Genomic DNA, 57,671 nt, shown 5'->3' on the forward strand with positions numbered 1-57,671 from the left:
TATCAATCGCTTGACAACTTTATTAGTATACAATGAAATTTTTAAGGTGTCAACAACTAATTTCATTGTTCCGCCACTTGATAAGACAATCTATCGCAAGCAGCAGAATTAATATTAGCAAGTCTAACATAGTTCGTCAAGCAATTTATTAAAACTTCTAACAAAAAAGGGACTTATAAAAATGCTTATCGCATTTCTACAAGTCCCTCTCAATAACTAAATCATTACTTTAGCTCTGGTGCATTCGTTTTAAAGTCCGGAACAGTTGATTTACCACCGTTTTGATCTACTAAACTAGTTTGATGTTTTCGATCACTTTGTTGTAATTGCTTAAGTGCATGCTTTTTCGTGTAATCGTAGTCTTTTTTATTAACGTTCTGATACCCTTTTAGCTTATGAAAACGTAATAAATCCCCATAAACAACTTTATCAGAGTTTGAGAGACTGTCGTTTACAAACCGCTGCTGTTCATCAAGTAATTTCTTTTGGCGATTATCTAAATCTAGCTCTTTACCCGTGCTGGAATCATAGATGGTGTTACCAGACTTAACAAACTGACTAGAAACAAAGTCCCCATTTCGAAACGGCACAATTTGTCGATTCTCACTACTCAAAAGATCATGACCAAATTGAATTGTATTATCGTTTTTAATCCCCAGTAGGTGCAACAATGTCGGTAGTACATCAATTTCACCACCATAAGTATGGTCAATATGACCATCCAGATTGCTACCATTGATCATGAATGGGACTTTTTGAAATTGAGCCAAATCATATTTATTAACACTCTTTTTCCCTAATAACTTCGCAATTGCTGGGCGATGGTTATTAGAGATCCCGTAATGATCTCCATATAAAACCACAACACTGTTTTTAGCCAGACCTGATTTTTCCAAATATTGTTGAAATTCTCCAAATGCCTGATCTAAATAGTGCGCTGTCTGCACATAGGGATCCACCGTACTGTCGCCAGTTTGCGTTGCGGGAAAATCCGTGTTGGCTTTATCAAGTTCATACGGATAGTGATTGGTAAGAGTAATCATCTTGGCATAGAATGGCTGGGGCAGTTGTTGTAGGTATGGAATGGTTTGGTCAAAAAAGATCTTGTCCTTCATCCCATAGCCAACGTTGTAGTTTGGTTTGTTTTTATAATAAGAATCGCTAAAGAAGTAATCATAGCCCCATGATTTATAGGTGTTATTACGATTCCAGAATGTTGGAACATCCCCATGGAAAGCAGCTGAGGTATAGCCACCGGCTTGGTGCAGAAGCGAAGGAGCTGCCTGAAAGGTATTCGAACTCCCGTAGCTAACCATTGCCGAGCCCTGAGGTAACCCATACAAAGAATTTTCTAACATCATCTCAGCATCAGATGTTTTTCCCTGTGCAACTTGATGATAAAAATTATCAAACGCAATGGTATGCTGATTATGATAAAACTTATTAATATTAGGAGTAACTTCTTTCCCATCAACTTTATAATCAATTAGAAACTGCTGAAAACTTTCTAAATGAATAATAAAAACGTTTTTACCCTTTTCTTTACCAAAGTAGCTAACATTGGGGGACACCTGGTTCTTTTTAATAAAGCTCTGGACGCTTTTTAGATCGGCGGCCTTAGCTTTACTCCGAGTCGAACTCTCTTTCTGTGTTTGATACACATTAAAAGCTGCATACTCATTTAATCCCAGATATTTAACAATGTAGTTATTATCAAAGGTCCGCGTTAGCAATCCGGAACGGTTTGCATTAGCAGCACTATATTCAGCAAACATCAGTAAAAATGAAAGGATGGTAATGCTAAAGGCATAACGAAATTTAAACGGACGCTTATCAATCTTAATGACCTTGAATAACAACAATAAAATCAAAATCACAATGTCAAGATAAACAATAAAATCGCCCGGTCGTAGAATTTCTAAGAAACTTTTCCCTAAATTGTTTTGAACATTTCCAGTTCCTTTAATAATCCCCAGTGAGAGAAAATCTGAAAATTCGCGATAGTATAAAATATTCGCAAAAATCCAAGTTGACTGCAAAAAATCAATAATCAGCATCAACCAATAGGCTAGTTTACCTCGAAAGTAAAGGGCAATTCCAAATAACAAAAGGGCGGACGGAATAGGATTAACCAGCAGTAAAAACTGCTGCATTCCCCCACTAACCCCCAGTGTAAAATCAGTTCGATACGTCAAATATGTTTTTAACCAAAAAAGAACGACAACCAGGAGATAAAAACCTATTGTCGTATTCAATCCAGCTCGAATTCGCTTAAAAAAACCCGCCATTCCTGCTTCCTCCAAAATCATCATGGTTCTTTTTGTTGTTGTAATCGTCGACTAGGACGCATCACTAACGCTACCGTTCCAAGGATCAAACCCAGATAGTAAGTTAAAATTCGCCATAAAATCATTGCTACCGCCAGCTTACTACTACTGGTAATATAACTGCGAAATAGCATTTCAAAACTATACTCAGCACCGCCTGCGCCCCCAGGAATTGGAAACATGGAAATTACTAAAAAGATCAGCACGTCCAAACTAGTTACCATCACAACGTTGGCCTGTGAGTATCCTAACGACCGCATAATAAAATATGGAATCAAGTAATAAAAGAACAATTGAAAAAACGTTACCACAAAAACTTTTAACATCAATTTCCACTGGTGCCCGATTCTAACACTTTCATAGTAAAATGTATCAATTTTTTGATTGATAGTGATCTGCCACTGTGAGAATTTTTCTGCGGTCACAAACCAGCGTAACGGTTTGATACAAACATTGACTAATTTTTTAGTAAATGAATGCCAGTACATCACCATCAGCAAACCAACAATCACTACCAAGTGAATTAAAAAGCCAAATACCACAAAAATCGCTAGAGTGTGAACCTTACCAACCAAATAATTAAAGCCAATGACTAGACTAACGATGAAATTCAAAACAATCATAGCCTGATACACCACAAACTTCATCAAGAGCGCTGACGTGGCCCGCCCTCCGTCGACTCCCGACTGCAATAACACTACTACCTGAGCTGGTTGTCCACCAGAAGAAAACGGAGTAATCCCGTTAAATAGTTGCTCTACCAGTGGAACCCGCAGTGCATCCCGAAAGGAAAAGCCTGGTGTGCTACTCGCAACCAGCATATGCGTCACTACTGCTTCTAAACCAAAATACAATAGAATGCAGCCGACCGCCACTAAAAGCCACCAGAGATTAATCGAGGCCAAATCATTAATTAGAACATCGAATTTAATGTCACGCACGGCATACCATGAAATTAACAAACCGAGCCCCAACATAATTATTAATGAAAAAAAGTTTCTTCTCGTCATGTGTGGTCCTTTCTTGAGGTACTCAGCGCAGCTTGTTGACAATAAAAATCGTGCCAGATTTGGGATAAGTGGGCTTCAGAGTATTCATCAGAAACCACCCGCGCCCGCTGACAAGCAGCTTGGTACTGGGAATCATCACTGGCCAGCCGATGGAGCTGAGTTCCCATTGCCACTACATCTTTAGCCGCCAAATAGTTTCCGGCTAAAATCTCGCGATATAGCTCTAAATCACGTAAAACTACCGGCAATCCGCACGCATAGGCTTCTAAGACCGACATGGGAAACAATTCATTATAAGATGGCAATAAAAACACATCCGCTAATTGGTAATATTCACGGAGCTGTGCCCGATCTAAAATTCCCGGAAAGCTCAAGTTAGCGGGCGGATTTTCAACCAATTGACTTAGCTCGTGATAGCCAGCCGTCATCGGACCAAAAGAAAAGCCTCCGACCCAGATAAACTGGTAGTCGTGATTGTCTCTTGCCAACTTGGCAAAGTCCAAAACACCTTTTCTAGTTTGCACTTGCCCCGTACAGATCACGGTAAAAGCATGGCTAGCATATCCATGTTTACGTCGCAAATCCGTTTTCTTATCCGGCGAGGCTGGATAAAATTCAGTTCGACTAACGAAGTTTGGAATATACTTGATTCGCTCTTTGGGAATTCCATACCGCGCTAGTTTAGGAATAAAAGTCGGATTTACTACTACAATTTGATCCATCCGTCGGTAAAAAGCAATCACATAGCGATCAACTAGCTGCCGAAGCGGCGTCGGCAATTTCAAACTTCCCCGGAGGGTTTCTGGCAAAAAATGGACATATCCAATTTTTCGACCACGATTTTTCATAAATGTTGATAAGTAAAAAGTCGGGTTAATCGTGTGATAATGACTAATATCTGAAGCCTGATAGTGGTTAACTCGTACTTCGAATTCCGTTGGGAAGTTCGTTTTCAACAACTGCATGAGCTCTAAATAAGCACTTCCAACTCCCTGTCCCTTTACTTTAGTGGCCGTTGAAAACATGTTGATTTTAAGCATGGCTACTCCTCGTCTTCGTCATACGCCTGGTAACGATTAATGACATCTTGATAGAAGGCCTCAATCTGATCAATAAAATACGTGGCAGAGATGTCGTGAAGTTTGTGTTGGCGTAACTCGGGCTTGTCTGGATAATGATCAGCGTGACAAAGATAGTCAACAACGGTCCTAACGAATTCGGCATCACTGGATACCGTCCTTCCGAGCGAAGCGTCGCTGATTAAATCATCCGCATAGGGGCTTTTGGCAACCACCACTTTGGTGTCAGCTGCCATTGCTTCAATGTAAGTTAACCCTTGCGATTCCGACTTCGAAGTTGACACAAATACATTGGCCATCCGATAGTAATCATTAACTCGTTCATTGACTACCTCTCCCGTAAATCGAACATGGTCTTGTAACTGCAGTTGTCGCACCTGCTCATGTAAATCAGCCTCAGCAGGTCCCTCACCCACAATTACTAAGACTGCTGTAGGAACTTGTCGCAAGATTGCCGGCATCAAGGCAATCAAGGCTCCTAAATTTTTTTCATACGCAAGTCTGCTCAGGGACAATAACACTGGCGTATTTGGTAAAAGATGTAGTTCAGCGCGCACATCTTTCGTTGCCTGCTCATGGTATTGTCGTAAATTAATCCCCGTAGGAATAATTCGAATCGGACTCTTTACCCCGTAGTCAGTCAGCTTATCTAAGACCCGTTTGCTGGGGGCCACAATTCCATCCAAATGATGACAAAACGCCAACGTTCCCTCTTTAACGTGGATTGGTTTCAAAAGCCGACCATTAGCCACGTAATGAAGATAATCTTCATACATGGTGTGGTAGGTATGCACACAACTAATATTTAAATTTTTTGCCACAAATTTACCAATCATCCCCATCGAAAATTCCGTCTGTGTGTGTACTAAATCCAAGTCGAGTTTTCTAGCGATCTGGGTTGCCTGAAACAAACCACGAATTGCAATCCGTCTCTCTGTAAATGAAATAAACGGGATGCTAGAAAAGCGATAGACGCCATCACTTTCATCGTCAGTCGCATGGGGATCGGTCGTCGTAAAAATATAAACCTGATTCCCCCGTCGTTCGAGCTCATCGCGCAGGGTTTTAATCGAAGTTGCTACTCCACTGACTTGCGGAAAATATGTATCTGTAAATAACCCGATTTTCAAGTGAAGTTCATCCTTTCAAGAACCAGCATAATAAAACAATTATATTGGTTTCCTACTAGCTTTGCAAATCATGAACTAAATAAAAAGAGTTGCCGAAGCAACTCTCACATCATCAGAAGTACTATTCAATTAAGCCTTCTTCTTTCATGGTTTTAGCAATCGCATCTAGAGCTTCGTCCGCATTATCACCATCAGCAGCAATGGTAACAACTGCGCCTTGTCCAACTCCGAGAGACATCACACCCATAATTGACTTTAAATTAACTGTTTTTTCTTCGTAATCTAGCGTAATGTTCGCATCAAACTTACTGGCAGTTTGAACTAAAAAAGTAGCAGGACGAGCATGGATACCGGTTTCAGCAGTAATTTTAAATTGACGTTTTTCCATAATAAACGCACCCCTTTATTAACCTTTGATACTTTAAGATTACCAATAACTACCATAAAATACAAGCTTTTAAAACAAGGATCCCTTTAAAAATCGTTAATTATCAGTCGCATAATGATAAACGACAACCCCGTCTGTAGCAGCTTCGCCAACAATTCGCTTACGGGTTTCATAATCCATGAAGGCTTGTTGAAAGTAAAAAAACTGGTCTGGTGTGACCGTAAGTGAGTCCAATTCACCAGTTCGTAATTCATCTAAGCGTTTTGTAAAGTCGGCTTTGGTCAGCACCATGTCTCATCCCTCCTTAACAACAGCTCCATCTTACCATAATTTTAATCGTCCTGCTGGTCGCAAAGCAAATTGCTTGTTGTTTCAAACAACCGGTAGTAAAATAGTTGAAAGTCAAGAAAGGTCAGATGACTTGATTCAACTTAGGAGGTTTCATTATGGAAGAACAAGGTGCATACGGCTTTGGAAATCTCGATGATTTCCTACGATCAATTCAAGGAGCCCGCATGAACGAAGGAAGTGGTTCACAAGCGGCTGCTAAGGGCAATCACAATCATAACAATAACGGAATTTTAAAAACTTATGGAACTGATTTAACGCGGTTGGCGCGCGCTGGTAAACTTGATCCCGTCATTGGACGTGATCAACAAACTGCTCGCGCAATTGAGGTTTTAAACCGCCGATCAAAAAATAATCCGGTCTTAATTGGGGAGGCGGGGGTCGGAAAAACGGCCATTGTCGAAGGATTAGCCCAAAAAATTGCCGACGGAACGGTTCCACAGAAATTACGCAATAAGCGGATCATCCAGATTGATATGGTTTCTTTAATTCAAGGAACTGGGATTCGTGGTCAATTTGAAAAAAAGATGCAACAGCTAATCAAAGAAGTTAAAGCTGATTCAAACTTGATTCTCTTCATTGATGAGTTGCATGAAATCATGGGGGCCGGGAATGCGGAAGGTGGTCTCGATGCTGGCAACGTGCTCAAGCCTTCTCTCGCACGAGGTGACTTCCAACTAATCGGTTCAACTACGCTCAAGGAATACCGTAATATTGAAAAGGATGCCGCCCTTGCTCGGCGCTTCCAACCAATCATGGTTAATGAACCATCAGCGGAACAAACGTTCAAAATCCTGCAGGGATTACAGAAAAAATACGAAGATTTTCACATGGTACACTACACTGATGGCGCCTTAAAGGCAGCAGTTAGTCTCTCACAGCGGTACATCAATGATCGTTTTCTGCCTGATAAAGCAATCGACTTAATGGATGAAACTGGTTCAAGAAAAAATCTCACTTTAAACATCGTTGACCCCCATGCCATTGAACAAGATATTGCCAAAACTGAGAAAGAGAAAGAAGCTGCTCTCAATAAAGAAGACTACGAAACAGCTGCGTACTTTCGTGATCGAGTCAAACAGCTCGAACGACAACGCCAGCACGGCACCCAGACCAGCAATCAAAATAACACCATTACTGAAAAAGATATGCAGCAGGTCATTGAAGAAATGACTGACATTCCAGTAGGTACGCTCGAAGAGCAGGAAAAGCAACAATTAAAAGAACTCGCTCCCCAGCTTGAGCAACACGTCATTGGTCAACCGGAAGCGGTTCAGCAGGTTACCAAGGCCATCCAAAGGAATCGACTCGGCTTCAACAAGAGTGGGCGACCAATTGGTTCGTTCCTCTTTGTTGGACCAACTGGAGTAGGCAAAACTGAGTTAGCCAAACAATTGGCTAATCAACTGTTCGGTTCAAAAGATGCCTTGATTCGCTTTGACATGTCAGAATATCGCGAACCCCAATCCGTTGCCAAACTAATTGGAGCTGCACCAGGTTATGTTGGCTATGATGAAGCTGGTCAGCTGACCGAAAAAGTTCGCAGGCATCCCTATAGTTTGATTCTATTAGATGAAGTGGAAAAAGCTCATCCGGATGTTTTGCATACGTTCCTGCAAGTGCTAGATGATGGTCGCCTAACTGATTCACAGGGACGGACGGTTTCATTTAAAGACACCGTTATTATTATGACCAGTAACGCTGGAACGACCGTTGGCGGTAACGTTGGTTTCGGGGCAGCTGCACACGGGCAAACGCACTCGGTTCTTAACAAACTCGGGGCTTATTTCAAACCAGAATTTCTTAACCGCTTTGATGGTATCGTCGAATTTAAATCACTTACCAAACCTGATTTACAACGAATCGTAGAGTTAATGATTACCGATGTTAATGATACGCTAGCTGACCATCATCTTTCTTTAGAGGTCGACCCTGCGGTCCGAAATAAATTAGTAAACCTCGGCTATGATCCCGCTATGGGAGCCCGTCCGCTCCGTCGGGTCATCCAGGAACAGCTGGAAGATCGAACCGCTAGTTATCTACTCGAGCATCCTGAAACTAAAGCTTTAAAAGCAAAATTAAATGCTGATCAGCAAATTACCGTTAGTGCTCGTTAATTGACCATGATTAGCTTAAAGTCAGAATTGTTATGATTCTGACTTTTTTGGTATCATAAGACTAAGTCTTAGGTCCCGATTGGAGGTTATTATCTTGTTTAAGCGCATCCGCCAGCGCTGGCGCAAACGACGTCAAGCACGAAATGCTCGACTAACATCATTAATCAAGCGCCCTGTCCTGCCACAAAACAACTTGGCGGTCCCAGAAAAACCGATAACTACCGTGTCCAAGCCGGTAGGCACATTAGTACCGGAAACTGCTTTTATTGAACCGCCCACAAAAAAGGCACGCATTTTCATTAACTATCAAGATGAGCAACATCGTCCGCTCCAGCAACCAGATATTTTCGTCAGTGAACTTGGTCAGCGCTTGCAAATTACGATTCCAGAAATTCCAAACTATTATTTCAATGCCATGACCGGGATTACCTCTCACGTAGTCCAAACTAGCCAAGTAGTCACCCTTCACTATCGCAAACAAACCGGAAAAGCCGTGTTGATCTATTGTTTTGACTTTGATGATCATCACTTGTTGAAGATTCCGACTTTTGCCGTTGGACCAATTGATACCGAATATTATCTTACCGCCCCGGCTATTGCTGGCTATCGACTCTATCTATGGGCTGGAAAATTGCGCGGACGCTTTTCAAAACAATCGCAAACCATCGTTTGTTATTATCGGCGCACAAACTGGCAACTAGTTCAACCAGTTAATTATCTCGTTACAATTACAACCACTACCTCCATCTATCCAGAACCAGAGCAAAATCAACCCCACCCAATTCGACTACCTCGAGGATCAGTTTGGAAAGTCTTCAAAGAAGTTCAGACTACCGAGACAACCTGGTTATTCTTGGGTGGAGCTGAATGGATCAAAAAATCTGCAACCAGGCGGCTGACTAGTCAGCCAAGCCTTTCACAATAATCGTCCGCATTCGGGCGATTTTTTTATTTGCTTTTCTGCGTTACATATTATATATTTTTCATATGAAATTATATTAATATTTAAACAAGGAGCTCTTCATGAATATTGGACTTTTAACTCTCACCTTTGTAGCCGTCAATCTCGATTTTTTCGTTATGTTACTATTTTTATTACATCGCCAGTCGCTTGCAACGGTACTAATCGGTTACTGGCTTGGTCTTATGACCCTACTAATCATCAGTTTTGTAGTTGGAAAAGTGCTAAGTACCTGGTTGCCAGAGTATCTTTTAGGTCTGCTTGGTTTCTTACCGATTTATCTCGCCCTTAAACCTGATGAACCCGACCAACCATCCCTGGAAAAAGCCGCCCCAGTGTTGGCCGTTATGTTGACTTACTGGTCGGTTTGTGCCGGGTGTAATCTAGCCATTTTTGTCCCCGTTCTAATCGGAATGTCACTTCCCGGTTTTCTTGCAACGATTGGATATTTTAGTATACTGCTGGTGATCATCGTGCTACTATTGAAATTAATCGAACAACAAAATATCATTCAAAGCGGATTACAGCGCTATGGCAACGTCCTGCTGCGAGTTTGCTATTTTACCATTGGATGTTACGTCCTTTTTGAAAGTGGTTTCGTAGCTCAGGCTTGGCACTGGATCATATCCATTTAAGAAGGTGATTTTAATCGATTCTCAAGCAATCATAGAAACTAGTGCGATCTTTAAATTATTGGGTAATGAGACCCGTTTAAATATCCTACTGTTGTTGGAAAAACAACCTCAAACCGTATCAGAATTAGTCAGTGCTTTACATCTAAAGCAGTCAAATGTTTCCCATCAGCTTGCCCAACTAAAACATCATCAGCTGATTGCTTCGACGCGTAGGGGTAAAAATCTCTTGTACAGCTTGCGCGATCCCCACGTCATTACGATGATTGAGACGACATATGAACACAGTGCCCATGTCATTCGCCATGAAGGGCATCCGTATCCATTCCGTGATCAACCCTAACCTAAAAAAACTCCGAATCCTATGAGATTCGGAGTTTTTTATCACAAATTTTTATCCATGTTATAAGTTAATTTTGACAAAGTCAGTCCCTTTGACATTAATTGGTTCATAAAACTATGCACCCGTTGTTCCATGATGTCCACCAAGCGTTGGTTTTGTTGCTCCAGATAGGCAGAAACTTGCTTGGAAGGTAGCTGATCCGCATGTGCTCTTGTCTTTGCCACATGTTCAATAAACATTTGCATCATTGCAGTTTTAAAATCACGATCCAACTGAATAAAATCAGCATAATGAGATTCTACTAGCATGGATAGCTTGCGATACATCCAATAAGCACTAATGTCATCCATCTCCAACGGCGTTTCGGCGTAACTAGGTGCCGTATTTTGAACATTTCCAAAAAATGGGACATAGGGACTAAAAGTTGGAATCCCAAAATTCAGCCACATTATTGCAGAACTCGTGCTTACTCCATCATTTTTCAGTTGTAATACGTGGGAGTTCTGTGTCCGGTTCATTGCAATTGGTCGATATTTAGTTTTGGTTGCTCCTTGACCGTGAGCAAGTGGGTCAAATTCCGTCTCATTATAATGGGAACTCAAAATAAACTGGACATCTTCAACTCGGATTTTGCGATCTGCGCGAAGGACAAAGGGCAGGTCTGCTGAAGTTGGGCTCTGAATTAAAGATGGCGTCAAGTAACGCTGCCCATACCAGACCCTCGGGGTATTATAATTACGATCTTTTTCATTGCTGGTCCCAAAGATTTTTCTGAAATTAAATCCCGTACGGTTTGGATTCAAATGATGCTGCTCCACAAATTCCTGCAACCCAGCTGACCACATAAAATTTTGAGGATCGGAGAAATCAACCGTTTGAATAGCAACTTGATTTGCAACTACCACGTAAGTATCGTCTGGAATCCGTGCAGCCACCCAGTGATGCCCAGTGACAATTTCCATGTACCAGATTTCATCATGATCACTAAACATTACTCCGTTACCTTCCGGAGAACCATACTGTTTAATCAGTTGACCAAGATACTCTACTCCTTCACGACTACTATGAATGTACGGTAAAACCACTGACGGTAGCGAATCCTCCGCAAGACCAGCGGGAACCCATGGATCATAAGCCAACGTGGCCGGATTCCCATAAACACTTTCTGTCGCACTCATCGCAACGTCAACTTCATTAAATCCACTTTCGGCGTACACCCCTTCGTTGGCATCATCAGCATTTGGCGTTGCTGAATATCGCATACCTGTTCGTGGCAGCGTTAGCCGAAAGCCATTTTGATTAGAAATCCATTGTCTCGTTTCATCCTGATACGCTGGATGAACAACAAATCTCTGGGGAGTCAACGGTAGGAAGGTATCATCATTTCGAGCAATCATTGTTGATCCGTCAATACTGGCATCCTTACCCACCATCACACTAGTACAAGCTGATAAAGGTTTCATTGATTTCCTCCTATAATTTAGAGGTCAGTTGGACATCGGGATACTTATCCTGAAACCAGCGTTCCGCAAATTTGTTTTCAAACAGAAATAAGGGTGCTCCGTTACGATCCTTTACTAAAATATTACGTGCTGAAGACATTTTTTCATCCAACTGTTCTGGATCAATCCACCGAGCAGTTTTGTGTCCTAATGGTTCTAGCAAAACATCGGAGTTATATTCGTTTTTCATTCTAAATTTAAAAACTTCGAATTGCAATTGACCAACCGCACCTAGAATGTACTGATTAGTCAGATACGTAGTATACAGTTGAATCGCCCCTTCTTGAACTAGTTGTTGAATTCCCTTATGAAATGACTTTTGCTTCATAACATTTTTAGGAGAAACGCGCATGAACAATTCGGGGGTGAACTGTGGCAATTTGGGGTAGGCTAGCGCTGCTTTGCCAGTATGAATCGTATCACCAATCTGAAAATTACCAGTATCGTAAAGTCCAATGATGTCACCAGCAACTGCTGATTCAACATTTTCTCGTGTATTCGCCATAAATTCTGTGACGTTCGATAGGCGCACTGATTTTTCGGTTCGACTCAAGGTTACATCCATTCCCTTAACAAATTCCCCTGAGCAAATCCGAGCAAAGGCAATCCGATCTCGATGATGTGGATTCATGTTCGCTTGAATCTTAAAAATAAAAGCAGAAAACTGCTCAGCAGTTGGTTCTATCTCCGTTGCAGTCGTCGTCTGGTGGGGGCCAGGAGCCGGCGCCATTTCCAAATAGGCATCCAAAAACGTTTGAACCCCAAAATTAACCAGGGCCGAGCCAAAGAAAACCGGGGTTTGTTGCCCCTGAGCAATCTTTTGTGCATCAAATTGATTCCCCGCCTCAGAAATTAAATCCATCTCTTCTTTTGCTTCTTGATAAATCTCATCCGAGGCTAATTCGTCATCATTTTCTAGCTGACCGTCGGGGGTCAACTTTTTAAAAACCCGACCGGCGGTTGCCGGTTGAAAAACTTCAACGCGGTGATTATAACGATCATACAAGCCACGAAAAATTCGACCGGAGCCGATTGGCCAATTCATCGGATAGGCTTCAATCCCTAAAACTTCTTCTAGTTGCGCAACTAATTCCATGGGAGCGCGACTATCTCGATCTAATTTATTCATAAACGTAAAAATCGGAATGCCCCGCATTTTACAAATCTGAAATAGTTTCTTTGTCTGCGGTTCAATCCCCTTTGCAGCGTCAATCACCATGACTGCAGAATCAACTGCCATTAACGTTCGATAAGTATCTTCAGAAAAATCCTCGTGACCTGGGGTATCGAGAATGTTAATACGCTTATCATCGTAGTCAAACTGCATCACCGAACTAGTCACCGAAATTCCACGTTTTTGTTCGATTTCCATCCAATCAGACTTAGCAAAGTTGCCACTTTTTCGCGCTTTCACCGTCCCAGCTTCTCTCACGATGCCACCAAACAGCAACAATTGTTCGGTAATCGTGGTTTTCCCGGCATCGGGGTGCGAAATAATTGCAAACGTTCGTCGTTTCGCAACTGCCGCTTGTAATCCATGCTTATTCATCTTTTCCTCCTAATGCTGATGTACTGTTTAAAAAAATCCGGCTAAGCCCGGATTTTTAGTTTATTAATTATCAAGGGGCTTTTGATCGTGCTGCACTAACCATAAATTATAGCCAAATTCCACGACAACCTTCACAATTGCATAGATTGGAATTGCCAAGATCATCCCCAACAATCCGGCAATGTTACCCGCTGCTAACAAGATGATAATGATGGTTAACGGATGAATTTTAAGCGTTTTCCCAATCACGTTCGGATAAACAAGATTCCCGTCGACTTGCTGCACAATAATTACTATCACAATCGTCCAAACCGCTTGCATCGGACTAACCGTAATCGCCACTAGTAGGGCCGGCACAATCCCCAAATATGGTCCAACATAAGGAACTAAGTTACAAAAACCTGCAAAAACTCCGAGCAACAAGGCATACTTCTGACCGATTAATAAGTAACCAATCGAGGTAAAGGTGCCGACAAAGAGGCATTCAATCACTTGCCCCCCAATATAGTGTGATAACGTCTGGTTCATTTTTTTCAACAACATTTCGGAAGTTTTTCGATGCTCCTTGGACAGTGTTGGAAAAAGATGTTCAATACTTGGCAACAACTTGTCACCATCTTTTAACATGTAAAAAAGAATGATGGGAGCCGTAATCAAGGTGATAACCACGCTCGCTGCCATCGAAATAATGCTCCCCGTACTCTTCGAGAGATTATTCAAAAAGCCACGCAGATACCCAGTGTAAGATGACTGAACTTTTGAAACAATTGGATCCCAATCGATTCGGCTCAAAAAGCCATGTTTACTTAATTTAGCCAGTGATGCTTCTTGATGAGCAGCGAACTTAGGCATATTGGCAGCCATATTGGCTACTTGGGAAACTAGCCGTGGAATAAACGACATCAATATAAAAATTACTAATAAAGTCAGCACAACAAAGATGATCGTGGTACCCCAGGTGCGATTAATGTGCTTAGTCTTAGAAATTTTAATCTTCATTAGCATGGTCAATACCGGGTTCAACATATAATACAAAAAGCCGGCAATCAGTAACGGAACAAAGATAGTCGAAATAAAGATGCCAATCGGCGAAAATAAAAAGCTAATTTTAGTACATAAATAAACAATCGCAATCACTAACAACAGCTCAACGGTCCAAAACATCAGCCGTGAGCTTCTTAAATCCTTCATATAACCTAATCCTCCAACTGCTCTAGATAAGTCTCAATCTCATCAAAGGCGAATCCCCGACGGAGGAGTGCCTGTTTTATTTTTTGCTGCTGATCAAAGCCGACCAAATGTCGATAACGGTGCCGTAATTTGGTGGTTTCTTTGACTAACAGTTCCTGTTCTCGCTCAGCATTACTAGCTTTTGGTAGACTAGCTACGGCATCACTAGCCGTTGAATAGGAAAAGCCCCGCCGCACTAGTCCCATCTTGACTTTTTCAATGCTCTTATTATAGGGGTAGTTTTGATAGTGGTCAAATAGCTTGTGAGCTAGCCGTTTCGCAATGGTTTGTTCAACTGTTGCTGGATAGATTGCTGTCAAAGCAGTTGTTCGCAGTTCAAAGGGAATCCCTTTGTGGTCTAAATACCGGTCAGCTGCCAGCGGTCCCTTTTCCTGCATGGCAACAACCTGCTGCAAGTAACTAACCGTATAGGTCTTGTCATTAAGCAAGTCCAACGAACGTAAGTCTGCTACCACTGTTTCAATCGAATCTTCATCATCGGTTAAAGTCTGCAATTTCGTTTGTAATTCGGCCACAGTTCGGGGACGATAAGCAATAAAATCAAGCGCCTTGGCACGCAATTTAGCCACCTGATCAGCCGCTTGAATATCACTAATCTGATGAGCTGTTAACTCGGTTCCCTTCGCCAGTTGATATTTAATGAGGACGGCTTCGCTAACTGGAAATGCATACTGATCATCTAAATAAATGTTATAGCGTCCTGGTCGCTTTTGTGTAGTAATCTTACTAATTTTTTTGACTACATTTTGTCGCACGGTTTCAGCTCCTTTAGAATTAACAAGTTTTAAGCAATCTGCTATACTTGCAGGAGATAGCTAGCAAAGGATGGTTGATTAATGCCGAAAGCACATGTAATTTTTGCCACCATTACCGGTAATAACGAAGACATTGCCGATATTGTAACGGAAGCGCTTGAAGATCTTGGTCTCACGGTACTAGAAACAGAAATCTCACAAACCGATGTCGCCGAACTCCAAGCCGCAGATCTAATTGTAATTTGTCCCTACACCTATGACGAAGGTCACTTACCTGAAGAAGGTCTCGACTTTTATGATGATTTAGCTACTGCTGATTTAGGTTCCAAAGTTTTTGGGGTCGCCGGTTCTGGGGATGTTTTTTACCAAGAATTCTATAATACCGCCGTTGATAAATTTACGATGGCACTAAAAAACACTGGTGCTACCCAAGGGGCAGCGAGCGTTAAAATTAACTTAGATCCCGACGAAGCTGATATCAAGACCCTAGATGACTTTGCCAACCAGCTGGTAGATACCCTCAAAAATCAGAACTAAGACTTCTCAGACGGAAGTCTTTTTTTGATGATTTTAGGAATTCCGGTTTGCTTTTGCCCAAGGTGTCCCTCAAAGAACTCCTCAACACTGGCGTTGATAACTGCCCCAAATAGAAGCACCAACCCAGTAAAATAAAACCATAAAATCACCACCATGAAGGTTCCAATCGTCTTATTGGCCGTAATCCCACGAAAGAAATAACTAATCAGTAAGGAAAATCCTTGTGACAATAACGTCAAACCCAGCAAAGCTAAGATAGCTCCCGGAACTGCGTAACGTAACTTAATTTTAAGACTCGGAACGAAGTAATATAACATGACCAAAATGACAAAAGAAAGACCAATAATAAATGGGATTCGCGCATCCTCCAGCCAAGAAATCAGTGTCGGAGAAACATGAAAGATTTTTTTAGTTATAACTAGTAGATTTTGACCAAAACCCATCAAAATCATCAGGACAAATAAAAAGACCACCAACAAAATCATCCAGACAAATGACATTAATCGATTCATGAAGGCACTTTGCTTCTCTACTCCATAAATACGATTAACTGCCCGTTGAAAAGCGGCCATCGAACTACTCGATGACCAGATTACTAACACAATCCCAATCGAAAGACTCCCACCAGCATTCCCACTAAAAGCATTATTAAACACTGGGCGTAATACATCGTAGATTGAACTAGGGACGATCGGACGTAATACGGAAAAGACCCGTTGCGGATCTGTATTTGTAAATTTAATGGCACTCCCAATAATGATTAGGATGGGAAACAAGGACAATAGCACATAATATGCAAATACAATCGCTGAATCAGAAACGTTGCCCATGGCAAACCGTTTTACGCACAATTTTACAAACCGAATTAATTCGGTCCAATGAAACCGTTTTTGGATTGGCATCGTCTTTCTTCCTTTCCATTGTTGTTCTTATCATACCACTTGCCTTTTTTGGCTGACCGCTAAATTATGTTAAAATGAAACAATCACAGGTTCAGTTAAAAAACTGAATTCTTTTAGGAGGACTAATTTGGAAACCATCACCTTGATCGTCCCCTGCTATAACGAGCAGGAATCAATAAACTTATTTTATCAAACTGTCGAAAAAGTTTTTGCCAAGTTGAATGCTACAACCACCAAATATGAAGCAGATTACTTATTCGTTAACGATGGCTCATCTGACAAAACTGAGCAAATCTTGCAAGAATTACACCAGCAACATTCAGCAACTGTTCATTATATTTCTTTCTCCAGAAATTTTGGCAAAGAAGCCGCTATTGCCGCTGGTTTTCGCAATGCTGGCGGTGATTATGTTGCTTTGATGGATGTTGACCTGCAGGATCCGCCAGAACTACTCAGTCAGATGTTAGAAATTATTAATACCGGCGAATATGACTGTGTTGGTTGCGTGCAAACCAGTCGTAAACAAAACCCCATCCGAGCCTTTCTATCATCATCATTCTATAAGGTCATCGATAAGTTATCGGACGTTAAAATCAAACAGAACGTACGTGATTACCGATTAATGACGCGGCGTTATGTCGATGCAGTCAACCAACTCACCGAATACAATCGCTTTTCTAAAGGAATTTTTAGTTGGGTTGGCTTTCAAACTAAATATATTGAATATCCTGGTCAACCCCGAGCAGCAGGTGAAAGCCATTGGTCGCTTTGGCAGTTAATTAACTATTCAATCGAAGGTATCATCGATTTCTCAGATGCCCCCCTTCGAATTGCTACCATTATTGGTGGTATCTCCTGTGTTTTAGCAGTCATCGGGATTATTTTTGTTATCGTGCGGGCGATTTGCTTTGGAGGAGCCGTTGCCGGTTGGCCATCACTGGTCTCTATCATCTTGTTAATTGGCGGAATTCAACTATTTTGTCTAGGGATTCTTGGTCAATATATTGGCAAAATCTATCTTGAAACTAAGCACCGGCCACAATATTTAATTAAGGAGCAGCAATAATGACTAAACTGCTCGCCCTCTACCACAAGCACCGTGATGTGCTTCCATATTTATTTTGGGGCGTCGCCGCTACGGTTTTTAATATCGTTGTTTTTTCACTCTTACGACAATTTACCCCGCTTAATTATGCTATTAACTATACGATCGATTGGGTCTTGACGGTGTTGTTCGCCTTTTATACCAATAAGTACTTTGTCTTCCACGCCGAGCACCACTCCCACCGCGAATTTTGGCACCAACTCATCACCTTTTTTGGTGGACGATTCGTAACTTTCTTGATTGGGATTGCGATTTTAGCGACCGGAATCCAGCTACTCGGCTTCCAATCTGGATTTGGCCAGGACATGGTAAACATTTTTCAAAACATTGTGGTAATCATCGTGAACTATTTCTGGTCTGTGATGATCTCATTTCGCAATCAATCTTCATAAATTACTGGTGGAGGAATTCAATGTCAGCATTCATCAATTTCCTATTTAATTTACTGCGGATTATCTTATTGGCAATCGGCGTCTTCTTCATGGTTGTATTTAGTTTCCTAGCGTGGCTTTGGTATAAAATTTTCCATGAACAGCGTACCCAACCATTCGGTGGAAAGAACACCACCTCAGAAGGTCGCCGTCGCGTCAATTAACCCCGTTTATTAAGTCAAAAGGGAGCCGCTAGCTTGGTTATAAAACCAGGTCAGTGGCTCCCTTTTTAAGTCTTCATCATAACGATCAACACTTAATTATAAGTAAAAAGACAATTTCCACCGCATAGGTAAAAACTGTCTTTTTTAACGTTTAAATTAGCCGACAAACATGTTTAAAATCAAAACAACAATCAATCCAGTTACCGAAATAACTGTTTCCAAAGTGGTCCAGATTCCTAAGGTTTGTTTGAGATCTAAATCAAAGTATTCTTTAAACATCCAGAAACCAGCATCATTAACATGTGAAGCAGCAAGCGAGCCAGCTCCAATTGCCAATGCCATCATCACCGGACTCACATTGAGAGTATGCATCAGTGGTGTAACTATTCCAGCAGCGGTAATCCCAGCAACCGTAGCAGACCCCAATGAAACTCGGAGTACAACAGCAACTAGCCAACCTAGAATAATTGGTGATAATGATGAATGCATCATCAGCTGTTTAACAGCATCACCAACCCCACCGTCTAGAAGGACTTGTTTAAAGGCCCCACCACCACCAATTACCAATAACAACATGGCAATTGATTTCACGGAAGTTACAATACTGCTGGAAATATCTGTCATCGTTTTTCCACGATGAAAACCCATCGACCAGATGGCAAACAACAGCGCCACTACCATAGCAATCATGGGATTACCTAGCATAGTAATGATTGCATCAAATCCTTGCGGTTTAGCAACTGCTTTCCCACCGTGAGCAACCAACTGATAAATCGTGTTGATAGCCATGAAAATGGCAGGCAATAACGAAGTTAGTGCTGATAAGCCAAAACTTGGAGTTTCGTCAAGATTGTACTCTTTTATTTCACCAAAGGCAGGCAAACTTTTTTTCACTACAAATGAATCTGGAAAGAAGCGCCGAATAACTCTAGTCCACAACGGACCAGCAATAATCACACATGGAATAGCTACAATGATCCCAAAGAGCAAAACTTCACCAATATTTGCATTTAAGGCCGTTGCCACCGCCGTTGGAGCTGGTTGTGGTGGTAGAAATCCCTGTGTAGCCGAGAGGGCAGCTGCCATTGGAATCCCTAGGTAGAGAAACGGAACATCTGCTTCTAAAGCAACTGCAAACACGATCGGTGTCAACAATACCATTCCGACCTCAAAGAATAGAGACATCCCAATAATAAAGGATGCAACCACGATTGCCAGCTGCAAACGTTGCTTTCCAAACTTTTGGATCAGTGTCTCAGCAATCCGATACGAACCTCCTGCATCAGAAACTAAGCGTCCAATCATGGCTCCAAAACCAAAGACCACCGCTAGTTCCCCAAGGGTGTTCCCAATCCCAGTCTTGATCGCTTCAGCAATCGAAGCTGGATTCATGCCCAGACCGAGGGCTACTAAAATTGCGACCACGATTAGGGACACGAATGTATTTAATTTCAATTTAATTATTAAGAAAAGCAATAAAGCAATTCCTAAAATCAAAACAACAAATGGCATCATTCGTCTTTCTCCTTTTTTAATTTCTCGAAACTTTACTAATCAAGTATAGATGTATTCGCTTACATTGTCTACTATAAAATTTTGAATTTCTGCATATGTTAGAATAAGAGCATGCAATCAAAGGAGGATTTCCACTATGAGCAATAACAAATATTGTATTAACTGTGGCAAGTTAATTCCGGCTAATTCGGAATTTTGTCCCTATTGTTCAACGAAACAACCAGCATTAGCTCCAACGAGGGTCAGCGAGCATGCTGCTAGCAAACGCTATTGTCCCGCCTGTGGTCATAGTATTCCACAGTACGTCAAATTCTGTCCCCACTGTGGTGCCGAACAACCAACTAACAGCCAAACTGCTGGCAACACTAATCCCAGTGCCGCTGCCAAAATGGGGGCTCAACCAAAAGCTAAGCGCCCGCGACCCCAGCGGCGCTCACATTTCTGGCGAAACTTTATCATTATCGTAGTAATCCTATTACTGGGGATGATTGCGTACTTTTCCTACCAAAACTTAGTGGCTCAGCGCTATAATTCTGGACCAAAGGCAGCTCAGGGGGTCGAGAAAGTGATCATCAAACTTGAGCAACCTAAGAATCAAAACGGTAACTCTAATTCTACAGACAATAATGGGCAATCAGGAACCAATGTCAAATGGAATCCTAGCAGTCAAAATATTGACGTGACGGTACCAAATAGTTCTCCGATCACCAAAAGTGTTGATGCTAACTCACCGGCCGTTTGGAACGGAGTGGTCAGTGGGCTTCAAGGTGTGTCTAAAGTCATCAGTACTGGTTCTTCGAATGATGACTACTCGAACATCAAAGTTGTCCGCACCAGTGACAATCGCCTACTGCTCCAAGTCGACAAAGGGCAAGTCCTTTACAACATTCGTAAATAATCTCCTAACTAAAAACCAATCCGCGAGGTACCACCTCTGGATTGGTTTTTTTAGTTCAATAAATGATTGCTATCGGTGTTAATGCTCGTCATCATTTGAATTTATTAATCAAAAAAATCATCAGTAAGACCCCGACCAAAAAAACAATCAGTAAGCATAGGTAAAGGATAATTAACGTTAAAATGAGCGGTAAAATAAATAATTTACTAATAACGAATCCCAAAATAAACACCAAAATTGCCGACAAGATAATCGACATAAAATGTTACCTCCTACGATTTTTTCTAATTGATATTAGCTAGCTATTCATTAATCAGCACGACCGTGCCTGCCACATGTTACAGCTGCTAAGCTAAATATGACCCCACTCAGACTCGAACTGAGATCGACCGCTTAGGAGGCGGTTGCCCTATCCAGTTGTGCTATGGGGCCAGCAAACTGTTTCCTATTTTCTCATGAAAACAGTAGCCCGTAAAGTTCAGAATCACCTGCGAGGACGACCCTTGTTTTTACGGTCTCGTTGTCGGTGCTTTTTATGCGTTGGCTTGTGCTTGACCGAAACTTCCTGATTAAGCTGATTGACTGGTGGCTTAACTGGTTGCGGTCGCTCTGTCACCAGTTGTTTTTCATAATACGTCATGGTCACTGGCTCATATCCGACTGGTCGAATCAACTTTTTTAAATCCCGCAAATCATGGTCATCTCCAAAATTCAAAACTAATCCAGGTTCTCCCATCCGACCAGTCCGTCCAACTCGATGAACATAAGTGGTCGCTGACCGAGGAAGATCATAATTAATCACTGCTGGGAGTTTGGAGATGTCTAAGCCCCGCGCTGCTACATCGGTGGTTAATAAGAAACGTACCTGTCCCTTGCGAAAACCCGTCAAAGCACGCTCGCGTTGTAATTTGTTTTCGGCACCACTAAGTTTCGCCACCGGGACCTGACTCTGGTGGTTAAAATAATTATAAGCTCGATTGAGCGTCTCACTCTGATTAAAGAAAATCAACGCTTTAAAGTTGGAAATTCCAGCTAGGCGTTGCAAAACACCATTGCGGTTAGCTCGTGCAACGCGAAACAACCCATGGCGAACGGGACCTCGGGTTTGGTCTTGAGCTCTTACATCGATGACGGTCGCGGGCTTCCCCATCACCGGTTCAAGTTCGTGCAGAATGGGGCTATCAGTTGCTGAAAAGTAGGCCACCTGAACCTTCCGTGGTAAGGCAGCTAAGATCTGCTGAACCTTAGCCAAACTATCATCTTGTAACAAATCATCAGCCTCATCAATCACTAAGGTATCCATTGCCGTTGCTTTGAGTTTTCGCTCCGTCAGCAAACTTAACACCCGCCCTGGCGTACCAATTATCACCTCAGGGCGACGCTTTAACTGTTCCTGCTGGCGTTTGACATTAGCTCCGCCGATTAGTGGCAAAATCTTGGCTTGAAACGGCCGCGCCCAAGTACGGGCAACCTCAGTTACCTGGATGGCTAATTCCTGTGACGGCTCCAAAATAATTGCTTGAGTGCCCGCTCCTGCTAAGACATTAGCTAAAATTGGCATTAAAAAGGCTAGGGTCTTCCCCGATCCTGTCGGAGATAAGCCAACCACATCACCTTCTCCGTTAATCATTGGTTCATACATCGCCGTTTGGATCGCAGTGGGCTGTTGATATCCTGCTGCTGCAAACTGCTGTTCGAATTGTTCTAACAAAAATCGTTCCTCCATAATTATTGGGGATAACTAATCCCCGCACTTGCTGCTAACCGGTCTAATACCTGATTGACCTGTTTCATCAGTTGGCGCTCCCGATTTCCACGTTCCTTAGCGATTCGCGTGTTCGGCTGCTCCAATAAGGCAGCAAAATCAGTCATTTCTGGAATCATCGGGTTATCACGATAAGCGGGACTCAACTGTTGCTGTTCCTTACCAGTAAAGTAGTCCGCTTGGGTAAATTCACCAGCATTATCAATGGTAATTAGTTGTCGGCCACCATAAATTTCAGAAGCCTGATTAGAAAAACTAATTTTACTAAAATTTAAGATAACCGTAAACCCATCATATTCTAAACGAGCAGTTCCCTTACCATCGACCCCGGTTTTGATCCAAGTCGGATAATAAAATTGCTGCTGAGGAACTCCAAACAATGCGACTGCATCATAGATCGGATAAACGCCTAGATCAGTTAGTACCCCACCGCCAAACTTACGATTGAAGACATTTGGTAGCTCGCCAGCAAGCACCTGACCATAACGCGATGAATATTGACTAAAATTGAATTCCGCTCCCTCAACGTGATCCCACGTCGCCAACTGTTGCTCGACGGCTTTAAAAGCTGGCATATGAACGTTCCGGGCGGCTTCTAACACCTGCAGATCTGGTTGCCGTGCCTGTTCATCAAGAATCATCTGTAACTGGTACGGTGATAACACCGCCGGTTTTTCAACAATCACATTTTTGTGATGCCGCAACGCTTGCAAAATCTGCTGAAAGTGGAGACTATTAGGTGAAGCAATATAAACCGTATCGACCTGCTCATCGTTGAAAAAATCAGTTAAATTGGTATACGAACGCTGTCCAGCATGATCATGCGCAAATTGTGCTGCTGTGGCACTGTGACGTGAATATACAGCCTGCAGACGATATGCTCCGATCGTTGTTGCTGCCTCCAACATTCGCTCCGTAATCCAGTTAGTCCCAATCGTTCCTAAATTAATCATCACTGAACCCCTCCCTTATTCAACCTGAGGTAATTTTTGTGCATAGTGCTTCCATTGTAACTTATTTCCCAAAAAAGCGGTCATCCGATAGCCACTGGCAGCACCGTCAGGATAGTATTGTTGGTTATCAGGAAGCGTGACGAAGCGGGCTGGATGACTTGATTTGCCAAGTTCTCCACAAAATTCAGTGTGCGCAATTCCCCGCAGCGCACGATAATTTTCCGCCTCAGTTTGAATTATAACCGGTCGCTGGTATCGGTGAAATAAATCTTGCGTAAATTGCTCCACTCGACGCCGTAGTTCTTGGCGATTAACGTTAGCTGCAGTGTAATTATCATAGTAAGCAATGTTAATCATCAGTGGTAATGAACCCCGCTTTTTTCCAATCGTTTTAATTAAATTTTGTTCCTGATCCCGAATATTTGCCGTAAATGAGTATTGATGATAAACACCGATCTGCATTCCCGAACCAAGGCTGCGCTCATAATTATTGCTAAAATCATCATCCGTCAATGTGCCCCCCTGAGTTGCCCGCAAATACACATATTTAACACCATGGCGTGCAGCCTGATTAAAGTCAACGTACGCTGACGTCTGATCAAGTTCCAAACCACGAACCGGATATTTTTGTAGAAGTGCCTGTCTGACTTCTCGTTGGTGCACCATGCGCCAACCGACTAGTCCGACCAAGATGATCCCGATCGCTAGTAGCAGCCCAAGAACCGTCCAATATTTTTGGCGCTGACGCTGCCACTGACGATTTCTCATGATTCTTGTTTCCGTTACCATTTTATGCCTCATCTAATCTTTAAAATTTCCTTTATCTTAGCACGATTATTTTGCTCCTGCTTGAAGTCCCACGCGCTTTTCAATATAATGAAAGCGTTACAACAACTTGCTCGTTGAGTTGTCCAGCATAAAATTAGCTAATTAAGGGGAAATATTATGGACTACGTAATTGGCGTTGACATTGGTACCACGAGTGTTAAGACCGTTTTATACGATGATGAAGGCGCGGTTAAGGGCTATTCTAATGATTTGTATGACCTATACCAGGACACGGCTGACATGGCTGAAGAGGATCCAGAAGAAATTTTTAGTGCCATGATTCAGGGATTACAAAAAGTCTTAGAAAAAGCTGACTTGCAGCAAGGTACGCTTAAGGGGATTTCTTATTCGTGTGCCATGCACAGTTTGATTTGTTTAGATGAAGATCACAAACCACTGACGCGCGCCATTACTTGGGCAGATAATCGAGCCGTAAACTATGCTGATGAGCTCAAGAAAAATGGCATTGGAATGGAGTTATACAAAAAAACTGGGGTTCCAACCCACCCAATGACTCCGCTCACCAAAATCATGTGGATTAAAAATGAACATCCCGAGATTTTCAAAAAGACCCGCTGGTTCGTTGGTATCAAGGAATACATTAACTATAAGTTATTTGGAGTTCTCAAAGAAGACTACTCGATCGCAAATGCTACTGCACTCTTTAACATCTTTACCATGGACTGGGACGATCAGGCACTAGAAGTTGCTGGCATCAATCGGGAGCAATTGCCAGAACTAGTTGACACTGATTATCAACTAACGGGTATGAACGATCACTATGCCAACATGATTGGGATTGATAAACAAACTCCCTTTATCATCGGAGCTTCTGATGGTCCACTGGCTAACCTCGGGGTCAACGCAATCAAACCTGGAGTAATTGCCGTTACCATCGGAACCTCGGGGGCCGTACGAGTGGTTACTGATAAGCCCAAAATTGATCCTAAGGGACGTGTTTTTTGTTACTACTTGTCTAAAAACATGTGGGTTGTAGGCGGACCAGTCAACAACGGTGGCATTGTCTTTCGTTGGGTTCGTGACCAACTCTGTGCACCAGAGAAAGTTACTGCTGAACAAATGCATGTCGATGCCTACGATTTATTGACCAAGATGGCAGCCGAGATTCCTGCTGGTTCGAACGGTCTCATTTTCCTTCCCTTCTTAGGTGGGGAACGAGCTCCCATTTGGGATGCTGATGCCCGTGGAACTTTCTTTGGTTTAACAAGACAACACACACGGGCTCATATGATTAGAGCTGCCTTAGAAGGAATTGTTTACAATTTATATACAGTGGCACTAGCTCTTGAAGAGGTCGTTGGCGAACCAACTAGTATTCAGGCGACGGGTGGATTTGCTCGTTCGGAATTATGGCGTCAGATGTTAGCTGACATCTTTGAGCATGATGTTAATATTCCAGAAAGCTTTGAAGGAACGGCGCTTGGAGCAGCCACCTTGGGGATGTACAGTTTGGGAATGATTGATAGCTTGTATGACGTCCACAAATTTGTTGGCGTTACGAATAAACATCATCCTAATCAGGAAAATTACGAAGCTTATCGCCAATTAGTTCCAATTTACATTCGATTAAGTCGTTATCTACAGCCAGAATATAAAAACATTGCTACTTATCAGCGAGAACAAGAAGCAGATGAACTCAATCAAAATAAATAACAACAAAAAAAGACCTTGAGAGGTCTTTTTTTTATACTTTGATAAGTGAATAAAAAAAATTTATTTACTAATTTATTTAAGTAACTGAAATAACCAGAATTCAGTTGCTTTTATTATTGCATAATTACTAGACACATGTATTGAAATTCGATTATAATTGTAATGTTTGTTGCACGAAAAACACATGCTTGGTTTTGACACAATGGCGTAGCCATGCTATTTTAGCTTGGTTAGTTAAACTTGTAACCTTTCAAAAAATATTATTTTCAAGATATATTGAAAGTTTACATTCCTTTGGTAATAACAATATTAATTAGGAGAGTGCTTGATATGCTAAAAAAACCATTCACCCCCAAAATAATTTATCCTACGGGTAAATTATTACTGACCACCACCATGATTTCTATAGGAATTGGGCTGGTCAACAATACAACGGTTTCTGCCGATACAAAGAGCCCAAATTACGTAAAAACTGCTTCAGATCCACAGACAACTGATAAATCCGAAATTCAAACCTTATCAAGACATTTTGATTTTGATTCAATGTTCTCAGTGACAAGTCAGTTCAGTCGTTATTTGGGGAAAAACGATCCCATGAATCCTGATAGCTATCGAACGACTCAATTATTTGGAGGATCTGCTGACGTTAGCTTGAAATATCAGGTAAATAAGGATGAGGGTACCGTGACAGTTACTGACTGCCAAATAAAATGGACTCCTAATATTGCATTATCAAACCGTGCAAATCCAGCTACTAAAGAATCTTATTTTGGTTTGTATTTCCAAGTCCCCTACCCTAAAAAATATAGTGATATCGATTTCTCAGCTGGTCTGTCTGACCGAGAGAGTTACATCTCTAGGAACAAATTTTTCAATATGACAAAAAATCCCGATTTACAGGCGATTTCTGTTATGTATCGAGATGTTTCCCAAAATTATAATAATTATCAGTATATGGAAAACCATGATTGGGTTCCATATACAGTCCCCATTACTGATGGGAAAGCTGATTTATTAAGACCTGCCATGCGCACAAATAGCTTTTCAGATTCAGGTTCAAATTCGGGAGATGTTTATTATACCCAAGCAAATGATATGAAGGACATTATCATTACTTTAGCAAAACAAATCACCGTCGATCCGGCAAAGCAAGGAGACGAAAAGATTACTGGTAAAGGAGATGAGGGCGCCCAACTTACAGTAACCGATGGGGCTGGAAATGAAATTGGTACTGGAAGTATCAATAACGATGGAACTTACTCAGTTAGTACAAAGCGCCCTCTAAAAGGAGGCGAGGTTATCACTGTTCAAGCTAAGAATCCTGATGGTAGTACAGATGCCGCTCATGTGACTGTTAGCGGTGAAGCACCCAAAGCAGCTGATGTGACCGTTAACTACGTCGATCCCGACGGTCATCCACTCACTAAGGCCGAAACGCTCACCGGAAATTATGACGACTCTTACACAACTACCAAAAAAGACATCAAGGGCTATACCTTCAAAGAAGTTAAGGGACAAGAAAGTGGTAAGTTCTCTGACGCTCCGCAAACTGTCACCTACGTTTATACCCCTAATCAGGCCGCTGATGTGACCGTTAACTACGTTGATCCCAACGGTCATCCACTCACTAAGGCCGAAACGCTCACCGGAAATTATGACGACCCTTACACAACTACCAAAAAAGACATCAAGGGCTATACCTTCAAAGAAGTTAAGGGACAAGAAAGTGGTAAGTTCTCTGACGCTCCGCAAACTGTCACCTACGTTTATACCCCTAATCAGGCCGCTGATGTGACCGTTAACTACGTTGATCCCAACGGTCATCCACTCACTAAGGCCGAAACGCTCACCGGAAATTATGACGACCCTTACACAACTACCAAAAAAGACATCAAGGGCTATACCTTCAAAGAAGTTAAGGGACAAGAAAGTGGTAAGTTCTCTGACGCTCCGCAAACTGTCACCTACGTTTATACCCCTAATCAGGCCGCTGATGTGACCGTTAACTACGTTGATCCCAACGGTCATCAACTTGCTAAACCCGAAAAAATTACTGGTAATTATGACGACCCTTACACAACTACCAAAAAAGACATCAAAGGCTATACCTTAAAAGAAGTTAAGGGACAAGAAAATGGTAAGTTCTCTGATGCTCCGCAAACTGTCACTTACGTTTATACCGCTAATGCTACCAACAATGTCCCTACCCCACAAAAGCGACCAGATGACTCCCAGCAACCTAACGGAGAAAAACCAAAACAACCTATTGATTCATCAGTCGGATCGGAGAAAAATCAAGAAAAAAAGGATCCTGAACCACAGAAATCCAAACCAGAGCCACAATCCAAAAATCAGCCAGCTGGATCAAGTTCGAATGGATCTTCAACTAATTCGGATAAAAATAATAATAAAAAGCAATCCGATGCTAATATTGCTAAAAAAATAATCACCGCTGGCAAACAGCAAATTGATCGTCTACTGCCAAAAACCGGTAGTCAACAAACGGCCGGATTAACCATGATTGGTACGCTGCTAATCTTCATTGGTTCCATCATTTATTTTAGGAAACATAAGTAACGACTAGTTTCCAATTGAGGTACTTTTCGTAACGAATTTAATAAAACGACTGAATTCTCCCTGAACTCAGTCGTTTTATTATTACTGGCAGATCTTCTAACCAACCTCCAACAAAATAGCTATCTTTTATATTCTTGAAAATGCTATAATAAATCATTATAAATTCGGAGGTGTCTTCATGGCTGATAAAACCATGCAACCACATATTGGACCATTCACCGCCCTGGCAACCGTCATGGGAACTGTCATCGGAGGCGGTGTCTTCTTTAAAACAGCAGCCGTCGTGGCGGCCACCAATTCAGCTGGCCTCACAATCCTAGCTTGGGTGCTCGGTGGTCTACTAACTATTTGCGGTGGTTTAACTGTTTCCGAACTGAGCGCCGCTTTTCCAGAAACCGGTGGCTCCATTAAATATTTAGAACACACCTACGGCAAAATAACGGGATTTTTGCTCGGCTGGTCGGAAATGTTAATTTATTTTCCTGCCAACATTGCCGCCCTCGCCATTATTTTTGCAACTCAGGTTATTAACCTTTTTCATTTAAACCCCGGATTGCTAGTCCCAATTGCCTTGCTCACAGCGGCTAGTATTACCATTATCAATCTTTTTGGAGCGCGGGCAGGTGGCATGGTACAATCCCTGACTTTTCTAGGAAAACTCATCCCCCTTGCCATTATCATTATCGGGGGGCTCTGGATGCCCGGTCACGTGGAAACAAGCCTCTTCCCGCTAAACCCTGCTGGTCATACCAACTTCATTACCGCCTTTTCTGGTGGATTAATTGCCACCATGTTTGCTTATGAAGGCTGGATTAACGTGGGAACCATTGCTGGTGAAATTAAAAATCCTCAAAAGAATCTCCCTAGAGTCATTGGTCTAGGATTAGCTCTTATTATGGTAATTTATTTACTAGTAAACTGGGTTTTCTTGAAACAACTGCCACTAAATCAAATAGCAGGCAATGAAAACACTGCCTTTGAAGCTGCCCAACGGCTCTTTGGTGAATTTGGTGGCAAACTTGTTACCATTGGTATCTTGGTTTCAGTGTATGGAACCATCAATGGCTATACCTTAACTGGTCCGCGAGTTACCTACGCCATGGCTAAAAATGATGATTTACCCGGTAGTCACTGGCTCAAAAAACTATCGAAAAAGTATGCTGCCCCCTACTGGGCCACAATTTTAACTTTCAGCATTGCAACGATTATGGTTTTTTTAGGTTCGTTTGATGTTTTGACTGATATGCTTGTATTTGTCATGTGGATTTTTAATTGTCTGCTCTTTTTTGCGGTGCTTCTGTTACGCAAACGAGAGCCAGGGTTGCCCCGTCCTTACCGTGTACCATGGTTCCCGCTCATTCCAATTATCGCACTAGTTGGAGGACTCTTTATTCTTATTACCACCATCATCAATCAGCCCCTCTTGGCCTTGACGGGGATTGGAGTAACCTTTGCTGGAATTCCATTCTTTTACATCCATAAATTGCGCCATTGAGCCGCTTAATCAACATGGTTTGCCACCATGGTGTCAAGCTAATATCATCACGGTTAACATTAATAATTTACAAAAATCAAAGTGATTAATGATTCATTTAAAAAAACTTTATCAGATCTTTCGTAATCGATAACAAACATTAAAGATATAATCAGTTTATGGAATGAATTAGTAGCTTTTAGTCCGTGGACCTTCCCCAAACATATCAATTACTTAACTTTCCATCTCTGTAATTATATGAAACTCTAACTGGTCCGCTAACTAAGGTTAGCGTTATCAAAACAAACTAAAAACAGCTTTGCGACCGATAATTTATCGGCAACGAAGCTGTTTTTTTGATTACTTTACGCTGAAGTTTGCATTTCACGCCGTTGCTCAATCTGGCGCTGTTTAACCTGCTGAAGTCCTGCGTTAATAAACACAAACACCAACACCCAGGTACAAACTGCAAGAATCACATACCGAACAAGCCCTAGTCCGTTCAATAGGTTCCAGTCCCACAACATATGCAAGATCACGACCATAAAAAAGAAACGCAGAAAGCGTCGATCAAAGAACGTTGAAAATTCCAATGAGCCGTAGCCCTTAGCAACGACTAATCCGGCAGTCGCAATTGCACACCACTCACCGTGCGTAGAAATCGAAGTTATCGAGCGAAAGAGCGCATAGGAGATGGGAGCAAACTGCCCGTGACTACCAAACATGTAGGTAATGTTTTCAAATGCTGCAAAACCACTTCCAACCGCTGCCCCAATCAGCATTCCGTTAAAAATGTTATTGGCATTGAGTTTTTTGACAAAGTACGCCGCTACAATCACCTTGCCCAACTCCTCAGCAAAACCAGTTAGCATTGCACCAACAAAGTCAATGCTACCACCATTTCCAATCAAAAGGTCAATAATGACGGCCGCTATGATCGACAAAATCCCACCAATGGAAAAAATCTGAACAACCTGATACATACTAATATTTTTGTAAATATTCATCTCAAAAAAGAGCATCAGCGCCGCTACGGGCACCGAAATCGCCATAATGGCATCCATCGAATACACGGTTCCAAAATTAGCATTTAGAAGCGCCAGGAATTGTAGTAAAAAACCTGAGAAAACAATCAAAACCAAGACCCGAGAAAAAAGCCAGGGTTGAATCTTGTCGTCCACTACATCTGCCAACGGTGGCGTGGTTTCTCTTGTTCCTACAATGAAGATTTCTTCGGCTTCTTCTTGCGTATGATTTCTAAACACCTCGCTAAGAAAGGTGCTCAATTTCAAGTGCACCGAGCCGTCGCCTCCGGCCCAATTATTTAACTCGTGAGTCGCTTCATCAATCATCCCTGAATGATGTTGTGGAGTTAATGATGATACTGAATCAACATTTTCTTGCGCTTCTGTTGTAACTTGTTGACTCGTGACAGTCGCTGGTTGTGATGTCGTGGTTGCGGTCGATTCATTTGTCATGGTTGTCTTGTTTGTGGTAGCTGATTCACTCTGTGTCTGCAGAGCACTGCCACAGTTTATACAAAACTGTGCCATTTGTTCATTTTTAGTTCCGCATTGTTGACAATACTGAAATTCATTTTTTTCCATGGCTGCCTCCTTTTAGTTTTAGCCAAATTCACTAATAATGACATTATACATTTTTTTAGTTAATTGTGGGCTGCTAACTGGTAATGAATTAAAACGAAGCATGTAGCCTCCTCCAAAGATTTAACTGGATAAGCTAAACAGAAGGACGTATTAATCTGCTAATCTGGGCAATATCTGCCGGCGTTGTTCGACAACAACCACCGATAATATTGGCTCCAGCAGCTAACCAGTGAGGAACTTCTTTTGTAAAAGAATCAACATGGGGAACGGTCGTCCAAGTCTTCGTCAGCGGATCATACAAATCTCCCGGATTCGGATATACAATTATCGGCAACTTGGTTTGCGCACGAATTAATTTAACCAACGGCGTAATATTTTCCATTTTAGTACAATTGATTCCAATCCCACCGACACTTGGCTGCTGCCGTAACCAAGCGACCACCCGATTCAGGTCGGTTCCATCACTTAACTGACGCTGATTTCGCACACTGAAACTAATCCAGTACGGAATCCGTTGATCAAGCGTTGCCAAGATGCCGACTACCGCTTGGATTTCTTGAAAATTAGGCATCGTATCAACCGACAACAAATCTGCTCCGGCATCTATCAGAGTCAAGATTTTTTCCCGATGAAATTGTTCATACTCAGCTACTGTCTTAGTATAGTTTCCTGTATATTCAGAACCGTCAGCTAGATAAGCTCCATACGGTCCAATGCAACCAGCCACTAAACCGGTCGGACGATAGCGATCTCTAGCAGCTTGAGCCAAATGAACCCCGGTCGCAAGTAAGTCCAGGGCCTGCTGATGTCCAATCCCTCGCTTAGCAAAAGCGGCTACATTAGCTTGGTAAGTATCAGTAATCGCAAGGTCTGCTCCCGCTCGAAAATAACTGGCATGCACCTGATAAATTTTTTCTTGCTGATCAATTAAAGCATTCGCTGACCAGAGCTCGTCATTAGTCGCCACTCCCAATTTTTCAAGTTCGGTACCCATAGCACCATCAAGCACCAAGGGCTGGTCTAGACTTGTCGATAAAATCTGTCGCTTCATTTTGTTGTCCTCCGTTTCTTTTGAAAATGTTCCTTCATGGCATAACCGGTGTAGCAAACGATCACAAAAGGAACGGTACATTCTAAAGCAATCCGCTGCTGCGGATCAAACCAGATCAGCAAACAGGATAGCAAGCACAGACCACAAGCTAACAGCGGAACTACTGGGTATCCAGGCGTTGGACACTGTAAATCAGTATCCCGATGTCCCGTTTGTCGCCATTGTTTGCGAAACTGAAACTCTGATAACGCAATCGCCATCCACACAAAGACTACCGCCAATCCTGAAATCGAAACCAGCACTAAGTAGACGGAACTTGCAGCATAGATTGCCGACAAGAGGGCCAGGATGCCACCACCCATGCTGGCGACAAGCGCATAAATTGGAATCTGCTTTTTCGTCGTCCGCTGAAAAATGGGAGCAACCATTCCCTCGTTAGCTAATGACCATAACATCCTAGTTGCGGCATAAAGCCCCGAGTTTGCTGCCGAAATAATCGCCGTCAGCACTACAAAATTCATCAAATCCCCTGCCAAGGGGATCCCCAATCCGGAGAAAATCGTTACAAATGGACTTTGCGTTACCCCCGCCTGTTGGTAGGGCAACAAAGCACTCATAACCACCATGCTACCCACAAAAAAGGTAATGAGTCGCCATAAGGTAGCATGAATTGCCTTGGGAATCGTCTTTGCCGGATCTTTGGTTTCACCAGCGGTTACTCCAATTAATTCAGTGCCGGAAAAAGCAAAATTAACGGTGAGCATCGTGGTAAAGACTCCCGAAAAGCCATTGGGGAACCACCCAGATCGGTAAAAATTACGTAAGCCGATGAATTGGCGTGTCCCATGATAGGGAAGCAATCCCACCATTGCACCTACTCCTAACACAATAAAGCTCACGATGGCGACCACCTTGATGCCGGCAAACCACCCCTCAGTTGTCGCAAACCATTTAACCGAAACTGCATTTAAACTAAAAATCAAAATAATTAGTAGAGCACTCCACATCCAAACGGGCGTTTGTGGAAACCAATGGCGCATGATTAATCCAGCGGCGGTGAATTCCGATCCCAATGCAATCGTCCAGGTCAACCAGTATAAAATCGCCACGACAAACCCCGCACTTTTTCCTAAGTAGCGTTGCGCGTAAACATGAAACGAACCGGTTTCTGGAAAAGCTACTGCTAACTCTCCCAAACACAGCATTACTAGATAAACAATCAACGCCCCTACTAAATATGCCAGGACAGTTCCTAATGGTCCTGCCTCATGAATCGTGTACCCGGAACTCAGAAACAAGCCGGTTCCAATCACTCCGCCTAATGAAATCATGAGAACCTGCCGGGCTGAGATGGCACGGGCTAAATGTGCTTTAGTCATTCGCTTTCTCCTCGAAAAAATAAAAAACACCCGCCCTATAAAAAGGACGAGTGTACTCGTGATACCACCTTAATTAATTCATTTCTCACAAAATGAACCTCCGCCAGTTACAACCATAACTGCGTCTTGATAACGGTGACGAATCCGGTGCTAGCTAACGATTCACTAACAAAGTTATTCAGAACTGTCCATCTTCTAAACGTTCCCCTACTTCCTTTTCACCAGCCAGGAGTTCTCTGAAAGGGTTGCGCCTATACTCAACAATTCTTCTTGGAAATAATTTTTTTAATTTTATGCCGGACAATTAAGGTTGTCAAGGTCTTTTTGGTTGAAATTACGAATTAATAATTTTACTTACAAAAAACAATTGACGCCAGCGCCACAATCCTGTTTAATATCCATAATCTAATAGAAAGGATCGTTAACGATGTCATCACTAATGCCTAGTCAAACACACCTATATTTAGCCTTTATTTGGTACAAACCTGTATCTAATTAAGGCTTTTAGTGCTTAAATCCTGGTTAGATCGGTCTTTATCGCTAACCAGGTCTGTTCATTAGTTATTGTCGTTACTTTCCTAATAACTATTAGAGTCTGGTTAGCTCCCCCTGCTAACCAGGCTTTTTATTTTAGAAAGGACTTGCTCATGAAAACACATCTCCGACAACATTTATTGAACATTTTGAATGGAATGGCGATTGGGATTATCGTCACCCTCATTCCGGGTGCAATCTTAAATTCCATCATAAAGCCACTGCTACCCACTTTTCCGGCGCTTACAGTCGTTCTGGGGTTCACAGCCATGGCAGCCATGATTCTACCCGCAGCCAGTGCTACCTGTGTTGGCATGCTGTCGCACTTTACCCCAATGCAATCGGCAGCGCTAGCATTAGCTGCTACCGTCGGCGCTGGAAATGCAAAATTCAGTAATGGAAATCTATTAATCAATGGCAGCGGGAACGTATTAAACATTGGGATTACAATTGGGATTGCCTATTGCTTAATTTTACTAATTGGAACTCGACTCAAAGACTTAAGCATCCTGTTGCTACCGACGATTGTCCTGTTAGTCGGTGGTGGAATCGGTCGACTAACCCTTGGCCCGGTCGACTTCTTTACTAAAGAAATCGGGATTGGCATTGTCCAACTAACTAGCTTACAACCGGTACTGATGGGTTGTCTGATCGCAATTTGTTTTGCCCTCATCATTGTTTCACCGATTAGTTCTGTAGGCATCGCCACCGCAATCGGCATTAGTGGTATTGCTGCTGGAGCTGCTAACCTAGGTATCGTAGCAACTGCTTTTACCTTGGCAGTTGCTGGATCCCAAGTTAACTCAATGGGAACGATCATTTCCCACATTATCGGAACTCCCAAGATTCAGATGGCAAATATCCTTGCCAAACCTAAACTAGTCGTACCAGCAGTGATTAACGCCGGTATCTTAGGTGGATTAGGAGCTATTTTTGACGTCAAAGGAACCCCTGTGAGTGCTGGATTTGGCTTGGCCGGTTTAGTGGGCCCGTTAGCTGACCTAGATGCCCATCCTCATATCTCTCTGACTCACACAATTGTCATCGTGTCCCTATTTCTAATTGTTCCTCTACTACTGGCATTTATTAGTCGCTATCTTTTTATTAATAAACTACATTTCCATGAACCTGAAGATCTCAAACTTGATTATCATTAGCTAATAAAAAAGGGACGATCATAAATGATCGCCCTTTTTTATTAGGATTAATTCAGCATTGAGGATCGGCAGGAATAATTGATAGCCGATTATAATTTGTCTTATCCGAAGAACAATGTAGATACACGTAGTTTCATAAACTTTACTTTTAAATTGTAATTTCCTTCGGCATACAAAATTACCAATATCTGTTTGAATCATTTATGTGATAGTCATCTTGTAGCCAGCATCCAGTCACCTTTTATTATCAATGATATTTTCAAATTCAGGAATCATTTTCGTTGGTAAAAACTCTGTGACCTCATAACGAGCGATTTGTTTTTGATAGAAAGGATCTTGATGATAGATATTTTCTACCGTAGATAGATCAGCTGCTCGGCAAAGAATCACTCCTCCTGTTCTTGGCTCCTTCCGACCAGAGAAAATAAAATTACCTGCTTGGTAAAAATGTTCCAGATAAGCATTATGCTCCTTTAAATGTTGTTCAACGTCGCTAACTGGCTTTAGATATGTTAAATTAAGAAAAAACATTTATTTCTCCTTTAGTGAATAATTTCAGTGAATATATTCATTATAGCAAGAAATTTCAAAAATACAAGTAAAGAGTGATAATTTTATGAATCGAAGCATTCAAAAAGCAAATACTCGTAAAAAACTACTGCAGACTGCCATTAAGCTCTTTAAGCTCAATGGTATCAAAGCTGTGAAAACTGGTGAGATTGCCCAAAATGCCGGTGTTTCTACCGGTACTTTTTATGTCCATTTTAAATCAAAGGAAGAAATCATCAGTGCGATTTACTATGATTCATTTAATGATTTCATGCAAGAACGCTTAAAAACTTTAAACGTTAATGCGGAATCGCTTACACAGTTATTAATCAAAATCGGTAACTTTGAATTTAACTTTGTTGATCAAGTTGGTCGTGAAGTTACTACTAATGCGTTTAGTGCAAATCTAATGACCAACTATGAACATCCCGGTCATCATCTTGAAAGTCGTACGTTTCCGGCAAAAATTAAAACCATCATCGCCAAAAAAGATGCAAGAAATCCAGAAGAAACGTTAGTTGAATTTGAAACCCTACTTCGTGGCATCATGTTAACTTGGTGCTTTAATCAAGAACCAAGATCCATTACTGCTTTTGGAGACCAGTTTCTACACAAATACGTTCCGACTCTAACCAACCAATAAAAAAATCCTCTAGATTAAAGCTTTATGATATGAACCCCCTAATTTGGACAAAGATCTAAATTAGTGGGTTTTATTATGCCAAAAATAAAATTTTGCTGGTAGAATTATGTTGTTCAAAAAAGTTAATGTTTCCGAATCAGTCATTTTTCAATGAAATTCAAAACTAACGTATTAAAATGCAATAATTGTAGTTTGTCAGAATTAAGTAATAAATTTAAAATTAATTAACTAAAATCACTTTGATTTAACATGGTTTTCATACTTACTTGGTTCAAACCCAAATATGCTAAAGTCATTACTTTATCTGCGTGGTTTAGTAATTGTATGAACAAAATAATATTAGATTGCATTTAAATTTAATCAGCTCTAGTCTTGTGCATGGTTTGAATAACAAGATAGTCGACTTTTATCATAATATTTATAGAACTGTTTTTCGGTGACGTGACAATTAGGGTGTTGAATCTAAAAAAACAATCAGTTTGTATCGAGTTATCAATTTTAAAAATGGTGTAGTTACGCTAGTCATCTTTGATTAATAAGACAATTAACTGAGTCATAGCGACCTATTTTCCACCTTCTGCATTAATTTTTCTTTGTCACGGGGATCATTTAAACTATGAATCCGAGCGTGACAATTGGGACATACAGCAACACAGTTTTCAATTACATCAAGACCACCATTAGCTAAATAATCAATGTGGTGTACATGTAAAAAGGGGTTTCCTTTTTTATCTAAAAAAGGAGCCGACTCATTACAAAGAGCACAAATGCCGTTTGCCATTTGTTTTACATAGCTCGTTATAGCAGGATTTCGTGTATAAGATTCATATACCACTTTTCTTGAGCCATTATTTTTTATATGACCTTCTTTAGCTAATTGACTATTTACTCGACTAACTTCTTTAGCTGCTTTCGCTATGTCTGCTTGTGAAACTTTATTTAAAGAGTCTTTTTGTTTTTCTTCATAATCTATAAGATGCCGTTTAGATACTAGCGCCCCTTGTCCTAATAGCTTAAGTGGAAATTTATAGACGCGGATAATTATTATTTGAATCCAATTCGGTCACTTGATATGGTTTGTTAACTAGAGAAACTTGTCCTTGATATATGTTTTCACCTTTGTTAAAGGCCTCGAAAAGGTATACAGGTATATCACTTTTATTTGATTCAGCCAACTTTTTATTGTTTCTAGTTAAAAACTGATTGCCTGATTTGCCTTGCCCAGTATAATGAATAGTAGTTCCTTGCCATGTATCTTGATAAGGCATTTCTTTAACCGAGCGAACTTGCGTAAACGAAAAGATAACTATCGAATTTGTCGTTTTTGAGTATCTAATTCCCCCAGAATTAGCAACTTTAAATGCCGACATTATTTCATTATTTGTATAAAAATTGCCGATTTTTAGGTCTGCGATTTCTTGCAGCGACATATTCCGCGCTCCTTTTATTTTTATGGTCTAATTTACACTTTATCTAAAAAACAGCCCCTAATATCTGAATTATAGATATTGGGGGCTGTTTTATCAAGATTACTGAGGGCCATTGTGCATTAGAGTCCCCCAATTACAAAATGAAATTTCATAATTTGTGCTATATCCTTAATGTTTTAAAAATAGTTTTCCTATATTCATTTATAATCTGATCATTCAATTCAATTGCATTCGAATCAATATATTTTTTCATAACTACCCCAAATAACGCTGAAACAATTCTTTATAAATCTCAATATAGTCAAACCACATCGCCAAATCAGCTGATTCATTGCTCTGGTGCATCTTGATCGGATTTCCTGGACCAAATACGGCATAGGGGAAACCTTGCAAATGCTCTTGTAAGAGCTCCGAGCCATCTGTGCCTCCAGAGGCTCCCATCACCACGATTTCATCGGGATCAAAAGGATTAAAACCCTGCTTCTCCTGCATGTGCTGACCCAACTTCAACTCAGCTTCGTTATATTGACTATTTTTGAGATATGGGGTAGCAATTTGCAAAATATCTTCAATTAAGGGAGACGTTGCATCTCCTATCACTGGCGGAATGTTCATTAAAACTTCCAATTGAAGTTCGCCGGCATGTTCAGAATTAAATTTACTCAACAACTGTTTGAAATCAGCTAAAACAGCTTGGTTTGCATACGCTGGTACCACTCGAAGATTTAATTCGGCTTCTGCTTGCGCCGGAATGGAGTTAATCTGAATTCCACCTCGAAAAATATCGACGGTGCTAGTCGTCTGTCCTAATACGGCATCTGGGTGTGCTTTCGCCTGGGACTCTATCCGTTGCTTAGTCAGTTCCAAGAAATCCATCAGATTTTGAATTGCATTAATCCCAAAATTAGGTCGAGAACTATGAGCAGCCCGTCCTTGCGCCGTAATCCGTAAATCAACTTCGCCCTTGTTAGCATACACGACCCGATAGCCAGTTGGTTCAGCAATCAATAGCGCATCCGCTTGCTTCATTACTTGTTCACTTTGTAAATACCGCGAACCACTCATCTGTCCTTCTTCATCGGCTGTCAAAACCAGACGCAACGTTCCCGCCAGGGGCACCTGAGCATCATGGAGCTCAATCATCGCGATCAGCAAAGCCGCAACGCCACCCTTCATGTCAGTAACGCCACTGCCATACACTTGACCGTGTTTGCTAGTCAGTACAAAAGGATCAGTTTCCCATTCGTCTTGAGCAATCGCAACAGTATCCAAATGTCCACTAGCAACCAGTACCGGTGCTTGACCCGTGCCAAGCTCTGCTACTAAGTTAGCATGGTCATCAGCCATCGGAATAATCTGGCTGGCAATCCCATGGGTTTGCAGTAAGGTTTGGACATAAAGAGCAGCTGGCCGTTCATGTCCGTGACTGGTATCAAATGCAACTAATTTTTCATATATTTTTAATTTTTCCGCACGCTGCATGATCATTCCTCAATCTCTGATAGTGATTTAGTCAAGATTAAATCCGTCTGTGCTTCTGCTCCCAGTTGAAAGGTGTGCTTGCCAACCGGACGAAAACCAACACGTTCATAAAACTGCTGGGCACTGGTGTTTCCTTCCCAAACACCTAACCATAAAATTTTAGCTCCCTGTTTTTTAGCAATTGTCTCAGCCGCAGCCAATGCAAATCGGCCAACTCCTTGTCGTTTATACTCAGGAAGCACGTAAAGTTTTTCCACTTCCACACTGTTTTCTGGCAAAGTCTCGGTTTGCTGCTCTCCAAAATTCAATTTTACATAGCCTGACACTGCATGATTCTGTTTTAGGAAATAAAAATGACAATCGGGATTGACCACCTGAGACCGCAACTTTGGCAAACTGTATTCTGTGTCAAGGTATTTTTCAATTTCTCGATTATCCGTTGTATCCCAATACGTATCGCGAAACGTATCCCTAATTAAGTCCTGCAACTTACCTAAGTCTGCAGTAGTGGTGACACGCTCTAACACAGGTTTCATAAAAACTACCTTTCCGACAATCGCTGGTCTTCTAATGGTTTCAAGCATTCTACCAATCAAGCTTCAACAGATTTAATTAATTACTATTCTTTAATTTTACCAGTTACTGCGTCACTTGTGCACCAAATTAATTAATCAGCGTAGCAATAATCTACTAATAAAGCCTCTACAAAAACTGATGATCATCTCGAATTCCCAGGTTCTTGACCAGATTCTGATTCAGGTAGGATTGATCACCATACCAGCTAGGTTCAACCACGTCGATCGCTGTAAATCAAAGTTGTAAGCGATAAGTTGTTTCTTGAAGAATGCCCGCACCTTGCTTTTGAAAGCATTTTCATATCGCTCCATAGATGGTTTTCAGAAAAAAACTAACTTATTACTACTTTGAGTTAGTCTAGTAATTGTTGTTTTTGATGGATTAAGCACACCAAAATCTAAAGAGCCCGCAGTAATTACTTGGCTAGATCCTAATCCGCAAAGTCAACCCTCTCGGAACACTTAGATCCCCGGGGGTTATATTTTGCTCAGCTAAATTAGCTTCTCGTTTTAAAAATTATCGCTGAAGCTCATATTCCAACCAACCATACCGCGAGGCTCCCGTTGCAACCAATGGCGCTCCTGAATTCAATTGCCAAAGATGACAAGTCGTCTTTAAATCATGTTGCTGCGTGAACTGCGCTAACTTAGTCAGTCCACGGGTGATACCAGCCAGATTATTTTCGACCATGATGGTCGCATACTGCCCAGCTGGTTTCGTAATTTGAGATATCGGTGGTTGCACCCGAGTTGTTTTTGTCTGTTTGATGACCCGAAAGGCTGCCGTCTTGTAACCCGTTGGATTGGTCACCGGCAAATCAGTTAAAAATCCGGATTGCCCGGTTTCCATAATTGCTAGTTCGTCTAGCTGATTATAAAAATCAGAAAATAGCTCAGCCACCTCAGCTTCAGAACACCCCGCCGACTGGTTAGAACACCAAAAACTGGTGTCGGTCTCCGTGGTTAGCTGTGGCTGATAAAGTTGAAAATCATGTCCAGTTGGTTGTTGTTGGAGGTGTTCATCTAAAATGTGCTGGATTTTCTCCAGTGCTTTGATCTTAGCCGCTACCCTAGTTTGCACCTGCAGCAGTTGGTCAACCGGCATCACGCTGTCCTGATTTTGCAACTGCTGAATCTCTGCCAGCGACAGCCCTAGATTACGCAATCCGAGAATCAACAATAGATCGTATAGCTGGCGATAATCGTAATAGCGGTATCCCGCATCACTTTTAGTTTGAGGGCGAAAAATCCCTTGCTGATCGTAAAAAATCAGCGTACGCCGCGTCGTATGTGCCAGCTTGGCCATCTCACTAATTTTTAACATTCTGACCACCTCCAATTGACTGTCACGTTACGTTATAGTCTAGCATTAATGGTAGGATTTGAGTTAGAAAGTCAGGTGATTTATCTATGAAACAAGCATCGTTGTTCACCAATCAACCGTCCAGGACACCACTTGCTAATCGGGTAAGGCCCCAAACCCTTAACCAATTTGTCGGACAGCAACACTTATTAGAGCCAGGGAAGATTCTCCGCGAAATCATCGAAAGCGATCAGGTTTCTTCCATGATTTTTTGGGGTCCTCCCGGCGTTGGTAAAACCACCCTGGCTGAAATCATTGCTCGCCAGACCCAAGCCAATTTTCTGAGCTTTAGTGCTGTTGACAGTAGCATTAGTAAAATCAAAAAAATCATGCAGCAAGCTGAGCGGGATCGGGAAGTCGGACAACGCACGATGGTATTTATTGATGAAATTCACCGATTTAACAAAGCCCAACAAGATGCTTTTTTACCCTATGTTGAACGTGGCAGCATTACCCTCGTGGGTGCCACCACGGAAAATCCTTCGTTTGAGGTCAACTCCGCCCTGTTGTCCCGTTGCCAGGTCTTCGTCCTCAAACCACTAACCCCAGCAGACATCGTAACCCTACTCCAACATGCCCTGCACAACCCAGCAGGCTTTGGAGAGCAAGTCATCACGATTACAGATCAGGAACTACAAGCAATCGCTGATTTTGCCGATGGCGATGCGCGCACGGCGCTCAACACGCTTGAAATGGCTATTCTCAACGGAGAAAAAGTCGGCAATCACGTTACGGTAACCAACCAAACCCTAGAACAGTTGCTTTCCAACAAACAGGTTCTGTATGACAAAAATGGCGAAGAGCATTACAATCTGATCTCCGCTTTGCATAAATCCATGCGCAACAGCGACGTCGATGCCGCCATCTACTGGTTATCACGGATGTTGGCAGGTGGGGAAGATCCGCTCTACATCGCTCGCCGGCTCGTTCGCTTTGCCAGTGAAGATGTCGGACTGGCCGACACTAATGCCCTCAACGTCACCATCAATGTATTTCAAGCTTGCCAATTCATCGGCATGCCGGAGTGCGACGTCCACCTAGTCGAAGCCGTAACCTACCTGGCGCTGGCGCCTAAATCAAATGCTTTGTATCAAGCCCGACTAGCCGCGGCTAAAGATGTCAAACAGACCGCTAACGATCCGGTTCCCATGCAGATTCGCAACGCTCCCACCAAACTAATGAAAGACCTCGGTTATGGGAGCAATTACCAATTAGCTCACAATACCAAGGATAAACTAACAACTATGACCACGATGCCTCCGTCCGTCGCCGGTCATGAATATTATCTCCCAACCACACAGGGGCATGAACAGCGCTTCAAAGTACGGCTTGCCCAAATCAAAAAGTGGCATCAACAACATCAATAAAATTTCACAAGGAGTTTTAAAATGGAAAATAACCAACCAGCGGTCAAGCAAATCGAAGTCCGCGGTGCACGAGTCCATAATCTTAAAAACATTGATGTGAACATCCCGCTCAATCAATTCGTCGCAATTTCCGGTTTGTCTGGTTCTGGAAAGAGTTCACTCGCAATGGGAATCCTGTATGCCGAAGGTTCGCGTCGCTATTTAGAAGCCCTCTCGACCTATACAAGACGCCGGATCAGTCAGGATCAACAGGCGCAAGTTCAAACAGTCCGTCATATTCCGTCTGCCATCGCGCTTAAGCAACGGCCCACGGTTCCTTCCGAGCGATCGACGGTCGGCTCAATGAGCGAGCTCTTTAACGTCATTCGATTAATTTTTTCCCGGTTAGGTTCCACCGTTTGTCCGAACGGGCACCGGTTACCACCCAGCCTCAAAATTGCACAAGCCATGGATCTCCCAGCTGGGGAGCACAGCCAGATGGGCATGATTACCTGCCCTGTTTGTCACGTTGCCTTTATGGCAAAATCTGCTGAAGACTTCGCGTTTAACGGTGGCGGTGCTTGTCCAAAGTGCCACGGCAGTGGGCAAATTCGTGAACTAGACGAACGTAAACTAATTGGTGATGAAAATCTTAGTCTCGATCAGGGGGCGGTTGCTGCCTGGCATCTGCCCGGTCGTAACTTTATGCCAAATGTTGCTGCGACTCTGGGCGTACGAACCGATATTCCCTACCGTGACCTGACAAAACAAGAAAAGGACATCGTACTCCACGGTCCAAGAAAAAGTACCCCGTCGACTTTCGAACTTCCACTGGTCGGGTCTTTCACACTGATAATACCTTGTACGAAAACGCCTACGCAGCTGTCTATGATTCTTTGCAGACGGTCAAAAGTAGTCGGTCAATGGCCAAAATTAACCAGTTTTTCCATTTTTCAACTTGTCCTGTCTGCCACGGAACGAGATTAGATCCCGCATTATTAACCCAACTGGTGGGGAGCCGTAACATTGCGGAAGTTTCCAAACTAACCCTCGGAAAACTAGGTGACTGGCAACAACAAACCCTCGCTAGTTTGCCGGATGAAATGCAGCAGTTGGCTAAGACCTTATTTAAAAATCTCACTGAAACCCTGCAACCACTGCTTGAACTCGGCCTTGACTATCTTACCTTAGCCCGGGATGGTAATACCCTCTCGACCGGAGAATTACAACGGATTCAGTTAGCTAAAACCATCCGTACGGAGACTACCGGGGTGCTCTATGTGCTCGATGAACCCTCGATTGGGTTACACCCGGACAATCTCAAGGGATTGGTCAACGTGTTTCGAAAACTCATCGCGCAGGGAAATTCACTGGTGGTAGTCGACCACGATGTTGATATGATTGCAGCCGCCGACTGGGTGATCGAGATTGGCCCTGGATCGGGGGCAGCTGGAGGTCAGATAATTGCGACCGGCACACCCCGAGCACTCACAAACAACCCCAATTCTCTGATCGGGCCATTTCTAGCTGGTCGGGCCACGATTATGCATCCTAAGGTTCCCACTGCTAAAAATGGCTCTAGTCTGGATACCGAAATGAAAATTCAGGATTATTTTAATCTCAAGCAACTTAAAATCACGATCCCTGGCAATCAAATCACCGCCGTGACTGGCTTTTCGGGAGCTGGCAAGACCAGTCTCATCCTCGATAGTTTGGTTCCAGCCATTCAAGCACACGCCTCCCGTGAACGACTTCCCCAGCAGGTTACTCAACTTAAAACAAAGTTTACCAACGTCGTCAGTGTGGATGCCAAACCAGTTGGTAAAAATACCCGTTCGACCTTGGCAACTTATACAACCATCATGGATCAGCTCCGCACCCTCTTCGCTGCCCAACCTGCTGCTAAACAGCAGCAGCTAGGTCGCGCTGCTTTCTCTTATAACAATAAGCAGGGCGCCTGTCCTAATTGCGGTGGGGTCGGAACCATTACGCTCGATGTTCAATACCTACCGGATGTCGTCGAAACCTGTCCCGTTTGTCATGGCACGCAGTACAAAGACGTTGTCCAACAAATTCGCTGGCACGGTTATAGCATCGTCGATATCCTAAACATGTCCGTTAAAACGGCACTCCCAGTCTTTGCGGAACTGCCTAAGATTGAACAACAACTCCAGTTGCTAACTGATATCGGGCTAGATTATCTGCACCTGGGTGAAAGTACTCCCAGCCTGTCTGGTGGTGAAGCGCAACGTCTCAAGTTGGTAAGTCATCTAAAAAAACGCCAGACCAAAACGCTGTTTGTCTTTGACGAACCCTCGGTCGGGCTTCATCCCAAGGACGTCCAGACTCTCCTTGGGGTTTTGAATCAATTAAAGAAACGTGGTGCGACGATCATTATCATTACTCATGACCTTGACTTGATGGCCAACGTCGATTACATGATTGACCTCGGACCACGAGGAGGCGACCAAGGCGGTCAGCTAATGGCCGCCGGAAACCCACGAGAATTGGTCAAAGAGCCCACGAGCATCACTTTGCAATATTTGCGCCAGCATTTTAAGAAATTTGGGTTGCTACATGAAAATGCTGATAAAGCTTAAAAAAAATTAAGTTTTGATGTTAATTAAAAATGTTCCGTCCTCAAATTGAGAACGGAACATTTTTACTAATAACAAGCGTAAAAAGCTTATCTGATTGTGTAAAAAATTTGATTACTCAAGTCTGCAATTTCAGCAACTTTAGTAACAAAAGCTTTAATATGGTTAGCCGAAAGATTTCGTTCCAGTTCGTCACCATTAACTAACTTTTTGGGTTTCCTAAGATTAGTGAAAAATTGGCGTTTTAGAGCTACATCATTCCTTGCTATCTGATATTTAGATGGTTTATTGGTTACCAAATAATTCATAAAAGTAAACAAAAATTCTTGCCAAGAACTAATGCGATAATTCTTACCTTGAATCATAATATTTACTGGCTTTTTCCCAGTCACATTGATAGCAGTATCAATCCGATAGGTACCGGACTGCACACCATTATTTTTCACCGCAAAGGTTGGAAACGGAAAAATCTCCAATAGTTCCTGTGTCAGTTGTGCTGTCCGTTTCGCAATAGAAGTTGCATTCCAAATATCGTAGTCACTGGGAATGTTTCTCGTAATCATAATATTAGATTTTTGATATACTGCTCGCTTTTTATCGAATGGAGCATTACTCATTTCTTGATTGTATTTGGTCAAAGTAAGATTTCCTAACGTATTAACATATCTGTCATGAAATGAATCAACATTCACAACTGCTAGCCGCCAATCATTGCTCAACGTTTGCGGCATAACATGTTCAATTTGAGCATCAGTAAAATCAATGGTTTCTTTTGATCGATGTTGCTCTAATAATTCCAAGGTTAATTTAGCTAAATCTGACTCTCGATAGATATCTGTTGTTTTCAATGTTTCCGTAAAATCACGATCAGAAACAAACCGGTTGCGAAGAAGCGTTAATTCCCGTTGGTAAAACCCCGTAGTAGCTGCTGGTAAAACACATAAATTACTAATAATACTATTTAATCCTGCTGTACTTAACTGGCAAATCTTCAGTCGGAACAAATAGTTAGTTAAAGTTTGAACAATTTTAATCCAATCTGCTTTTGAGAGTCGATTTTTCACCACTTGGTCTTGCAACATTAGTAGGTAGGGATATACAACCTTACTTTTCATTCGATTAATAATTTCCAAAGAATGGTTGATTTCCGGGTTATCCGTTTGAGACTGTTGAAAATGCACATAATAATAAGCAAATCGTAGTAAATCAGTTAAGGCTTGTTGAGGATTCCAATGTTGCGCTATGAAAAATTGCTGATACCCATGATAAACATCAGATTTCTTGATTGGGTGGCTAGCATGCATGCTCATAATTAAATAACGCCAAATGAACTCAGTGAAATCAGCGCCCGCAAACAGCTGTTCTAATTTCACCCAATAATTCTGATAAAGATTGCGTTGTTCATCTGGCCCCACCTGCATTAGTAAATAATTTCTAATTAAATCAGTCGCCGATAATGATAATCCAGTAGAATTCAAACTTTCAAAAACTACCTCAGGGTTTTCTGAGTCTGGTCCTAATGTGAGCTCAATGTTAACAATGATTAATTGTCGCAAAGCATCTAACAATGTACGCGCTGAAAAAGTTGATTGACTCACCCTGTGACAAAATAATCGATAATTTGCAACTAGCTTCGAGTTCGATTCAGATTGAATTTCGGCGGAGCGCTCCTGAACAATACTCATAAAAGCCATGCGATCTCGTTCGACCGACTTCAATTTTACACGTTCATTATCTGACAATCTCGAATTAAGCAAATATTGATCACATTGATCTGACAACTGTTTATCCGAATTTCTAAGGGCACAAATCAATAGCATTAGGGTAGTTAAACGTTGCTGCCCATCAATCATCTGCTTGGTTTCTTTAACATTTATTTCTCGGTACGAAACGTACACAATCGTCCCAAAAAAATGCTCTTTTTGGCTGTCAACAATCTGCTCTAAATCTGCAAACAATGTCTCGCATTGATCCGTACTCCATTCGTAATGGCGCTGAAAAACTGGGATTTCAAGAATCACGTTGTCATTCTTTAAAAAATCAAGGACATTGATACTGCCAGCGTCAATAGGTTTACTTTTTGATTGCAATCTCCTGCTCCATCTCTTGCTTTAAAATTAAGCTTAACTATGTAAATCAGAATAATACTAAAATTAATTAACTAGTTTAATTCTATCAAGATTATGAGATTAAGATAACCCCCAAAAAACAACTAATTAATAATTCAAGCTGTTGAAAACTAGGTTAATTCGATATAATTAATTTAATTATTAATCGGAAAGATTGAGGATTCTCATGCAAACCCGTCTAAAACGAAACCAAGGAAAAAAACACCATAAAGTAACCTTCATTATGCTAATAATTAGTTTAATCTTCTTAGTCATACTAGGACTGTATTTATACCGTCAAACTCAGCAAAAAGCTACTATAAATCACCCAAAAACAAGCCAAACACGAAAACCTGATAAGAAAATAAAGACAAAACCAAAAAATAATCACGATGCTACTAACAAAAATATCCCGACTAACAGGAGTACCAGTAACCAAGCAATTCCCGAAGCAATGCAAGGTACCTGGTATCCGGCCGATGATGAAAACATTTCTGGTTTAAACGGATATCTCCAAATCAATAATGAGACGTTAACCTGGACAATCGCTGCACCACAGCAAGAACAAGGAACCTATGTTTTTAAAATCGATCGAGACGGAACTGGTTATAATCTAACTCCGCAAGGAAGTGCACCCTTTGAAAACTCAAGTTATCTCATTGAGCGGCAGGATGCTGATACGATTACTTTAGCCTTTCATGGTGGTACGGCTAGATTTTCAAAGAATCCCAATCCGGACACAGTGAATAACAATCAGGAATCAGAGCAATCTCAAGTTCCTGACGATTACTTAGTTTCGAAAAATAACCCAGGTCCATACGAGGTTGTTAGTGGAAAAGATGATAATACAGTAATTGTCAGAAACACTGAAACTGGAGAAGAAATCGAAAAACCAGTAGTACATAATCCAGATTGGGATTATGTACACGATAGGCCAATTGAATATAATTAGTATTGCACTCACTTAACATAGTAAAAGTTCAAGATCACTCAACAACTGTCTTTTTTGATAGCATGCTTCTAATGGTACGTACTATTATATGCTTGATAAAAATTTGGAAAACAATCCCCAAGCCGTTTTAAATGAAGATAAAAAACAAATTTACGCTTATTAAAAGCTACTGAGTATAAGCCTGTAACTAAATTTAAGGGAGCTAAAGCGGTTACTAACTTGCTCAATAATCCAGATGAGGAATAATGACTTAATTAATCTATACGTTATTTTCATAGAAACTAGCGGCGGCAAGTCGCGACCAGTATTAATTCGGAAAATAGCATCACAGACAATGTAAAAATTTAAAATAAATATCAAATCTCAAAAAACAATATTATCAGATAATTAGCGAATAGCTAGATTAAAAAGACTTCGTTGGTTAATCTTGGAAATGTTTTCAGTTTCCCAGCCACTGGATTAAATTTTAAAGAAATTGGTAATTTAAGTAAGTCAGACCAGATTAACCCTCATAATTTTGCCGTTACCTTAAAATCCAATAGAAAAAGTAAAAAAACAATCATCCTAATAACTATGATGATTGTTTTTTAAGTTGGCAAATTTAATAATTATTTCAAAATTTTTTAACATAAGTATTAGTATCGGAACCGTTAAATTTAATGATCGATTATTGATAAACTGCCTGTAATTTCATGTTTTGATTTCAAAAATAATAGATAAATAAACTCAACATTTTACTAATTACTAACTAATTAAATGTAAATGATATCAATATAAAAACTAAAAATTATATAAAAAATTAATTTTATTTTTATAATTTAACTTTACAAATCTTCATTATTATAATAGTCAATAAAATCATTTGGATATTTTGCTATATCGTTTTCAATAAGTCTCTTTGCACCACCAGCATCCTTCTTAGCTTTATCTATAATTTGCTTTTTTTTCGGCTTTTTGCCTGTTTTTTGTAATCTATCATTAATTATTCGTGGTGCAATAACGTTTCTAATATAATCATCTGGATTTTTTTTAAACTTTTTTTCTTCAACCATACAATTAGGTACAAGTAGTGTGAATTTACCATTGGCGTAGAAATTTTTTTCTACATTTTCTTTCTTCCATTCACAATCCTTATCAGCCCAATAGTATAAAGTTTCCGTTCTTTTATGCAAAGAATTATCACGTCCCAATCTTTTTACAGTTTCTATAGTAAAATTGTATAATTCTTTTTCAATTAATCTAGTAGTTAAATCTGAAACACTATCATATGAAAAACCAGGAACGAACATCGTTAAAGCTGATAGCCTGCACGCATTTCCATTCAGTTTAGCAAGACCAGAATATTTCTCAGTATTAAGATTCAAACTATTTAACATTTCATGAAAAAGGTCTTTGTTCGGACCATGTCCAACTGATTTATTTTTACTATATCCTAACCCAGTAGCATTTTCTTCAGGGACTGAATCTATTTTTGAAAGGTTTTCTGCCTTGTTTCCCATAACAAATTCAAAGAATGAATCAATTCTTTTCTCAGCATTTTCACTATCCTCGCCACTAAATTTTTTTTTATTTTTACATACAAGTATTGGATTTATAAATGCTTCACTATCAGTGTCTAAATATCTATCGTAATAGGTTGGGGATTCATTTTTTTTTAAAATGTCAGACATTTTTGCGTTTTTTTTCAAAATCATCACCCCATATATATTAATAAAAATATTATTATAGTAACCTGTTAAAAGAGAGCTATGCTTAGTTTACAGAAACGATTAAGGGTAGTAAAGTTTACCAAATAATAAATAATCTTTATACTTCGTAGTCAATTTTACCACACTCTACCATAAAAATTTATAAAATTATTTCAATAATAAAATTTAATTTAATACTTTCTCGTACCTTTAAGTAAATTTGCTAAGTAGATAATTACTTGCAACTGTTTTTAAATTATTCTGATGTAGAGAGAGCTGCAAGGTTTATTTATTTATTTAAATAAGTCAGGATTTAATGGTCTATGGAGAGTCAATTCCAACGGACAAAACAACGTTCCCTATGGTAAACACAAAAAATTAAACTTATTTCCATCATCTTTAAGAAATGATGCATACTATTTAGAAAATAACGATGTTAAAATTATTAATTATGATTTTAGAGATGCAGTTTCAACTGCTCAAAAAAATGATTTTGTATATTTTGATCCGCCTTATATACCTCTTACACCGACTTCTTCGTTCACAAATTATACTAAAAATGGGTTTGGTATGGTTCAACAAAAAGAGCTAAGAGATCTAGCAATTTCATTGACCCATAAAAATGTAAAAGTTATGATTTCAAATTCTTCAAGTGAGATTACAAAAGAACTATATAAATCAAAAACATTTAAAATACGAACCGTTAGAGCTGGCAGAGCAATAAATTCTAACGGTAAAAAAAGAGGTAAGGTCGATGAATTTATCATAACTAATTATTAAAATTATAGACCAAACTACCAATAATCGTATTTATCAAAAAATATTTTAATTCCATCTTTACGTAAATTATCAAAGTAATCCTCATATTTTTCCTGAGCATTTACTTGCTGCGTCTTTGCATCGTTTTTGTCCTTACCTTTACCATAAATAAACCAACTACTGTTAAATAAAGCTGAAAATTGAACAGTTGGTTTTGGTTCAAATTGTAATTCGTTAAAAATCTTTTGATACAATTTTCTTTTATTAACAAATCCAAACATTTTTTCATCGACAGAACCAGAGGTTTGCTGCCATTTCTTTTCAACTATAAAAATAGTGTTTGTATCAAAATTAAAGAAAGCCTCATCTGGTTTCCATAATTTTTTGTTTACATTATTTAATTCAGTTGTTTCATGCAATGCATTGTAAAAAGCTGCTTGCTTTGTAATCAAACCAACATAATGATTATCAGATTTTTTGTAGATTTCATATGAAACAGTTTTAGATTTAATAATTTCATCTTGTTATCTAAACGTATGCTCTTTTAAATAATATTCGTTATAAAGATCCGTGTGGACTTTTGTCATTAGATCAGTAGTCTTTTCAAATTTCAAACCACTATCATTAGTTCTATATCCACTACTTCCATGCTGTTTCAAAAAATCACCCCAAAAACATATATTATTTTCCTAATCCCGTTCAAACACCGTTACACTCTCCACGTGGGGAGTCTGGGGGAACTGATCCACTGGTTGCACCGGCTGTTTAATGTTATACCCACCATCGTGCAACAAACGGGCATCCCGCACCAGCGTTGCCGGATTACACGAGACATATACTAACCGCTCCGGTTTCATCGCCAGCACGCTGTTAATCAGGCTAGCATCTAACCCTCGACGTGGTGGATCCACTACGACTACGTTGGGATGTAACCCATCTGCCTCCCACTTGGCGAGCTGGTCTTCGGCTTTATTCGTCACAAAAGTTACGTTATCAATGCCATTCAATTTTGCATTAGCCTTGGCATCCGTAATCGCTGCCGCCACCACGTCAACTCCATACACGTGTTTGACCTTCGGAGCAAGCACCAGTGAAATCGAACCAATCCCGCAGTAGGCGTCGATCACCAAATCATCCGGTTGCAACGCAGCTTTATCAAGCACCTGCTGGTATAGCCGTTCGGTTTGAACTGGATTGACTTGATAAAAAGATAGTGGAGAAATCATAAACTTAGTTCCCAAGATCTCGTCGGTGATCGTTTCCTGTCCCGCTAACAAATAAGTTTTATCACCCAGCAATCGATTGCCATGACTATGATTAACATTTACCAACAAACTGGTCAGCTGCGGTAATTTCTTTAAGATAGCCTGAGTAATGGCCTCCGCATCAACCAGCTCCTCATTAATTACTAACACCACCATCAATTCGTGACTATGATGTCCATAACGCACCATAATATTACGAATCACGCCCCGGTGGGTCTCTTCATTGTAGGCTGGTACCTGAAAATCACGCAAGACGTCTCGCACAACGAGCAATGCCTGGTCAATTGCTGGTTCTTGGATGTAGAAATCCTCAATCGGAATTAGATCGTGGCTATGGCGGCGATAAAATCCGGTTTCCAGCTGACCGTTAATCGAACGCACTGGGATCTGAGCCTTGTTACGATATTGAAACGGTTGCTCCATTCCAATCGTTGGCGCCACTGTCACGTTCAACTGCGCTTTTTGAAAAAGTAGGTCTAGCTGGTGCTGTTTAAACTCCAGTTGCTTTTCGTATTTAAGGTGTTGTAGGGGCGCGATCCCAGCTTGAGTATAGCGGGGATCCACCGACTCCACCCGATCAGCGCTGGGCGTTATAATCTTCAGTAATTTGGCAAAGGCAAAGTGTTGTTTAACTTTAACCACCTGAACCTGCACGGTTTCCGTTGGGAGTGCCTCCTCAATAAACAGCGGGAACTGGTCAACTTTTGCCACCCCGAGTCCTTCATAGGTTAGATCGGTAATGTGTACTGTCAGCATTTCATTTTTCTGAACCGGGGCCATAAATTTTTGCTTCATTAAATTCTCCTTAAAGAAACAGGTTTGTCGGACAACCGACAAACCTGTTTATGCTTGGGTAGCTGGATCTGCGACAGCTTTTAAATTCGAAAAAATCTCAATATGTTCTTTCAAGTTTTGGAAATCCATCGGTGCGTCGCCACCGTACTCACCATCCAGGTTAATTGGCATTTTATCCTGGTTATCCTTCACCGAAAAGTGAGTTGTTTCCTGATAAATAATCCGTGAATCGTGGACATGCCGCCCTCCATTCATCACTTTCATAATCAGCTGCATGATTTCGACCATGTTCCCGGTCTTCACGATGATCATCGTGAATTTACCATCACTCAAAGAGGCATTGGGAACTGCTTGTTCAAGCCCACCAACTGAATTCGTCATTGCCAAAAAAAACATCGACGCCTTGCCGGCATAGGAGCCCCCATCGTATTGAACCTTAATATCCATTGGTCGTGCCTGTGGCAGCATCTCAACTGCTTTCATCAGATAGGCCATGTACCCAAAGACGGTCTTTAAATCAGAGGGAACATCATAGGTTAGTTCGGTTAACCGCCCACCCGCCGCAATATTAATAAAGTAGTGGGTCAGTTTCTGATTAGAAGCCTTCCCGACATCCATTGCGGTCGTCTGACCGTTAGCAATCACGCGAGCCGCCTCGACAAAATCATCACGAGGAATTCCTAAAGCTCTCGCAAAATCATTGGTGGTCCCAGCTGGAATGATTCCCAGACGAGGACGCTTTTCCAACGGTGCAATGCCGTTAATGACCGCATTGATAGTCCCATCACCACCCGCTGCAACCACAAGGTCAAACCCAGCTTGCGCCACTCGCCGTGCTTCGTTTTGTGCTGAATTTTCAGCAGGAGTTGTCGCATAGATGCTGGTTTCATAACCACCTTGTTCTAACACGTTAAGAATATCAACCAGCTTATTTTTCAGAGTTTCGCGTCCTGATGTGGGATTAAAAATAATTCGTGCCCGTTTTTGCAAATCAGTCACCGCCTCCTACTTGTTTAGCGCCTGCATCAACAGTTTATTCACAATCTGCGGATTAGCCTTGCCATGGGTTTGCTTCATAATTTGACCCACCAAAAAGCCGACGGCTCGGTCTTTTCCATTATGAAAGTCAACGATTGATTGCGGATTATCAGCTAACACTTGGTCAATGATCGGCTGTAATTGGTCGGGATCAGACAGCTGAACCAGCCCATGTTCTTTGACATAAACAGCGGGATCCTCACCGTTAGTAATCGCTTTAAAGACTTTTTTCGCCATCTTTGTTGAAATTGTTTGATCGCTAATCATCTTAATCATGCTGGCCAGCGCCTCCGGTGTAATCTTGGTACGTTCCAACACCGTCTGTTGGTCATTCAGATATGCATTGACATCCCCTTGCAGGTAGTTAGAAGCCATCTTAGGATCGGCCTGCAGTTCCATCATTCGATCAAAGAAGTCAGACATTTCCTTGGTCTGCGTCAGAACCATTGCATCATAATCAGTTAGACCAAAGTCTTTGACGTAACGTGCTCGTCGGCTTTCTGGCATCTCTGGCAATTGTTCTTGTAATTCAGAAATCCACTCGTCGCTAATTGATAAGCTAGGTAGATCAGGTTCTGGGAAGTAACGGTAATCATCCTTCCCCTCTTTAACCCGCATCAAGTACGTTTTGCCCGTAAGCTCATCAAACCGACGCGTTTCTGCGCCAATCGTGCCCCCGGAACGAATTACCTGAGCTTGCCGCTCTTCCTCGTAAGCCAGAGCTTTGCGGACATAGTTAAATGAGTTTAGGTTTTTTAACTCGATTTTCTGACCAAGTGTGCTACTCCCAATCGGATGAATTGAGATATTACAATCAACTCGCATTGAACCCTCTTCCATCCGCACGTCTGAAATCCCGGTAAACTGGATCCGTTCCCGCAATCCCTCTAGATAATCATAGGCTTCTTGCGGAGAATTCATCTCTGCTTTTGACACAATTTCGATTAACGGGGTTCCTTGCCGGTTCAGGTCCACGTAAGAATACCGTTTCCCGTGGGTGTTTTTCCCGGCATCCTCTTCGACATGCAATTCTGCAATCCCGATTTTTTTCGGACCCTGATCAGTTTGTACTTCAATCCAACCGTTCGTGGCGGCTGGTCGATCGTTTTCAGTAACCTGATAGCCCTTGGGGTTATCGGGGTAAAAGTAGTTTTTACGATCAAAGTGCGGATGTTTTTCAATTTCCGCATGTAAGGCCAGTGCGGCGGTAATCCCGTTCGCAATTACCTGACGATTAATGGTTGGCAGTGTTCCCGGATACCCCCAATCAATGACATTTGTATTTTCATTTGGTTCAGCACCGTATTGCACCGGTGAGGGGCTGAAAATTTTGGATTTGGTTTTTAATTCCACGTGGACTTCTAGACCAATCGTCGTTTCAAAATTCATTACTCTTGCCCTCCCAACTGTGGCGTTGCTTGTTGAAAATCAGTGTTTTGTTCAAAGGCATAAGCTGCTTGGTAGAGCGTAGCTTCGTCAAATGGTTTTCCAACCAGCTGCATCCCGATTGGTAAGCCTTCGCTAAAACCAGCGGGAATTGACATCGCTGGTAAGCCCGCCAAATTAACCGGAATCGTAAAACTATCATTCAAGTACATCTGAGTGGGATCTTGAGATTCATGATTTAATGGGAAAGCTGTGGTTGGAGCCGTAGCTCCCATCAGTACATCATATTTTTCAAAGACCCGCTGAAAGTCATCGGTAATCATGGTACGAATCTGGGCTGCTTTTTTATAGTATTTGTCAAACGAACCTGATGAAAGCGAAAAAGTTCCCAACATAATCCGGCGCTTGACCTCATCGCCAAAACCTTCGGAACGAGTCTTAACATAAACATCGTCCAAATCTTGAGCATTTTCAGCCCGAAATCCATACCGAATCCCGTCAAATCGCTCTAAGTTAGAGGAAGCTTCGGCAGATGCTAACACATAGTAAGCCATGATACCGTATTTTGCATTTGGCAAATCAACTTCATCAACCGTTGCTCCAAGTTTCTGATACGTTGCGATGGCGTTTTGGACCGCTTGCTTAACCTCGGGCTGCACACCGGATCGTAGGTATTCTTTAGAAACGGCAATCCGCATCCCTGAAACCCCTTGCTCCAGCTGAGCCGTATAGTCTGGTACCTCAGTTTGTGAGGAGGTTGCATCGTGTTCGTCAGCTCCCGCAATTACATTTAAGAGGTAAGCATTATCTTTAACACTTCTAGTCAACGGACCAACCTGGTCAAAACTAGAACCAAAGGCAATCAATCCCCAGCGAGAAACCCGACCATACGTTGGTTTCAGACCGACTACTCCCGTAAAGGCTGCTGGTTGCCGAATCGAACCACCCGTGTCAGAACCAAGGCTCGCTAATACATCCCCAGCCGCAACCGTGGCAGCAGAGCCCCCTGAAGAACCACCAGGAGCCGTCGTCAACTTCCACGGATTATGCGTGGTTTGAAATGCTGATTTTTCAGTCGAACTCCCCATTGCGAATTCATCTAAATTGGTTTTCCCGATGATAATCGCGCCCGCTTGTTTCAACTTCTCGACCACCGTTGCTTCATAGACCGAGGTAAAGTTAGTAAGCATTTTAGAAGCGGCCGTCGTTGGTAGTTCGGTGGTTACTAAGTTATCTTTAATGGCAATCGGAATCCCAGACCAAATTGAATCTGGATCGATTCCGGTCTGATCGAGCTCTTTAGCAGTCGCCAGTGCCTCTTCATTTAGCGCCAAATACGCCTGAACCTGCTGATCATCCTGCTTGATTTTATCCAGCGTCTGCCGGGTCAATGCTTCCGCCGTCAAGCGTCCACTGACTAATTCTTGATGCAGACTCTCTAAATCGTGCTCAAAGTAGTTCATGACTAATCCTCGCTTTCATCAATAATTGTTGGTACGCGAATCAGACCATCCGCTGCTTCCGGAGCATTTTTTAATAATTTAGCGGATTGATCCCAATTGTCAGCTACATCAGCTCGCATTGCGTTTAACCGGTCGGTCACGATGTAGGTTGGTTCGACGCCGTCAGTCGGCACTTTTTCTAAATCATCAAGCATGCCCAGCATGTCATTTAACTGTTCGGTAAACCGAGGAACTTCCTCTTCGGTTAATTTTAGTTTGGCCAGACTAGCGATATGCTGTGTCCGGGCTT

The 57,671-nt window shown here is 41.6% G+C and carries 50 protein-coding genes, 1 tRNA gene and 2 pseudogenes (1 of these 53 running past the window's edge); 18 read left to right on the forward strand and 35 right to left on the reverse strand.

Features of this window, described 5'->3' with window-relative positions:
- Positions 1–224: 224 nt before the first annotated feature.
- The 6 genes from FC87_RS04515 to FC87_RS04540 all read right to left on the reverse strand — a co-directional run bounded on the left by FC87_RS04515 (position 225) and on the right by FC87_RS04540 (position 6,225).
- A complete protein-coding gene (locus tag FC87_RS04515; protein ID WP_156656534.1) occupies positions 225–2,288 on the reverse strand; it encodes an LTA synthase family protein in 2,064 nt (687 codons plus the stop codon).
- Between the two features lie 20 nt (positions 2,289–2,308).
- A complete protein-coding gene (locus FC87_RS04520; protein WP_056961741.1) occupies positions 2,309–3,337 on the reverse strand; it encodes a lysylphosphatidylglycerol synthase transmembrane domain-containing protein in 1,029 nt (342 codons plus the stop codon).
- On the reverse strand, positions 3,334–4,377 hold the full coding sequence (locus tag FC87_RS04525) for a glycosyltransferase family 4 protein (RefSeq protein ID WP_056961744.1): 1,044 nt from the start codon (positions 4,375–4,377) through the stop codon (positions 3,334–3,336). Before FC87_RS04525 ends, FC87_RS04520 begins: the two co-directional genes overlap by 4 nt.
- Before the next feature lie 2 nt (positions 4,378–4,379).
- Positions 4,380–5,546, reverse strand: a complete 1,167-nt coding sequence (locus FC87_RS04530) for a glycosyltransferase family 4 protein (protein WP_009167378.1) — start codon at positions 5,544–5,546, stop codon at positions 4,380–4,382.
- A gap of 121 nt (positions 5,547–5,667) precedes the next feature.
- Positions 5,668–5,934, reverse strand: coding sequence for a phosphocarrier protein HPr (locus FC87_RS04535; RefSeq protein WP_009167377.1), 267 nt, complete (start codon positions 5,932–5,934; stop codon positions 5,668–5,670).
- Between the two features lie 96 nt (positions 5,935–6,030).
- Positions 6,031–6,225 (reverse strand): hypothetical protein, encoded by a 195-nt coding sequence (locus FC87_RS04540; RefSeq protein WP_009167376.1) that lies wholly within the window; start codon positions 6,223–6,225, stop codon positions 6,031–6,033.
- A 155-nt stretch (positions 6,226–6,380) separates the two neighbouring features.
- Between FC87_RS04540 and FC87_RS04545 the strand changes: the two genes are divergently transcribed.
- The 4 genes from FC87_RS04545 to FC87_RS04560 all read left to right on the forward strand — a co-directional run bounded on the left by FC87_RS04545 (position 6,381) and on the right by FC87_RS04560 (position 10,335).
- Complete coding sequence (locus FC87_RS04545; protein ID WP_054691050.1) at positions 6,381–8,399, forward strand: ATP-dependent Clp protease ATP-binding subunit; 2,019 nt, start codon at positions 6,381–6,383, stop codon at positions 8,397–8,399.
- A gap of 94 nt (positions 8,400–8,493) precedes the next feature.
- Positions 8,494–9,324, forward strand: a complete 831-nt coding sequence (locus FC87_RS04550; protein ID WP_054691052.1) for a MucBP domain-containing protein — start codon at positions 8,494–8,496, stop codon at positions 9,322–9,324.
- 98 nt (positions 9,325–9,422) lie between these two features.
- On the forward strand, positions 9,423–9,995 hold the full coding sequence (locus tag FC87_RS04555) for a cadmium resistance transporter (RefSeq protein ID WP_054691054.1): 573 nt from the start codon (positions 9,423–9,425) through the stop codon (positions 9,993–9,995).
- A gap of 4 nt (positions 9,996–9,999) precedes the next feature.
- Complete coding sequence (locus FC87_RS04560) at positions 10,000–10,335, forward strand: ArsR/SmtB family transcription factor (protein ID WP_054691055.1); 336 nt, start codon at positions 10,000–10,002, stop codon at positions 10,333–10,335.
- Between the two features lie 41 nt (positions 10,336–10,376).
- Here the strand turns inward: FC87_RS04560 and FC87_RS04565 are convergent, their stop codons facing one another.
- The 4 genes from FC87_RS04565 to FC87_RS04580 form a co-directional block, all read right to left on the reverse strand.
- A complete protein-coding gene (locus FC87_RS04565) occupies positions 10,377–11,798 on the reverse strand; it encodes a C69 family dipeptidase (RefSeq protein WP_056961746.1) in 1,422 nt (473 codons plus the stop codon).
- A gap of 10 nt (positions 11,799–11,808) precedes the next feature.
- On the reverse strand, positions 11,809–13,386 hold the full coding sequence (locus FC87_RS04570; protein ID WP_009167370.1) for a peptide chain release factor 3: 1,578 nt from the start codon (positions 13,384–13,386) through the stop codon (positions 11,809–11,811).
- A 63-nt stretch (positions 13,387–13,449) separates the two neighbouring features.
- Entirely contained in the window at positions 13,450–14,577 is a 1,128-nt protein-coding gene (locus FC87_RS04575) for an AI-2E family transporter (protein ID WP_009167369.1), read from the reverse strand.
- A gap of 5 nt (positions 14,578–14,582) precedes the next feature.
- The gene (locus FC87_RS04580) at positions 14,583–15,392 is read right to left on the reverse strand and encodes a regulatory protein RecX (RefSeq protein ID WP_009167368.1); all 810 of its coding nucleotides are present in this window, start codon (positions 15,390–15,392) and stop codon (positions 14,583–14,585) included.
- An 81-nt stretch (positions 15,393–15,473) separates the two neighbouring features.
- On the opposite strand from FC87_RS04580, the gene FC87_RS04585 reads away from it, so the two are divergent.
- Positions 15,474–15,929, forward strand: coding sequence for a flavodoxin (locus FC87_RS04585; protein ID WP_056961748.1), 456 nt, complete (start codon positions 15,474–15,476; stop codon positions 15,927–15,929).
- Here FC87_RS04585 and FC87_RS04590 read toward each other — a convergent pair.
- Entirely contained in the window at positions 15,926–16,831 is a 906-nt protein-coding gene (locus FC87_RS04590; RefSeq protein ID WP_054691057.1) for a YihY/virulence factor BrkB family protein, read from the reverse strand. The genes FC87_RS04585 and FC87_RS04590 overlap by 4 nt on opposite strands.
- Before the next feature lie 127 nt (positions 16,832–16,958).
- On the opposite strand from FC87_RS04590, the gene FC87_RS04595 reads away from it, so the two are divergent.
- From FC87_RS04595 to FC87_RS04605, 3 genes are read left to right on the forward strand one after another with little or no spacing between them, the layout of a single operon-like run.
- A complete protein-coding gene (locus tag FC87_RS04595) occupies positions 16,959–17,897 on the forward strand; it encodes a glycosyltransferase family 2 protein (RefSeq protein WP_035422337.1) in 939 nt (312 codons plus the stop codon).
- The gene (locus tag FC87_RS04600; RefSeq protein ID WP_009167364.1) at positions 17,897–18,328 is read left to right on the forward strand and encodes a GtrA family protein; all 432 of its coding nucleotides are present in this window, start codon (positions 17,897–17,899) and stop codon (positions 18,326–18,328) included. Before FC87_RS04595 ends, FC87_RS04600 begins: the two co-directional genes overlap by 1 nt.
- Before the next feature lie 20 nt (positions 18,329–18,348).
- Positions 18,349–18,531, forward strand: coding sequence for a hypothetical protein (locus tag FC87_RS04605; protein WP_054691059.1), 183 nt, complete (start codon positions 18,349–18,351; stop codon positions 18,529–18,531).
- A gap of 156 nt (positions 18,532–18,687) precedes the next feature.
- Here the strand turns inward: FC87_RS04605 and FC87_RS04610 are convergent, their stop codons facing one another.
- A complete protein-coding gene (locus FC87_RS04610; protein WP_009167360.1) occupies positions 18,688–20,046 on the reverse strand; it encodes a gluconate:H+ symporter in 1,359 nt (452 codons plus the stop codon).
- A gap of 136 nt (positions 20,047–20,182) precedes the next feature.
- On the opposite strand from FC87_RS04610, the gene FC87_RS04615 reads away from it, so the two are divergent.
- Positions 20,183–20,944: a zinc ribbon domain-containing protein gene (locus tag FC87_RS04615; protein WP_035422339.1), complete on the forward strand. Its 762-nt coding sequence runs from the start codon at positions 20,183–20,185 to the stop codon at positions 20,942–20,944.
- Positions 20,945–21,035: 91 nt separating this feature from the next.
- Here the strand turns inward: FC87_RS04615 and FC87_RS06940 are convergent, their stop codons facing one another.
- The 5 genes from FC87_RS06940 to FC87_RS04635 form a co-directional block, all read right to left on the reverse strand.
- Positions 21,036–21,203 (reverse strand): hypothetical protein, encoded by a 168-nt coding sequence (locus FC87_RS06940; protein WP_009167358.1) that lies wholly within the window; start codon positions 21,201–21,203, stop codon positions 21,036–21,038.
- A gap of 100 nt (positions 21,204–21,303) precedes the next feature.
- Positions 21,304–21,376 (reverse strand) — tRNA-Arg (locus FC87_RS04620).
- A gap of 52 nt (positions 21,377–21,428) precedes the next feature.
- A complete protein-coding gene (locus FC87_RS04625; RefSeq protein ID WP_054691061.1) occupies positions 21,429–22,655 on the reverse strand; it encodes a DEAD/DEAH box helicase in 1,227 nt (408 codons plus the stop codon).
- A gap of 17 nt (positions 22,656–22,672) precedes the next feature.
- Positions 22,673–23,662 (reverse strand): Gfo/Idh/MocA family protein, encoded by a 990-nt coding sequence (locus tag FC87_RS04630; RefSeq protein ID WP_056961750.1) that lies wholly within the window; start codon positions 23,660–23,662, stop codon positions 22,673–22,675.
- A gap of 15 nt (positions 23,663–23,677) precedes the next feature.
- Entirely contained in the window at positions 23,678–24,451 is a 774-nt protein-coding gene (locus FC87_RS04635) for a GH25 family lysozyme (RefSeq protein ID WP_009167355.1), read from the reverse strand.
- Between the two features lie 156 nt (positions 24,452–24,607).
- Between FC87_RS04635 and gntK the strand changes: the two genes are divergently transcribed.
- From gntK to FC87_RS04650, 3 genes are all read left to right on the forward strand, one after another.
- A complete protein-coding gene (gene gntK, locus FC87_RS04640) occupies positions 24,608–26,164 on the forward strand; it encodes a gluconokinase (RefSeq protein ID WP_009167354.1) in 1,557 nt (518 codons plus the stop codon).
- A 330-nt stretch (positions 26,165–26,494) separates the two neighbouring features.
- On the forward strand, positions 26,495–28,741 hold the full coding sequence (locus tag FC87_RS04645) for a MucBP domain-containing protein (protein WP_056961752.1): 2,247 nt from the start codon (positions 26,495–26,497) through the stop codon (positions 28,739–28,741).
- Between the two features lie 178 nt (positions 28,742–28,919).
- Positions 28,920–30,236 (forward strand): APC family permease, encoded by a 1,317-nt coding sequence (locus FC87_RS04650; protein ID WP_009166643.1) that lies wholly within the window; start codon positions 28,920–28,922, stop codon positions 30,234–30,236.
- Positions 30,237–30,580: 344 nt separating this feature from the next.
- On the opposite strand, the gene FC87_RS04655 is transcribed toward FC87_RS04650, so the two are convergent.
- The 3 genes from FC87_RS04655 to FC87_RS04665 form a co-directional block, all read right to left on the reverse strand.
- Positions 30,581–31,822 (reverse strand): PrsW family glutamic-type intramembrane protease, encoded by a 1,242-nt coding sequence (locus FC87_RS04655; protein WP_056961754.1) that lies wholly within the window; start codon positions 31,820–31,822, stop codon positions 30,581–30,583.
- A 133-nt stretch (positions 31,823–31,955) separates the two neighbouring features.
- The gene (gene mmuM, locus FC87_RS04660) at positions 31,956–32,873 is read right to left on the reverse strand and encodes a homocysteine S-methyltransferase (RefSeq protein WP_056961756.1); all 918 of its coding nucleotides are present in this window, start codon (positions 32,871–32,873) and stop codon (positions 31,956–31,958) included.
- Positions 32,870–34,252 carry an amino acid permease gene (locus FC87_RS04665; protein ID WP_056961757.1) on the reverse strand — a complete coding sequence of 461 codons (1,383 nt, stop codon included), beginning with the start codon at positions 34,250–34,252 and terminating at the stop codon, positions 32,870–32,872. Before FC87_RS04665 ends, mmuM begins: the two co-directional genes overlap by 4 nt.
- A 647-nt stretch (positions 34,253–34,899) precedes the next feature.
- Between FC87_RS04665 and FC87_RS04670 the strand changes: the two genes are divergently transcribed.
- Positions 34,900–35,943, forward strand: coding sequence for a PTS sugar transporter subunit IIC (locus FC87_RS04670; RefSeq protein ID WP_009166647.1), 1,044 nt, complete (start codon positions 34,900–34,902; stop codon positions 35,941–35,943).
- A gap of 234 nt (positions 35,944–36,177) precedes the next feature.
- Here the strand turns inward: FC87_RS04670 and FC87_RS04675 are convergent, their stop codons facing one another.
- Positions 36,178–36,474, reverse strand: a complete 297-nt coding sequence (locus FC87_RS04675) for a YciI family protein (protein WP_056961759.1) — start codon at positions 36,472–36,474, stop codon at positions 36,178–36,180.
- Positions 36,475–36,559: 85 nt separating this feature from the next.
- Here FC87_RS04675 and FC87_RS04680 point away from each other — a divergent pair, with 85 nt between their 5' ends.
- Positions 36,560–37,135 (forward strand): TetR/AcrR family transcriptional regulator, encoded by a 576-nt coding sequence (locus FC87_RS04680; protein WP_056961761.1) that lies wholly within the window; start codon positions 36,560–36,562, stop codon positions 37,133–37,135.
- Positions 37,136–37,359: 224 nt separating this feature from the next.
- Here the strand turns inward: FC87_RS04680 and FC87_RS07185 are convergent.
- From FC87_RS07185 to FC87_RS04700, 6 genes and pseudogenes are all read right to left on the reverse strand, one after another.
- A pseudogene (locus FC87_RS07185) lies at positions 37,360–37,597 on the reverse strand (site-specific integrase); the annotation flags it as partial.
- A 91-nt stretch (positions 37,598–37,688) separates the two neighbouring features.
- Positions 37,689–37,916 (reverse strand): HNH endonuclease, encoded by a 228-nt coding sequence (locus tag FC87_RS07100; protein ID WP_191979373.1) that lies wholly within the window; start codon positions 37,914–37,916, stop codon positions 37,689–37,691.
- A 244-nt stretch (positions 37,917–38,160) separates the two neighbouring features.
- The gene (locus FC87_RS07105) at positions 38,161–38,565 is read right to left on the reverse strand and encodes an SRA domain-containing endonuclease (RefSeq protein ID WP_191979374.1); all 405 of its coding nucleotides are present in this window, start codon (positions 38,563–38,565) and stop codon (positions 38,161–38,163) included.
- A gap of 255 nt (positions 38,566–38,820) precedes the next feature.
- Positions 38,821–40,053: an ArgE/DapE family deacylase gene (locus tag FC87_RS04690; RefSeq protein ID WP_235804434.1), complete on the reverse strand. Its 1,233-nt coding sequence runs from the start codon at positions 40,051–40,053 to the stop codon at positions 38,821–38,823.
- Positions 40,050–40,631: a GNAT family N-acetyltransferase gene (locus FC87_RS04695; RefSeq protein WP_009166652.1), complete on the reverse strand. Its 582-nt coding sequence runs from the start codon at positions 40,629–40,631 to the stop codon at positions 40,050–40,052. Before FC87_RS04695 ends, FC87_RS04690 begins: the two co-directional genes overlap by 4 nt.
- Positions 40,632–41,139: 508 nt before the next feature.
- Positions 41,140–41,946, reverse strand: a complete 807-nt coding sequence (locus FC87_RS04700; protein WP_009166654.1) for a MerR family transcriptional regulator — start codon at positions 41,944–41,946, stop codon at positions 41,140–41,142.
- Positions 41,947–42,032: 86 nt separating this feature from the next.
- Between FC87_RS04700 and FC87_RS04705 the strand changes: the two genes are divergently transcribed.
- Positions 42,033–43,352: a replication-associated recombination protein A gene (locus tag FC87_RS04705; protein WP_009166655.1), complete on the forward strand. Its 1,320-nt coding sequence runs from the start codon at positions 42,033–42,035 to the stop codon at positions 43,350–43,352.
- 21 nt (positions 43,353–43,373) lie between these two features.
- Positions 43,374–45,931 (forward strand): annotated as a pseudogene (locus FC87_RS04710) (AAA family ATPase).
- An 86-nt stretch (positions 45,932–46,017) separates the two neighbouring features.
- On the opposite strand, the gene FC87_RS04715 reads toward FC87_RS04710, so the two are convergent.
- A complete protein-coding gene (locus FC87_RS04715) occupies positions 46,018–48,018 on the reverse strand; it encodes a DUF262 domain-containing protein (RefSeq protein ID WP_009166656.1) in 2,001 nt (666 codons plus the stop codon).
- 205 nt (positions 48,019–48,223) lie between these two features.
- Between FC87_RS04715 and FC87_RS04720 the strand changes: the two genes are divergently transcribed.
- Positions 48,224–48,988 carry a hypothetical protein gene (locus tag FC87_RS04720; RefSeq protein WP_009166657.1) on the forward strand — a complete coding sequence of 255 codons (765 nt, stop codon included), beginning with the start codon at positions 48,224–48,226 and terminating at the stop codon, positions 48,986–48,988.
- A gap of 824 nt (positions 48,989–49,812) precedes the next feature.
- Here the strand turns inward: FC87_RS04720 and FC87_RS04725 are convergent.
- Positions 49,813–50,676, reverse strand: coding sequence for a hypothetical protein (locus tag FC87_RS04725; RefSeq protein WP_056961763.1), 864 nt, complete (start codon positions 50,674–50,676; stop codon positions 49,813–49,815).
- A 291-nt stretch (positions 50,677–50,967) separates the two neighbouring features.
- On the opposite strand from FC87_RS04725, the gene FC87_RS04730 reads away from it, so the two are divergent.
- Positions 50,968–51,456 (forward strand): DNA adenine methylase, encoded by a 489-nt coding sequence (locus FC87_RS04730; protein ID WP_225349208.1) that lies wholly within the window; start codon positions 50,968–50,970, stop codon positions 51,454–51,456.
- 14 nt (positions 51,457–51,470) lie between these two features.
- Here FC87_RS04730 and FC87_RS04735 read toward each other — a convergent pair whose 3' ends face one another.
- From FC87_RS04735 to gatC, 6 genes are all read right to left on the reverse strand, one after another.
- Positions 51,471–51,887, reverse strand: a complete 417-nt coding sequence (locus FC87_RS04735; protein ID WP_009166661.1) for a PD-(D/E)XK nuclease superfamily protein — start codon at positions 51,885–51,887, stop codon at positions 51,471–51,473.
- Between the two features lie 237 nt (positions 51,888–52,124).
- Complete coding sequence (gene rlmD, locus FC87_RS04740) at positions 52,125–53,495, reverse strand: 23S rRNA (uracil(1939)-C(5))-methyltransferase RlmD (RefSeq protein ID WP_035421289.1); 1,371 nt, start codon at positions 53,493–53,495, stop codon at positions 52,125–52,127.
- A gap of 48 nt (positions 53,496–53,543) precedes the next feature.
- Positions 53,544–54,485 (reverse strand): diacylglycerol kinase, encoded by a 942-nt coding sequence (locus tag FC87_RS04745; protein ID WP_035421306.1) that lies wholly within the window; start codon positions 54,483–54,485, stop codon positions 53,544–53,546.
- Between the two features lie 15 nt (positions 54,486–54,500).
- Positions 54,501–55,922 (reverse strand): Asp-tRNA(Asn)/Glu-tRNA(Gln) amidotransferase subunit GatB, encoded by a 1,422-nt coding sequence (gene gatB, locus FC87_RS04750; protein WP_035421291.1) that lies wholly within the window; start codon positions 55,920–55,922, stop codon positions 54,501–54,503.
- Entirely contained in the window at positions 55,922–57,382 is a 1,461-nt protein-coding gene (gene gatA, locus FC87_RS04755) for an Asp-tRNA(Asn)/Glu-tRNA(Gln) amidotransferase subunit GatA (protein ID WP_009166665.1), read from the reverse strand. The genes gatB and gatA overlap by 1 nt, the downstream gene beginning before the upstream one ends.
- A gap of 2 nt (positions 57,383–57,384) precedes the next feature.
- On the reverse strand, positions 57,385–57,671 hold the 3' portion of the coding sequence (gatC, locus tag FC87_RS04760; RefSeq protein WP_009166666.1) for an Asp-tRNA(Asn)/Glu-tRNA(Gln) amidotransferase subunit GatC. It continues 19 nt past the right edge of the window; only the last 287 of its 306 coding nucleotides appear in the window; its start codon lies off the right edge, out of view; its stop codon occupies positions 57,385–57,387.

Origin of the sequence: Fructilactobacillus florum DSM 22689 = JCM 16035 (genome assembly GCF_001436645.1) — a bacterium.
Lineage (GTDB): Bacteria > Bacillota > Bacilli > Lactobacillales > Lactobacillaceae > Fructilactobacillus > Fructilactobacillus florum.

Coding starts and splice junctions, on each gene's coding strand:
- FC87_RS04515 (WP_156656534.1), bottom strand. CDS start 2,288: ATGGCGGGTTTTTTTAAGCGAATTCGAGCTGGATTGAATACGACAATA.
- FC87_RS04520 (WP_056961741.1), bottom strand. CDS start 3,337: ATGACGAGAAGAAACTTTTTTTCATTAATAATTATGTTGGGGCTCGGT.
- FC87_RS04525 (WP_056961744.1), bottom strand. CDS start 4,377: ATGCTTAAAATCAACATGTTTTCAACGGCCACTAAAGTAAAGGGACAG.
- FC87_RS04535 (WP_009167377.1), bottom strand. CDS start 5,934: ATGGAAAAACGTCAATTTAAAATTACTGCTGAAACCGGTATCCATGCT.
- FC87_RS04540 (WP_009167376.1), bottom strand. CDS start 6,225: ATGGTGCTGACCAAAGCCGACTTTACAAAACGCTTAGATGAATTACGA.
- FC87_RS04545 (WP_054691050.1), top strand. CDS start 6,381: ATGGAAGAACAAGGTGCATACGGCTTTGGAAATCTCGATGATTTCCTA.
- FC87_RS04555 (WP_054691054.1), top strand. CDS start 9,423: ATGAATATTGGACTTTTAACTCTCACCTTTGTAGCCGTCAATCTCGAT.
- FC87_RS04565 (WP_056961746.1), bottom strand. CDS start 11,798: ATGAAACCTTTATCAGCTTGTACTAGTGTGATGGTGGGTAAGGATGCC.
- FC87_RS04570 (WP_009167370.1), bottom strand. CDS start 13,386: ATGAATAAGCATGGATTACAAGCGGCAGTTGCGAAACGACGAACGTTT.
- FC87_RS04575 (WP_009167369.1), bottom strand. CDS start 14,577: ATGAAGGATTTAAGAAGCTCACGGCTGATGTTTTGGACCGTTGAGCTG.
- FC87_RS04585 (WP_056961748.1), top strand. CDS start 15,474: ATGCCGAAAGCACATGTAATTTTTGCCACCATTACCGGTAATAACGAA.
- FC87_RS04590 (WP_054691057.1), bottom strand. CDS start 16,831: ATGCCAATCCAAAAACGGTTTCATTGGACCGAATTAATTCGGTTTGTA.
- FC87_RS04600 (WP_009167364.1), top strand. CDS start 17,897: ATGACTAAACTGCTCGCCCTCTACCACAAGCACCGTGATGTGCTTCCA.
- FC87_RS04605 (WP_054691059.1), top strand. CDS start 18,349: ATGTCAGCATTCATCAATTTCCTATTTAATTTACTGCGGATTATCTTA.
- FC87_RS04610 (WP_009167360.1), bottom strand. CDS start 20,046: ATGATGCCATTTGTTGTTTTGATTTTAGGAATTGCTTTATTGCTTTTC.
- FC87_RS04615 (WP_035422339.1), top strand. CDS start 20,183: ATGAGCAATAACAAATATTGTATTAACTGTGGCAAGTTAATTCCGGCT.
- FC87_RS06940 (WP_009167358.1), bottom strand. CDS start 21,203: ATGTCGATTATCTTGTCGGCAATTTTGGTGTTTATTTTGGGATTCGTT.
- FC87_RS04630 (WP_056961750.1), bottom strand. CDS start 23,662: ATGATTAATTTAGGAACGATTGGGACTAACTGGATTACGGAGCGAATG.
- FC87_RS04635 (WP_009167355.1), bottom strand. CDS start 24,451: ATGGTAACGGAAACAAGAATCATGAGAAATCGTCAGTGGCAGCGTCAG.
- gntK (WP_009167354.1), top strand. CDS start 24,608: ATGGACTACGTAATTGGCGTTGACATTGGTACCACGAGTGTTAAGACC.
- FC87_RS04645 (WP_056961752.1), top strand. CDS start 26,495: ATGCTAAAAAAACCATTCACCCCCAAAATAATTTATCCTACGGGTAAA.
- FC87_RS04650 (WP_009166643.1), top strand. CDS start 28,920: ATGGCTGATAAAACCATGCAACCACATATTGGACCATTCACCGCCCTG.
- FC87_RS04655 (WP_056961754.1), bottom strand. CDS start 31,822: ATGGAAAAAAATGAATTTCAGTATTGTCAACAATGCGGAACTAAAAAT.
- mmuM (WP_056961756.1), bottom strand. CDS start 32,873: ATGAAGCGACAGATTTTATCGACAAGTCTAGACCAGCCCTTGGTGCTT.
- FC87_RS04665 (WP_056961757.1), bottom strand. CDS start 34,252: ATGACTAAAGCACATTTAGCCCGTGCCATCTCAGCCCGGCAGGTTCTC.
- FC87_RS04670 (WP_009166647.1), top strand. CDS start 34,900: ATGAAAACACATCTCCGACAACATTTATTGAACATTTTGAATGGAATG.
- FC87_RS04675 (WP_056961759.1), bottom strand. CDS start 36,474: ATGTTTTTTCTTAATTTAACATATCTAAAGCCAGTTAGCGACGTTGAA.
- FC87_RS04680 (WP_056961761.1), top strand. CDS start 36,560: ATGAATCGAAGCATTCAAAAAGCAAATACTCGTAAAAAACTACTGCAG.
- FC87_RS07100 (WP_191979373.1), bottom strand. CDS start 37,916: ATGGCAAACGGCATTTGTGCTCTTTGTAATGAGTCGGCTCCTTTTTTA.
- FC87_RS07105 (WP_191979374.1), bottom strand. CDS start 38,565: ATGTCGCTGCAAGAAATCGCAGACCTAAAAATCGGCAATTTTTATACA.
- FC87_RS04690 (WP_235804434.1), bottom strand. CDS start 40,053: ATGATCATGCAGCGTGCGGAAAAATTAAAAATATATGAAAAATTAGTT.
- FC87_RS04695 (WP_009166652.1), bottom strand. CDS start 40,631: ATGCTTGAAACCATTAGAAGACCAGCGATTGTCGGAAAGGTAGTTTTT.
- FC87_RS04700 (WP_009166654.1), bottom strand. CDS start 41,946: ATGTTAAAAATTAGTGAGATGGCCAAGCTGGCACATACGACGCGGCGT.
- FC87_RS04705 (WP_009166655.1), top strand. CDS start 42,033: ATGAAACAAGCATCGTTGTTCACCAATCAACCGTCCAGGACACCACTT.
- FC87_RS04720 (WP_009166657.1), top strand. CDS start 48,224: ATGCAAACCCGTCTAAAACGAAACCAAGGAAAAAAACACCATAAAGTA.
- rlmD (WP_035421289.1), bottom strand. CDS start 53,495: ATGAAGCAAAAATTTATGGCCCCGGTTCAGAAAAATGAAATGCTGACA.
- gatB (WP_035421291.1), bottom strand. CDS start 55,922: ATGAATTTTGAAACGACGATTGGTCTAGAAGTCCACGTGGAATTAAAA.
- gatA (WP_009166665.1), bottom strand. CDS start 57,382: ATGAACTACTTTGAGCACGATTTAGAGAGTCTGCATCAAGAATTAGTC.